This is a genomic window from Marinimicrobium koreense (genome assembly GCF_003762925.1).
In the GTDB taxonomy this organism is placed as follows: Bacteria; Pseudomonadota; Gammaproteobacteria; order Pseudomonadales; family Cellvibrionaceae; genus Marinimicrobium; species Marinimicrobium koreense.
Window position 1 is genome coordinate 2,358,541 of the sequence record NZ_RJUK01000001.1, and the last position, 57,671, is coordinate 2,416,211.

General features: G+C 60.2%; 45 protein-coding genes (2 of these 45 only partly in view). 24 read left to right on the forward strand and 21 right to left on the reverse strand.

Going from position 1 to position 57,671, the window contains the following annotated elements:
- The 6 genes from EDC38_RS10355 to pilG all read right to left on the reverse strand — a co-directional run.
- A protein-coding gene (locus EDC38_RS10355; RefSeq protein ID WP_123638448.1) for an Hpt domain-containing protein crosses the window boundary here: on the reverse strand, nt 1-3,814 show its 5' portion. 2,318 nt of this gene lie to the left of the window's left edge; only the first 3,814 of its 6,132 coding nucleotides appear in the window; the start codon lies at nt 3,812-3,814; its stop codon lies off the left edge, out of view.
- 12 nt (nt 3,815-3,826) lie between these two features.
- The gene (locus EDC38_RS10360) at nt 3,827-4,690 is read right to left on the reverse strand and encodes a CheR family methyltransferase (RefSeq protein ID WP_024461423.1); all 864 of its coding nucleotides are present in this window, start codon (nt 4,688-4,690) and stop codon (nt 3,827-3,829) included.
- Nucleotides 4,691-4,748: 58 nt separating this feature from the next.
- Complete coding sequence (locus tag EDC38_RS10365) at nt 4,749-7,013, reverse strand: methyl-accepting chemotaxis protein (protein WP_123638449.1); 2,265 nt, start codon at nt 7,011-7,013, stop codon at nt 4,749-4,751.
- A gap of 111 nt (nt 7,014-7,124) precedes the next feature.
- Complete coding sequence (locus EDC38_RS10370; protein WP_024461425.1) at nt 7,125-7,667, reverse strand: chemotaxis protein CheW; 543 nt, start codon at nt 7,665-7,667, stop codon at nt 7,125-7,127.
- A gap of 36 nt (nt 7,668-7,703) precedes the next feature.
- A complete protein-coding gene (gene pilH, locus EDC38_RS10375; protein WP_024461426.1) occupies nt 7,704-8,066 on the reverse strand; it encodes a twitching motility response regulator PilH in 363 nt (120 codons plus the stop codon).
- 105 nt (nt 8,067-8,171) lie between these two features.
- Nucleotides 8,172-8,567 carry a twitching motility response regulator PilG gene (pilG, locus tag EDC38_RS10380; protein WP_024461427.1) on the reverse strand — a complete coding sequence of 132 codons (396 nt, stop codon included), beginning with the start codon at nt 8,565-8,567 and terminating at the stop codon, nt 8,172-8,174.
- A 404-nt stretch (nt 8,568-8,971) separates the two neighbouring features.
- On the opposite strand from pilG, the gene gshB reads away from it, so the two are divergent.
- The 4 genes from gshB to ruvX are packed head-to-tail and all read left to right on the forward strand — an operon-like array spanning nt 8,972 to nt 11,918.
- Complete coding sequence (gene gshB, locus EDC38_RS10385) at nt 8,972-9,919, forward strand: glutathione synthase (protein ID WP_123638450.1); 948 nt, start codon at nt 8,972-8,974, stop codon at nt 9,917-9,919.
- A 34-nt stretch (nt 9,920-9,953) separates the two neighbouring features.
- Nucleotides 9,954-10,859, forward strand: coding sequence for an energy transducer TonB (locus EDC38_RS10390; protein WP_123638451.1), 906 nt, complete (start codon nt 9,954-9,956; stop codon nt 10,857-10,859).
- A 59-nt stretch (nt 10,860-10,918) separates the two neighbouring features.
- Complete coding sequence (locus tag EDC38_RS10395) at nt 10,919-11,512, forward strand: YqgE/AlgH family protein (protein WP_211331068.1); 594 nt, start codon at nt 10,919-10,921, stop codon at nt 11,510-11,512.
- Nucleotide 11,513: 1 nt separating this feature from the next.
- The gene (gene ruvX, locus EDC38_RS10400; RefSeq protein ID WP_211331069.1) at nt 11,514-11,918 is read left to right on the forward strand and encodes a Holliday junction resolvase RuvX; all 405 of its coding nucleotides are present in this window, start codon (nt 11,514-11,516) and stop codon (nt 11,916-11,918) included.
- Between the two features lie 46 nt (nt 11,919-11,964).
- Here the strand turns inward: ruvX and EDC38_RS10405 are convergent, their stop codons facing one another.
- Both EDC38_RS10405 and EDC38_RS10410 read right to left on the reverse strand, forming a co-directional pair.
- A complete protein-coding gene (locus EDC38_RS10405; RefSeq protein ID WP_123638452.1) occupies nt 11,965-13,110 on the reverse strand; it encodes a PilT/PilU family type 4a pilus ATPase in 1,146 nt (381 codons plus the stop codon).
- A gap of 19 nt (nt 13,111-13,129) precedes the next feature.
- Entirely contained in the window at nt 13,130-14,164 is a 1,035-nt protein-coding gene (locus tag EDC38_RS10410; protein ID WP_024461433.1) for a type IV pilus twitching motility protein PilT, read from the reverse strand.
- A 95-nt stretch (nt 14,165-14,259) separates the two neighbouring features.
- Between EDC38_RS10410 and EDC38_RS10415 the strand changes: the two genes are divergently transcribed.
- From EDC38_RS10415 to hemW, 13 genes are all read left to right on the forward strand, one after another.
- Nucleotides 14,260-14,946 carry a YggS family pyridoxal phosphate-dependent enzyme gene (locus EDC38_RS10415; protein WP_123638453.1) on the forward strand — a complete coding sequence of 229 codons (687 nt, stop codon included), beginning with the start codon at nt 14,260-14,262 and terminating at the stop codon, nt 14,944-14,946.
- A gap of 22 nt (nt 14,947-14,968) precedes the next feature.
- Nucleotides 14,969-15,796 (forward strand): pyrroline-5-carboxylate reductase, encoded by an 828-nt coding sequence (gene proC / locus EDC38_RS10420; RefSeq protein ID WP_123638454.1) that lies wholly within the window; start codon nt 14,969-14,971, stop codon nt 15,794-15,796.
- A 41-nt stretch (nt 15,797-15,837) separates the two neighbouring features.
- Nucleotides 15,838-16,428, forward strand: a complete 591-nt coding sequence (locus EDC38_RS10425) for a YggT family protein (protein ID WP_024461436.1) — start codon at nt 15,838-15,840, stop codon at nt 16,426-16,428.
- Nucleotides 16,429-16,570: 142 nt separating this feature from the next.
- Nucleotides 16,571-18,556: a dynamin family protein gene (locus EDC38_RS10430; RefSeq protein WP_123638455.1), complete on the forward strand. Its 1,986-nt coding sequence runs from the start codon at nt 16,571-16,573 to the stop codon at nt 18,554-18,556.
- Nucleotides 18,557-18,636: 80 nt separating this feature from the next.
- Nucleotides 18,637-19,806 carry a homoserine O-succinyltransferase MetX gene (gene metX / locus EDC38_RS10435; RefSeq protein ID WP_123638456.1) on the forward strand — a complete coding sequence of 390 codons (1,170 nt, stop codon included), beginning with the start codon at nt 18,637-18,639 and terminating at the stop codon, nt 19,804-19,806.
- Between the two features lie 11 nt (nt 19,807-19,817).
- Nucleotides 19,818-20,423: a methionine biosynthesis protein MetW gene (gene metW / locus EDC38_RS10440; RefSeq protein ID WP_123638914.1), complete on the forward strand. Its 606-nt coding sequence runs from the start codon at nt 19,818-19,820 to the stop codon at nt 20,421-20,423.
- A gap of 44 nt (nt 20,424-20,467) precedes the next feature.
- Nucleotides 20,468-21,976, forward strand: a complete 1,509-nt coding sequence (locus EDC38_RS10445) for a sensor histidine kinase (protein ID WP_123638457.1) — start codon at nt 20,468-20,470, stop codon at nt 21,974-21,976.
- On the forward strand, nt 21,969-23,357 hold the full coding sequence (locus EDC38_RS10450) for a sigma-54-dependent transcriptional regulator (RefSeq protein WP_123638458.1): 1,389 nt from the start codon (nt 21,969-21,971) through the stop codon (nt 23,355-23,357). Before EDC38_RS10445 ends, EDC38_RS10450 begins: the two co-directional genes overlap by 8 nt.
- 246 nt (nt 23,358-23,603) lie before the next feature.
- Nucleotides 23,604-24,005 carry a DUF4168 domain-containing protein gene (locus EDC38_RS10455; RefSeq protein ID WP_123638459.1) on the forward strand — a complete coding sequence of 134 codons (402 nt, stop codon included), beginning with the start codon at nt 23,604-23,606 and terminating at the stop codon, nt 24,003-24,005.
- Nucleotides 24,006-24,156: 151 nt separating this feature from the next.
- Entirely contained in the window at nt 24,157-24,594 is a 438-nt protein-coding gene (locus EDC38_RS10460; protein ID WP_024461443.1) for a DUF4426 domain-containing protein, read from the forward strand.
- A 25-nt stretch (nt 24,595-24,619) separates the two neighbouring features.
- A complete protein-coding gene (rdgB, locus tag EDC38_RS10465; RefSeq protein ID WP_123638460.1) occupies nt 24,620-25,219 on the forward strand; it encodes an RdgB/HAM1 family non-canonical purine NTP pyrophosphatase in 600 nt (199 codons plus the stop codon).
- Nucleotides 25,220-25,399: 180 nt separating this feature from the next.
- Nucleotides 25,400-27,448 carry an alpha/beta hydrolase family protein gene (locus EDC38_RS10470; RefSeq protein WP_123638461.1) on the forward strand — a complete coding sequence of 683 codons (2,049 nt, stop codon included), beginning with the start codon at nt 25,400-25,402 and terminating at the stop codon, nt 27,446-27,448.
- A gap of 79 nt (nt 27,449-27,527) precedes the next feature.
- Nucleotides 27,528-28,694 (forward strand): radical SAM family heme chaperone HemW, encoded by a 1,167-nt coding sequence (gene hemW / locus EDC38_RS10475; RefSeq protein WP_123638462.1) that lies wholly within the window; start codon nt 27,528-27,530, stop codon nt 28,692-28,694.
- 12 nt (nt 28,695-28,706) lie between these two features.
- Here hemW and EDC38_RS10480 read toward each other — a convergent pair whose 3' ends face one another.
- Nucleotides 28,707-28,886, reverse strand: coding sequence for a DUF6435 family protein (locus EDC38_RS10480; RefSeq protein WP_024461446.1), 180 nt, complete (start codon nt 28,884-28,886; stop codon nt 28,707-28,709).
- 168 nt (nt 28,887-29,054) lie between these two features.
- On the opposite strand from EDC38_RS10480, the gene EDC38_RS10485 reads away from it, so the two are divergent.
- Nucleotides 29,055-30,398: a sugar porter family MFS transporter gene (locus EDC38_RS10485; protein ID WP_123638463.1), complete on the forward strand. Its 1,344-nt coding sequence runs from the start codon at nt 29,055-29,057 to the stop codon at nt 30,396-30,398.
- Between the two features lie 67 nt (nt 30,399-30,465).
- Nucleotides 30,466-32,862: a response regulator gene (locus EDC38_RS10490; RefSeq protein WP_123638464.1), complete on the forward strand. Its 2,397-nt coding sequence runs from the start codon at nt 30,466-30,468 to the stop codon at nt 32,860-32,862.
- Between the two features lie 16 nt (nt 32,863-32,878).
- Here EDC38_RS10490 and EDC38_RS10495 read toward each other — a convergent pair whose 3' ends face one another.
- Nucleotides 32,879-33,979, reverse strand: coding sequence for an endonuclease/exonuclease/phosphatase family protein (locus EDC38_RS10495; protein ID WP_123638465.1), 1,101 nt, complete (start codon nt 33,977-33,979; stop codon nt 32,879-32,881).
- Between the two features lie 274 nt (nt 33,980-34,253).
- Between EDC38_RS10495 and tsaA the strand changes: the two genes are divergently transcribed.
- Together tsaA and serA are read left to right on the forward strand one after the other, a co-directional pair.
- A complete protein-coding gene (tsaA, locus tag EDC38_RS10500) occupies nt 34,254-34,982 on the forward strand; it encodes a tRNA (N6-threonylcarbamoyladenosine(37)-N6)-methyltransferase TrmO (RefSeq protein ID WP_123638466.1) in 729 nt (242 codons plus the stop codon).
- Between the two features lie 443 nt (nt 34,983-35,425).
- Nucleotides 35,426-36,655, forward strand: a complete 1,230-nt coding sequence (gene serA / locus EDC38_RS10505; protein WP_123638467.1) for a phosphoglycerate dehydrogenase — start codon at nt 35,426-35,428, stop codon at nt 36,653-36,655.
- Nucleotides 36,656-36,705: 50 nt separating this feature from the next.
- Here serA and EDC38_RS10510 read toward each other — a convergent pair whose 3' ends face one another.
- Nucleotides 36,706-37,671 carry an alpha/beta hydrolase gene (locus EDC38_RS10510; protein ID WP_170162891.1) on the reverse strand — a complete coding sequence of 322 codons (966 nt, stop codon included), beginning with the start codon at nt 37,669-37,671 and terminating at the stop codon, nt 36,706-36,708.
- A gap of 193 nt (nt 37,672-37,864) precedes the next feature.
- Here EDC38_RS10510 and EDC38_RS10515 point away from each other — a divergent pair, with 193 nt between their 5' ends.
- A complete protein-coding gene (locus tag EDC38_RS10515) occupies nt 37,865-39,001 on the forward strand; it encodes an AraC family transcriptional regulator (protein WP_123638469.1) in 1,137 nt (378 codons plus the stop codon).
- A gap of 64 nt (nt 39,002-39,065) precedes the next feature.
- Here EDC38_RS10515 and EDC38_RS10520 read toward each other — a convergent pair whose 3' ends face one another.
- The 10 genes from EDC38_RS10520 to EDC38_RS10565 all read right to left on the reverse strand — a co-directional run bounded on the left by EDC38_RS10520 (nt 39,066) and on the right by EDC38_RS10565 (nt 56,212).
- Nucleotides 39,066-41,228 carry a glycoside hydrolase family 16 protein gene (locus tag EDC38_RS10520; protein ID WP_170162892.1) on the reverse strand — a complete coding sequence of 721 codons (2,163 nt, stop codon included), beginning with the start codon at nt 41,226-41,228 and terminating at the stop codon, nt 39,066-39,068.
- 86 nt (nt 41,229-41,314) lie between these two features.
- Entirely contained in the window at nt 41,315-43,825 is a 2,511-nt protein-coding gene (locus tag EDC38_RS10525; RefSeq protein WP_123638470.1) for a glycoside hydrolase family 3 N-terminal domain-containing protein, read from the reverse strand.
- A gap of 323 nt (nt 43,826-44,148) precedes the next feature.
- Nucleotides 44,149-44,952, reverse strand: a complete 804-nt coding sequence (locus EDC38_RS10530; RefSeq protein WP_123638471.1) for a polysaccharide deacetylase family protein — start codon at nt 44,950-44,952, stop codon at nt 44,149-44,151.
- 89 nt (nt 44,953-45,041) lie between these two features.
- On the reverse strand, nt 45,042-45,854 hold the full coding sequence (locus EDC38_RS10535; RefSeq protein ID WP_123638472.1) for a cupin-like domain-containing protein: 813 nt from the start codon (nt 45,852-45,854) through the stop codon (nt 45,042-45,044).
- A complete protein-coding gene (locus tag EDC38_RS10540; RefSeq protein WP_123638473.1) occupies nt 45,851-46,576 on the reverse strand; it encodes a DUF6445 family protein in 726 nt (241 codons plus the stop codon). Before EDC38_RS10540 ends, EDC38_RS10535 begins: the two co-directional genes overlap by 4 nt.
- A gap of 9 nt (nt 46,577-46,585) precedes the next feature.
- A complete protein-coding gene (locus EDC38_RS10545; protein ID WP_123638474.1) occupies nt 46,586-48,091 on the reverse strand; it encodes a tryptophan halogenase family protein in 1,506 nt (501 codons plus the stop codon).
- 32 nt (nt 48,092-48,123) lie between these two features.
- A complete protein-coding gene (locus EDC38_RS10550; protein WP_123638475.1) occupies nt 48,124-49,695 on the reverse strand; it encodes a tryptophan halogenase family protein in 1,572 nt (523 codons plus the stop codon).
- Nucleotides 49,679-50,407, reverse strand: a complete 729-nt coding sequence (locus EDC38_RS10555) for a SapC family protein (RefSeq protein ID WP_211331070.1) — start codon at nt 50,405-50,407, stop codon at nt 49,679-49,681. The genes EDC38_RS10550 and EDC38_RS10555 overlap by 17 nt, the downstream gene beginning before the upstream one ends.
- Nucleotides 50,408-50,558: 151 nt before the next feature.
- The gene (locus tag EDC38_RS10560) at nt 50,559-53,600 is read right to left on the reverse strand and encodes a TonB-dependent receptor (protein ID WP_123638476.1); all 3,042 of its coding nucleotides are present in this window, start codon (nt 53,598-53,600) and stop codon (nt 50,559-50,561) included.
- Between the two features lie 167 nt (nt 53,601-53,767).
- On the reverse strand, nt 53,768-56,212 hold the full coding sequence (locus tag EDC38_RS10565) for a glycosyl hydrolase (RefSeq protein WP_123638477.1): 2,445 nt from the start codon (nt 56,210-56,212) through the stop codon (nt 53,768-53,770).
- Nucleotides 56,213-56,457: 245 nt separating this feature from the next.
- Here EDC38_RS10565 and EDC38_RS10570 point away from each other — a divergent pair, with 245 nt between their 5' ends.
- Together EDC38_RS10570 and EDC38_RS10575 are read left to right on the forward strand one after the other, a co-directional pair.
- Entirely contained in the window at nt 56,458-57,033 is a 576-nt protein-coding gene (locus EDC38_RS10570; protein ID WP_170162893.1) for an RNA polymerase sigma factor, read from the forward strand.
- On the forward strand, nt 57,006-57,671 hold the 5' portion of the coding sequence (locus EDC38_RS10575) for an anti-sigma factor (RefSeq protein ID WP_123638479.1). Its footprint extends 48 nt past the window's final position; 666 of the gene's 714 nt are visible here — the first part of the coding sequence; it begins with the start codon at nt 57,006-57,008; the stop codon falls past the right edge of the window. The genes EDC38_RS10570 and EDC38_RS10575 overlap by 28 nt, the downstream gene beginning before the upstream one ends.

Below are 57,671 nucleotides of genomic sequence, written 5' to 3' on the forward strand. Positions count from 1 at the left end.
GCCACTCGGTCAGTGCGCGGTCGATATCTTCCATGAGGTCATCAGCTTCTTCCAGGAAGATTTCCAGGATTTCCTCGTCCACCTCATCGTCGTCGGCATCAGCCGCCTGATCCTGCGTCGACTCCACCGCCGGCGCAGCGGGCTCTGAGGGTTCTTCTTCGACCGCTGGAGACTCTTCTACAGCGGCTGAAGAGTCTTCCGCAAATGCTGAGGCATTTTCGCTATCCGCTGAGGGCATTTCAGCAACCGCTGAGGGCTCTTCATTGTGCGCTGAAGGTTCCTCATCGATCGCTGCCGGCTCTTCTGCAATCGCGGAGACTTCTTCGCCAGCGGTTGAAGGCTCTTCATCAACGCTGGTTGCCTCTGGCGGGGCATCGGTGGCGTCGTCGGGCGGCAGGTTTTCCAGCAGGCGATCCAGAGGGGCCTGAACGGCGTCGGGGGCCGGTTCGAGGTTCTGTCCGACCGCAACGGCATCCACCAGATCCAGCAGTGCCATATGCGCGTCAATAAGCTGCTGGCACAGGGCGTCGTCGCAGGGAATATGCCCCTGCTGAATGCCGGCGTAGATCCGGTGCAGCTTGTCGCCCAACTCCGCCATGGGCGGCAGGTTGGCGTGAAGCGCGCCATTGGTCAGGGTGGCCAGTTCGGTCTGCAGCGGCTCAAGCTGTGCGAGATCTTCGGGGTGCTGGCGCCAGTTCTCGATGGTTTGATCCGCATCGAGCAGCAGATTCATTTCCTCGGCCATGAAAATCGCCAACAGCTCGGGATCAATCGCTTTCTGACCTTCGGCCTGGGCTTCCTGCTGCCGCACAAGCGGCGCTACAAAGATCTCTCGAAGTTCGGCGACCCGTGCCTGGAACTGCCCCAGACGGGGAATTTCCACCGGTTGGCCCTGCTCGATATCGGCCAGGGCGTGGGTCGTGTAGTCCACCGCGTCACGCAGCAGCTGCAGAATATCCTCGTTGATATTCACTTGGTAGGTGCGCAGCTCTTTGACAAACCGCTCCAGCGGCGTGGCCAACTCCGCAATCGGAGTAATGTTGGCCATATGGGCGCTACCCTTGAGGGTATGCAGCGCCCGCTGAGTGGCATCGCTCGGCGGGGTAAACAGCGGCGAAACGTCTTCCATTTCCTGGATGTAGTGATCCACGACCTGCAGGTGGGTCAGCGCCTCCACGCCAAAAATTTCCCACAGCTGGGTGTCACGGTCGTCATCATCGTCCTGCTCTGCCCCCTGGGGCCGTTCAATCGACTCAGCACTGGCGGGCTGATCCAGCAGTTCCGCGTAGGGGTCTACGCTCTCCTTCGCCGGTGTCGTCGGCTCGCCGATAGAAACACTGGGCTCCTCACCTTTTGACAGGGCCGCCGCGTACTGCTCGCACGCCTCCGTAAGGCTCGGATGGGGGTTCGGCTGACCGGTGCGGAATGCCTCGATCATGTCCGGCAGCAGGCTGCGGACTTTCTCGATAACGGCGACGTGATGATCACCGGGCTGGATGGTGCCGTCCAGCACGCGGTTGAGCATGTTCTCGATCGCCCAGGCGAGCTCGCCAATATCGGTCGCCCCAACCATACGGCCACTGCCCTTCAGGGTATGGAAAGCGCGCCGGAATTCGGTCAGAGATTCCTGGTCGGCAAAATTCTGGGCCCAACGGGGGAAGTGTTCGGCAATCGCGTCACTGACCTCGCCGGCCTCCTCGATGAAGATTTCCAGGATTTCTTCATCAACTTCGTGTTCGTCATCGTCGTCCGAGGCCGAGGCCGAGGCATCGACACTATTGGCTTCGGGCTCCGGCTCGCTGGCATCGGCGGCGGCCACTTCGGCCTCCAGAGCATCGACCGAATAACCGTCTGAGGTGTCATCCGGAGACGACGGGTCTGTGGACCAGTCTTCTTCTGGCGATGCATCCTCCGGCTCGTCCAGCAGCGTCTCCGGGTCATTGCTTTCTCCGGCGCCAATCGCCGATTCATAGGCGGCGCTCAGAGCGGCGGTGTCTTCCTCTGCCGCCAACTCGATGTCGGAATCGTCTTCGGGCGACTCCTCAACCACCGGGGCGTCTTTTTCGGCTGCGGCCTTGGCCGCCTGCTGGAGCGACTGGGAAGGCGTCACGGCGTAACCCAGTTGGGCCACGCTCTCTTCGGCAACCCCCAACAACAGGTCGTTTTCCTCGGCGTGCTCGCTATTGAAGCGTTCCAGGTAGTATTCAACGCTGGTAATGGCATCGGCCAGGGTGTCCAGCCGATTCCATTCGGGGGTGACCTCTCCCTCAAGCAATTGCTCTTCCACAAACCGTGCACAGGCGCCAATAATCCGGGCCGGTCGGGGCAGGGGAATCATGTCCAGGCCACCGCGAATTTCGCGCAGGGTCACAGGTACCGGCTGAAGGTGCGAACGATCCCACTGGGAGGCAATGTACTCGACAATGGCATCCTTGGCTTGCTCCAGGCCACTACGTGATTCACGCAACACCGATTCCTGCGCGCGGGAGAGGTTGAGATCCGCCTGTTCCCGTGCCGGGTTAGCGTCCCGACCGGCGTTGGCCACCAGAGAGTCCAGCCCGTACTCAATATCCAGTACCTTACCGGCCAGCGCCATCAACTGATCATCGCCCAGGTCGCTATCAGAATTCACGACCAGCTCAATCGCCGCGCCCTGCTCGAGCACCTGCTTGCGTAAGTCACCAATGCCGAGCACCGCCATGGTGTCGGCCACGCGCTTGATGACGGGCAGCGCCTCTTCCAGCGCCTGCTTCCGATCCATATCCGACAGGGTGACATCCAGCGCCTCTTTGACCGCGTCCAGCTCACCTTTCAGTGCGGTGACCACCGAACTCATGGCCTCCGCATCCGGGGCGGACAACAGGTCCTGCGCCGCATCGCCGTCTTCACCGCTCTCACGGCCTTCCGGCAATGCGCGCTCAAGCTCGTAGCGGTCGTAAATCACCTGCAAATGGGAGCCACTGGCAAAGCCCGGCGAGTGCTTGCCCGATCGGGCCACGTAGTACAACAGGTTTTTAAGCAGCTGGTCATCCGCCGGGGCAGCCAACACTTTGGTTCCGTGGGCGAGCAGTTGTTTGAGTTCCCGGTCCAGCTGCCGCAGCAGGTTTTTGATCGAGACACTGGACTCGATGGCATCCATCTCCAGCGCTTCCACCAGCGCCAGGCCGATATGCCAGAGCGACTGGCGGGGGGTCCCCCGGGTCAGTTTGTGCAGCCGCTCAAACACCTTTTTCAGGTAAGCCAGATTTTCATCCGGATTGACGCCCCGGATAAACCCCGCGGCCGCATACTGATACATCTGGCGCAGTTTGCGCACGGTATCTTTGAATTGGGCGTCGTTGGCCAACAGCGGCAGGCGCTCGCCGGACACTTCCCGGGCGGGGCCAAGATAGGGGCTGAACAGTTTGGTCTCGGTCAGCAGGCTTTCGCCCCGCACCGCGCGCAGATCATTGAGTAGCGGCAGGACAATAACCGGGTTGTCACGACGGGAGGTTTTGACCTTTTCGAGATAGATCGGAAACTGCAGGATGGCCCGCATCAACACTTCCTGAGCTTCGGCAGTGTTGGCGACGCTGTCATTGATCATGGCCTGAGCGAGGTTTTCCATCTCCTCAGCCATCATGGCCGCCCCGTAGAATTCCACCATCTGCAGGCTGCCGTGCACCTGATGGATGTGAGTCAGGCAAAAACGCAGGCGCGCCTCATCCTTTGGATTCTCCACGTAGGATTCCAGAGCATCGCGAGCCTCTTTCAGGGTGTCGGTAATTTCATGAACCACCCAATCCAAGGCAGCAAAGTTACGGCTGTCTGACATGCGGAGCATTCCTCATTGTTTTTGTCGCTCTTCGCGAACATAGGCTTGCACTTCATCGCCTACCACGCGGCGCAGTTCCGGGTGTTCCCAGTCCACGGCTTCCCCCAGTCCGATAATCAACACGCCGCCCGGTTTGAGGCGGTCCGCAAACGCGTTGAGGATATCCCGACGCAACCAGCGACGAAAATAGACCAGCAGGTTCTGACAGAAAATGACGTCCATTTTGATCACGGGCATGGTCCGGATGCGGGTGATATTGCCCTGACTGAAACAGACACGATCGCGCAACTTTCCGGCCACCTCGAATTGCCCGTCATCCGTTCGCGTCAGATAACGCTGAACTTCCTCGGGGTACAGTGGCTCAAGCTTACGCTGTGGGTAACGCGCCCGACGGGCCTGATTGAGTGCCGACTGGCTGATGTCTGTGGCGGTAATGCCGTAATAGGGGGCGAGGTTGGCCAGCTCGAAACAGTCATTGGCGACCATCGCCAATGAGTAGGGTTCCTCACCACTGGCACAGCCCACGCTCCAGATATCGAAGCTATTGTCCAACTGGCGATTGTCGATCCGGTGTTGCAGAAACCGGCGTACGTATTCAAGGGAGGGACGGTGCCGAAAAAAACTAGTTTCTTTGACCGTAAGCCGGTCCACCAGAACGGACCATTCCATCAGGCCGGTCAGGCCGTCCGTGACATCGTGAAAGTACTGATTGTAATCCTCACAGCCCAACTCACGCATACGGATGGCCACCTGCGACTGCAGCAGGGTTTTCTGCTGAGTCGACAGTTGAATACCCGTGCGCTCCTCCAGCAGTTTGCTCCATTGAACAAACTGGCTTTCGGACAAGTCAGTCGGCGCTTGCAGGGACCAAACCATAAGGTTTCTCTAGGCCTTGAGTGCCACCGCCCGGGACACGACCGGGCGGTGCTAGTGATTACACCAGTTCGCGATCGGAACGGGGCTTCTCGTGACGGTCATCCGTGTCGCCCTCATCCTCCGGCAACACCTGATCATCCAGTTCGATAACGTCGGATTCATCGACGTCTGCCAGGCTTTCACCTTCTTCCGGGAAGTCGAAGCTCTCAATGCTGTCCGCCTCATCGTTCAGATCTGCAAACGCATCGTCATCGCTCTGGGCCGCCGGTGCACTTTCGCGATACCCGATGGGCGCTTCGTCCGACTCTTCCTCCGGCAGTTTGAAGCCGGCCACCGATTCGCGCAGATCCAGCGCCATCTCAGCCAGATTACCAATCGACTGGGCAGTCGCGCTGGTACCGGCGGAGGTCTGGGTGGTAATTTCCTGAATCACGTTCATCGTGTTGGAGATGTGGCCGGCCGAAGAGGCCTGCTGACGGGCAGCGTTCGAAATGTTCTGGATCAATTCCGCCAGGTTGTTGGATACCGTCTCAATCTCTTCCAGAGCCACACCGGCGTCCTGCGCCAGGCGAGCACCGCGGACCACTTCCGAAGTGGTCTGCTCCATCGAGATAACCGCTTCGTTGGTATCGTTCTGAATGGTTTTAACCAGGGCTTCAATCTGCTTGGTAGCAGCGGCTGAACGTTCCGCCAGTCGCTGCACTTCGTCCGCAACCACCGCGAAGCCGCGGCCCGCGTCACCGGCCATAGAGGCCTGAATCGCCGCGTTCAAAGCCAGAATGTTGGTCTGGTCGGCAATGTCGTTAATCAACGATACGATGTCACCAATCTCCTGGGAGGATTCACCCAGTCGCTTGATCCGCTTCGAGGTATCCTGAATCTGCTCACGAATGGTGTCCATGCCGTTGATGGTGTTCTGTACCACCTTGGCGCCGTTGGTCGCAATGGATACCGCTCGCTCCGCTACCGCGGCCGATTCGGCGGCGTTGGCGGATACCTGATCAATAGTCACCGCCATCTCGTTTACCGCCGCCGAGGCGCCGGCGATTTCCTGGGCCTGGTGCTCGGAGGCTTCGGCCAGGTGCAGAGCGGTCTGCTGGGTTTCCTGGGCCGCGGCGGATACGTTCACCGCCGTTTCGTTGATTCGGGCCACCAGAATACGCAGCTGGTCAATCGTGAAGTTGATCGAGTCGGCAATCGCGCCGGTAAAGTCTTCGGTTACCGTGGCGGTGGTGGTCAGGTCACCGTCGGCCAGGTCGGCCAGTTCGTCCAGCAGTCGCAGAATCGCGTTCTGGTTCCGTTCGTTGGTTTCGGCGGTTTCACTCAGACGACGGCGGGTGCTGCGCAGCAGCAGAATACCGATGACCGCCAAGCACAAGGCCGCCGCAATGGCCAGGGCCAGAATGGTCAGGTTGTTGGGCTGGCGCAGCGGTGCCTGCTCGGCAATCCGGTCCGAAATATCGGAAACCGTTTCAAGCAGCATTGGGGTGCTGTCGAGCAGCGCTTCGTTGGCCTGTAACGCATCAAGCAGGGCGGGCGAACCTTCGAAAATTTCCTGAATCGAGCTGTTAACAAAATCAAACAACGAGGCAATTTCGGTCAGCGACTCCTGCGCCTCTTCGTCGGTAATCTGAGTGATGCGCATGGCCACATCACCTTCCTGCATCGCCGTCAGTACCCGACCGTAGATGTTGGCATCCAGGTTGAACTGATCCGCCGCGCGCGAGGCGTCGGCGTCACCACGGAGCATTTTGTCCACATTTCGACCGATACGCTCGGCACGCCAGCTCTGCATCTGCGCCTGGGACACCTGCTCCGGCGGTGCGTCATTCTCGAGCAGAATTTCCACGATATTGTTGTGCTCCGCCTGAAGCTCCGGCAGCGAGTCGTTCAGGGTCCGACCCACCTCGTTCAGGAAGACGATGGTATCGCGGTTGGTCAGAATGGTGTTGGCGTCTTCCTGCACACTGTTCCAGACTTGAGCGTAGGCGTTGAACTCGCGGCTCAACTGCGAGCGGGTGCGCGGATCACTGGAGCGCAAAGAGTCCCACGTGGCCCCCATGGTCGAGACGACCTGCCCCAGCTCATCAAACGCTTCTTCATCACCTTCAATGGCGTCCCGTGACAGGGCCGTCAGACGGTAGGACTGGGCGCGCAATTCAGCGGCCTGCTGCAGGTATTCCTGGTCTCGTTCCAAGCCCTGCTGCACCATGACGTAGGTGACGGGGATCAAAACCAGAAAGCCGATCAGCAAGACCACCAGTACAACCATCGCCGGGTTCGCCCGGACGTTGGCAAACAGGTTTCTGGACTCGGTTTTCATGTAAGCACTCCTGAAGGTGACGTGACGCCTTATTGTTGTTCCTGATTGTGATAATTATGATCGACCGGGACTCATTGACCTCGGACAACCCTGATGACCGCCCCCGGTCAACTAGCTGCGGGCGGCATTGATAAAGCGCGGATCCTGCGCCAGAAACGCCGGGCGAAAGACGGTCCAGCGCTGTCCGTTATGTTCAAAGCTGCCCTCGGTGAAGGGCTGGATAACCGCATCGACGGGGCCGGACTCGGCCTGATATTCATCCGTGGGGAAATGCTGCATGCCAAATACCTGATCCACCATCAGCCCGCTGTACAGCGCCTCGGTCTCCAGCACCAACACCCGCCGCTGCTTGCGCCCTCCGCTCAGTTGGGCCCCGAAGAATGCTGCGAGATCAAACAGCGGCAGCAAGCGGCCGCGAACGTTGGCGACACCGCGCACCCAGGACTGAACGCCGGGAAGGTGGGTATAAGGTGGGATCTCCAGCATTTCCGAAATTTCGCCCATCGGTACGGCAAAGCGCTGCCCCATCAACATGAACCCGATGCCACTCCAGTGGGGGCGGATATCGAGTTGTGCCGGCAGACCCCGCGCCGCACTGCGACTGCGTTGGGCCAAGTCTACCAGGGAGTCAAAGGCTGTCTGGGAATCAGACATGGTTACCGCCTGTCTCGTTGTGTCCGGTCATCCTTCTTACTGAGTCACTTTGGCGATGGCGGCGTTGAGGGTCTCCGCGGTCACCGGCTTGACCAGAAAGTCCCGAGCGCCTTGGCGCATTCCCCAGACCCGGTCGGTCTGCTGATCTTTGGTGGTCACGATAATAACCGGAATATGAGCGGTTTCCGGTGCTTTGGTGAGCTGGCGGGTGGCCTGGAATCCGTTCAAGCCGGGCATGACAATATCCATCAATACCACATCGGGCAGCTCTTTCTTGGCCAGGGAGATACCGGCCTCACCGGTTTCTGCCGTCAGGGCTTCGTGACCCTGCTTTTCCAGCATGGAGCTCAATTTGTAAATTTCGGTGGGAGAGTCGTCGATGATAAGTACTCTGGCCATAGTATCCCCAAATTGATCAGTCAGTTATAAATTACATTGTTGTCGTTATTCAGGCGATGGCGCTGCCTCGCCCGAGATCGTCAGCGCATCTGTTGCGCCATATACTCAAGACGCTTCTGCTTGCTTCACATGTGCTTCGATGGCGCCCAGCAGCTCGCTTTTGCTGAATGGCTTGGTCAGGTACTGATCCGAACCGACAATGCGGCCTTTGGCCTTGTCGAACAGACCGTCCTTACTGGATAGCATAATCACCGGGGTGCGCTTGAAGTCGCTGTTATTTTTGATCAGTGCGCAGGTCTGATAGCCATCAAGACGCGGCATCATGATGTCAACGAAAATGATATCCGGGCGGGTGTCGGCGATTTTGGCCAGAGCGTCAAAACCATCCGTCGCTGTCACCACCGTGCAGCCGGCTTTTTTGAGCAGGGTTTCGGCGGTTCGACGGATCGTTTTACTGTCGTCGATCACCATGACTTTCAGGCTTTCCAAACTTACGTCCATACTTTCTGACCTTAGCCTCGTTGCCGCATCGCCTATACGCCCGAGGCTATCGGACGGTTCAGCACTGCAGTCATTGTTATGTTTGCCACGTTTTTGTGACGCAAGTCACACATTGCACCCGCCAGCCGGGATAAGCGCTTCACGTGAGCAGGTGGTACAGTTAAAACGAACTTTTAACACAGTTTTTAAGGTATATCTATAACCAACTGAATATATAAGATTTTCGTTAGTGAACCCGATTTATTATGCTTTAGTCTTATTTTGGCGACAGCCCGCGCCCTAACCAATACTGTGACATTCAGCGGCCGAGCTTGCGTTCTACCGCCCGAGGGCTTAACTTTAGCGCGCAAAACGGCAGGCGGCAACAAGGCCACCCCTCCCACTCTCATCCGGAAAACGTTTGTATGACCCTCTCTCTCGGCGTGATCATGGACCCCATCGACCAGATTACCTTCTATAAGGACACCACCTTGGCCCTGCTGCTGGCGGCCCAGGAGCGCGGCTGGGACCTTCATTACATGGAGCAGTCCGATCTCTACCTGGACAAGGGACAGGCTCGTGCAAGCACCCGACCGCTGCTGGTAATGGACGACGAGACCCACTGGTTTGAGCTCGGGCCCCGGCAAGACCACCCCCTGGGGGAGCTGGATGTCTTGCTGATGCGCAAGGATCCGCCCTTTGATAACGAGTTCACCTACAGCACCTACATTCTGGAAGCCGCCCAGCGCGAGGGTAGCCTGGTGGTCAACGACCCTCAGAGCCTGCGTGACTGTAACGAGAAGATCTTCGCCACCCAATTCCCCCAGTGCTGCCCGCCACTGATCGTGAGCCGGGACCCGGCGCGGCTGCGCCAATTCCACCGGGATCAGGAAGACGTCATTTTCAAGCCTCTGGATGGCATGGGAGGCAGCCGTATTTTCCGCTGCAAAGCCGATGATCCCAACGTCAGTGTGATTCTGGAGACCCTCACCGATTTTGGCACCCAGATGGTGATGGCTCAGCGCTACCTGCCAGCTATCACCGAAGGCGACAAGCGCATTCTGGTGGTTGACGGCGAAGCCGTGCCCTACAGCCTGGCGCGAATCCCAGCGAGCGGCGAAACCCGGGGCAACCTGGCCGCCGGCGGGCGGGGCGTCGCCCAACCCCTGACCGACCGGGATCGCTGGATTGTGGCGCAGGTCGCACCCACGCTCAGGGAAAAAGGGTTACTCTTTGTCGGACTGGACGTCATCGGCGACTACCTGACCGAGATCAATGTCACCAGCCCGACCTGCGTGCGGGAGATTGACAAGGCGTTTGACACCCGGATCGGGGCCCGACTGATGGACGCTATTGAGCGACGCCTGCCCTGATCGCTACTGCTGAACGAGCTGCCGTACCATTACTATGAGTCAAAACCGCCCCGAGGACACGCTCCCCGACAACACCGTGGATACGGGTGATCGGCTGAGCTTTACCCTGTTTCTGGCCCTGGCCGTCCATGCGCTTCTGATCTTCGGGGTGTCTTTCACCCTGCCCGAGCGCGGTCAGGCCGCTCCCACTCTGGATGTGACCCTGGCCAACCACCAGGATAGTCGGGCTCCGGAAGAGGCGGATTACCTGGCACAGCACAACCAACAGGCCAGCGGCACCGAAGAGCAGGCACGCCAGCTCACCACCGAGCAGGAAGCGGAGTTTGCCGACACCCAGGTGCGGGACATCAACCCCACCCCACAGGTTCAGGCCAGCACCGCCCGAGAGCGACGGGATGACGCCGTTGTGACCACCACCAGCCGAGCGGAGCGCCAGCAGCCCAGCCCGGAAGATGCCGACCCTCAGGAGCAGCAGGAACAGCGCGAAGGCCAGGTTGAAGAGCAGCCGATGCTGAGCCAGGAAATTGCCAGTCTGCAGGCCAAGTTGGACCGTCAGCGCCAGGAGTATGCCAAGCGTCCGCGCATCCGGCGCCTCACCTCGGTCGCCACCCGCGCTGCCTTCGACGCGCGCTACCTGCACGAGTGGGGGCAAAAGATCGAGCGCACCGGCAACCGCCACTACCCCCAGGAAGCGCTTAACCGCCGGATCACCGGCAGCCTGCGCCTGTCCGTCGCCATCAACCCGGATGGCACCATTCACGAGGTCGAAGTGCTGCACTCCTCCGGCCACCGATTACTGGACCAGGCCGCGGTGCAGATCGTGCACCTCGCCGCCCCCTTCAGCAGTTTCCCACCGGAAATTCGTCAGGAATACGATCGCCTGGAAATCATCCGCACCTGGAATTTCGAGATCGCCGGGCTTTCAACCTCCGCGGACTAGCCGCAGATTTTCTTGGTCCGCGCGCTTGTTTTCCCAGTGGTTTCCCCCATAATTCAGGTATGAACGAAAAAAGCCCTGCAGACACTGAAAAAGCCCTGACCGCCGGCAGCCTGCGCGACCACTTCCTGATCGCCATGCCCGGCATGCTCGATCGCAACTTCGCGCACAGCATCACCTACATCTGTGAGCACAGCGACGAGGGCGCCATGGGGCTGGTACTCAATAACGCCATGCCCCTGACGCTGGGCGATATCTTCAGCCAATTGGAGCTGGGGGATGAGCAGCGCCTCGGCGACCGCACTGTGCTGGCCGGAGGCCCGGTTCAGGTAGAGCGCGGCTTTGTGGTCCACAACGATACCAGCCGCTGGCAGTCGACCCTCTCGGTGGCCGACGATGTCAGCCTCAGCGCCTCCAGAGACATCCTCGAGGCCCTGGCCGAGGGGCGCGGACCCGAGAACTTCATCATCGCTCTCGGCTATGCCGGCTGGGAAGCTGGACAGCTGGAGGACGAAATTGCCGCTAACGCCTGGCTGACCATGCCCGCCGACCGCCACATCCTGTTCCACACGCCCAGCGAACAACGCTGGGCCGCCGCCGCGAACCATCTGGGGTTCGACCTCAACCTGATTTCCGCCACCGCCGGCCACGCCTGACGTGCAGTTACTGGGTTTCGATTACGGCCTGAAGAATATCGGGACGGCCACCGGCCAGACGCTGACCGGCACCGCCACGTCACAGCCCCCGTTGAGAGCCCGCGATGGCGTACCCGACTGGTCCGAAGTGGAAGCCCTGCTCCGGGAGTGGCAACCGGAGCTGGTACTGGTGGGTTTGCCGCTGAATATGGATGGCACCGAAAGCGAGCTGTCCGCCCGGGCACGAAAATTTGCCAACCGGATTCACGGTCGGTTTGGTGTGGCGGTGGAAATGGTCGACGAGCGCCTGTCGAGCTTCGAAGCCAAAGGCGAGGTCATGGCCCGCGGCGGATCCCGGGATTATGGCAAAAACCCCGTGGACTCCATCGCCGCGCGCCTGATCGTGGAAACCTTTTTAAACCGCTAGAAGGCTTTCTAAACCGCTACGGGCCTCTTAAACCGTTACCGGGTGCTTAAAACACCCGTCCCCGATCTTCGGAGCCGTCGTCTTCAATCGACAGCTCGTCGGCGGCATGGGACAGATAAGTGGCATCCGTTTCCGAGCCGAGCTTGATCAACAACCGCAGATCGTTGGGCGAATCGGCATGGGCCAGGGCGTCCTCGTAGGTGATTTCCCCGGCGTCATAAAGCTCGTACAGCGCCTGATCGAAAGTCTGCATACCCAGTTCGGTGGACTTTTTCATCAGCTCCTTGAGCTCACTGACCTCCCCTTTGCGAATCAGATCCGACGCCAGCGGCGTATTCAGCAGCACCTCGAGGCAAGCCCGACGGCCCTGACCATCCGGTGTCGGGATCAATTGCTGAGCCACGATGCCGCGCAGATTCAGGGACAGGTCCATCCACAACTGCCGGTGCCGGTCCGCCGGAAAAAAGTGAATGATCCGGTCCAGTGCCTGGTTGGCATTGTTGGCGTGCAGGGTCGCCAGGCACAGGTGGCCGGTTTCGGCGAAGGCAATGGCGTGCTCCATGGTTTCCCGGGTACGGACCTCACCAATCAGAATCACGTCCGGCGCCTGACGCAGAGTGTTCTTCAGCGCGGTCTCGAAGGACTCGGTATCAATGCCCACTTCCCGCTGGGTGATGATGCAGCCCTGGTGTTGATGAATGAATTCGATCGGGTCTTCGATGGAAATGATATGGCCTTTGCTGTTGCGATTGCGGTGACCGATCATCGAGGCAAGCGAGGTTGACTTACCGGTGCCGGTCGCCCCCACAAACAGGATCAGCCCCCGTTTGGTCATGGCCAGATCCTTGATGATGTCCGGCAGGCCCAGGTCATCGATTTCCGGAATGGTGGTTTCAATGCGGCGCAGTACCATACCCGCCAGGTTGCGTTGATAGAACGCGCTCGCCCGGAAGCGGCCGATACCCCGGGCGCTGATAGCAAAGTTGAGCTCTTTCTGCTCGAGAAATTCCCGGCGCTGCTTCTCGTTCATTACCCCCAACACTACCTCCCGAGCTTTCTCCGGAGGCAGCGGCGAGGCGGTGGCCGGAACCAGCTTGCCATTCACCTTGATCGACGGCGGAACGCCGGCGGTAATAAAAAGATCTGAGGCCCCTTTCTCGACCATCAGCGACAATAAGCGATCAAAATCCATAGCGGTGTCCCGTAATTATCTAGAAGTTTTCCGGCATCTTGGCTTTTTCCCGGGCCACGTCGCGATTGACCAACCGACGCGCCACCAGATCGGCCAGGCACTGGTCCATGGTCTGCATGCCCAGGGAAGCACCGGTCTGAATGGCCGAGTACATCTGCGCCACCTTGTCTTCACGGATCAGGTTGCGGATGGCGGAGGTACCCCGCATGATTTCGTGGGCCGCCACCCGGCCGCCGCCGTTTTTCTTGAGCAGCGTCTGGGAAATGACTGCCTGCAACGACTCGGACAACATGGAACGGACCATGGCCTTCTCGTTGGCCGGGAACACATCCACCACCCGGTCAATGGTCTTGGCCGCCGAGGTGGTGTGCAGGGTGCCGAATACCAGGTGACCGGTTTCCGCCGCGGTCAGTGCCAGGCGGATGGTTTCCAGGTCCCGAAGTTCGCCCACCAGAATGATGTCCGGGTCTTCCCGCAGCGCCGAGCGAAGCGCTTCCGAGAAGCCGTGAGTGTCCCGGTGCACTTCGCGCTGGTTGACCAGGCACTTCTTGCTCTCGTGGACAAATTCGATCGGGTCCTCAATGGTCAGGATGTGTTCGTATTTGTTGTCGTTGATGTAGTCCATCATCGCTGCCAGCGTGGTGGACTTACCCGAACCGGTCGGGCCGGTCACCAACACCAGCCCCCGGGGCACCGCACAGATATCGCGGAACACACTGCCCATACCGAGCTCTTCCATGGTCAACACTTTGGAAGGAATGGTCCGGAACACCGCGCCGGCACCGCGGTTCTGATTGAAGGCGTTCACCCGGAAACGGGCCACGCCGGGCACCTCAAAGGAGAAGTCGGTTTCCAGGAATTCTTCAAAGTCCTTGCGCTGCTTGTCATTCATTATTTCGTAGATCAAACTATGCACCTGCTTGTGCTCCATCGGAGGCAGGTTGATCCGCCGTACATCGCCGTCCACCCGGATCATGGGGGGCAGGCCCGCGGAGAGGTGCAAGTCTGAAGCGCCCTGTTTAGCGCTGAAGGCCAGAAGTTCCGTAATATCCATACTGCTACCTTATTTGTGTTTCTGTGGTTTCAGTGGCCACTGAGGGGCCGGGCGGGAAAAGAGCGCTCAGGCCAACAACCCCCACCGGGACAGATATGCCAAAGATAGACGAGAAGCTCCACAATGTCACCGCCCGCCTGACTGCGGCCGCCGAAGCCGCCGGTCGTCACCCCCAGTTTGTGAAGCTGGTCGCAGTCAGCAAAACCCAGCCCGCCGAGGCGCTGGAAGCCGCTTACCAGGCGGGACAGCGCCGCTTCGGGGAAAACTACCTGCAGGAGGCGCTGCCCAAGCAGGAGGCCCTGGCGCACTTACCCGACATAGAGTGGCATTTTATCGGCCCGATTCAGTCCAACAAGACCCGGGATATCGCCGAGCATTTTGATTGGGTGCACAGTGTGGATCGGCTCAAGATTGCCCAGCGCCTGAACGACCAGCGTCCCGCCCAGCTCGGCCACCTGAATATCTGCCTGCAGGTGAACCTCGATGCGGAAGACAGCAAGGCCGGAGTCAGCCTGCAAGCACTGCCCGAGCTGGCCTTGAAAGTCAGCCAGCTACCCAATCTGAGCCTGCGAGGCCTGATGGCGATTCCAGCTCCAAGGGAGGAGCAGGCGGCCCAGCGTGCCAGCCTGGCTCGACTGCGGCAGGCACTGGAGGACCTGCGGGCCCAGGGGCTCGCGCTGGATACCCTGTCCATGGGCATGTCCGCGGACCTCGAAGCGGCGGTCGCCGAGGGCGCCACCCTGGTACGGGTCGGCACCGATATTTTTGGCCCTCGAAGCTAATACCGAACCAACAGGAATGACTATGAGCAACACCCAACACCCCCAGCTGGCCTTTATCGGCGCCGGCAATATGGCCCGCAGCATCATTGGCGGCCTGGTGCAGGAAGGCTACCCCGCCGAGCGCATCCGGGCCAGTGACCTGAACCACGACGCCCTGGAGCAGCTCAGCCGCGATTTCGGTATCGGCACGGGCGACAACGCCGCGGTGGCCGAATGGGCCGAGGTGGTGGTGCTCGCGGTCAAACCCCAGGTGATGAAAACCGTCACCGAAGCCCTGCGGCCGAGCCTGGCCCACCATCCGCTGCTGATTTCCATCGCCGCCGGTATTGACGGGGCCAGCCTGAGTCGCTGGCTGGGCGAGGACCAGGCGATCGTGCGCTGCATGCCCAACACACCGGCCCTGGTCAAAACCGGAGCCAGCGGCCTGCATGCGAACCGCCATACCAGCGGCGCTCAACGCGAGCAGGCGGAGCAGATTATGGGGGCCGTCGGAACGGTCCAGTGGCTGGACGATGAGCCGTTGATGGATGCGGTGACCGCCGTCTCAGGCTCCGGCCCCGCCTACTTTTTCCTGGTCATGGAGGCCATGATCGACGCCGGCGTTCAGCAGGGATTGACCCGGGAGGCCGCCACTGAACTGACTCTGCAGACCGCCCTGGGCGCCGCCACCCTGGCCCGCACCAGCGATGTGGGTGTGGACGAGCTGCGCCGTCGGGTCATGTCACCGGGCGGCACCACCGAAGCCGCCATTGAATCATTCGAACGAGACGGCCTGCGCGACACCTTCCAGCGCGCCATGACCGCCTGCGCCGAGCGCTCGGTCAGCCTGGCCAAGGCCCTGGGACAGTAACCGACCCGCACCGCGGAACCCGACCGACAAGAGGAAACACCATGTCCACCTCGGCTGAAATTGCCATTTACATCATTCGCACCCTGGGCTCGCTGTACCTGATGCTGGTGATCCTGCGTTTCCTGTTCCAGATGGTGCGGGCGGACTTTTACAACCCCATTTCCCAGTTCGTCGCCAAGGCCACCAACCCGCTGTTGATGCCCCTGCGCAAGGTGATTCCCGGTTTTTTCGGCGTTGATCTGGCGGCGCTGGTATTAGCGCTGGCGGTTCAGTGGTTATTGATCCAGCTGGTGCTGGTCATCGCCGGTCTCGGCTTTCTCAACCCGCTCTACACCATCGCCTGGTCCGCCATCGGTCTTCTGTCTGTGGTCCTGTCGATCTACTTCTGGTGCCTGATCATCTCCATCATCGCCAGCTGGGTCGCCCCCTTCAGTCAGCATCCGGCACTGATTCTGGTGCGCCAGTTGGTGGCTCCGGTCATGGCCCCCTTCCAGAAACTGATTCCCCCGCTCGGCGGCATCGATATCACTCCGATTTTCGCTTTCATGGTCCTGCACATCCTCAATCGATACCTGGTGCCGGCTCTGGGGCAGAGTGTGGGCATGCCCGGAGGCCTGGTCATCGGAATGTAAGCTCCCGGCTATCGCTGCGGACAACCGCTTGTCCGCGCGATCGGCCGCTCAGACCAAATTTCCTTGGTATCGAGTGCCCGGACGTAGTCCAATACCGGCCCATAACACCATCGCTCAAAACCACTCAGGACACAGGGCCACTATGGACACCCGAGCGCTGTACCGTCACATGAGTCACTACCACCTCTGGCGTCAGGATTTGAGCCAGCGGCTGCGTCGCTTTGAACACTGGGTCCAGACCCACGGCCTGGTCAGCGATGAGGTGCGTCAGTGCCTGGTTCAGGCCCGCCAGTTACTGGGCAGCAATGACTTCACCCTGGTATGCGTCGGGGAGTTCTCCCGGGGTAAAACCGAGCTGATCAACGCCCTGTTGATGGACGAGCGCAAACAGCGGATTCTGCCCTCCCACCCGGGCCGCACCACCATGTGCCCCACCGAAATATACTGCGATCCGGACCGGCCCAACTGCCTGCGCCTGCTGCCCATCGAGACCCGACGCAGCCAGGCCAGCCTGGAGCGTTTCAAACGGATTCCCCGCAACTGGGTGACCCTGCCCCTGGACCCCAAGACACCGGAAACGCTGCGCGCCACCCTCGATCAGGTCTCCGCCAGCCACTGGGTCAGCGACGATGAGGCCCGGGCACTCGGCTTCTGTCCCGATGAGAGCAGTGAGCGCAACGACCAGGGACAGGTAGCCATCCCTCGCTGGCGCCACGCCATGATCAGCCTTGATCATCCGCTGTTGCGCCGCGGCCTGCGGATCATCGACACCCCGGGGCTCAACGCCCTGGGCAACGAACCCGAACTGACCCTCAAGGTGTTGCCCCAGGCCCAGGCCATAGTGTTTCTGCTGTCGGCTGACGCCGGTCTGACCGCCAGCGACATGACCCTGTGGCGCGATCATATTCAGGGGCTTCGCCAGCAGCGCGGCAGCGCCGTGCTTACCCTGCTCAACAAAGTCGACAGCCTGTGGGATGATCTCCAGCCACCGGAGCAGGTGGCTCAGGCGGTGGAGCAACTCCGCCAACTGACCGCCCGCCAATTGGCCCTGGAGCCCGAACAGGTCCTACCCCTGTCGGCCAAGCAGGCACTGCTGGCCCGCGCCCGCGACGACGCCGAGCGTCTTGAGCGCAGCGGTTTTGGTCACCTGGAAAAGGCCCTCGGGGAGACAGTGGCCCGCAGTCGTCAGCAACTGGCCGGCCAACGCCTGATCACCGACAGCCAGAGCATGATCGACAACGTCTACCACAGCCTCAAGGGCCGGATCGCAGACGCCCAACAGGAGCTGTTGCTGATACGCACCGGCGATCGGGCGCAGAGCGATGCCCTGCTCAACGAGCGGCGCGAGGCCATCCGCCAGAAACATCGCCAGTACCACAAACAGTCACTGTCGCTGCGCACCAGTCAGATGCTGCTGGACAAGCAGCGACCGTCCCTCATCCAGGTCATCAGCCCGGAGCGGCTGGCCCGGGAAATCGACCACACCCACCAGAAACTGACCAACAGCTGGACCACCCTGGGGTTGTCCCGCTCCATGGCACACCTGTTCGATTGGCTGGACCACCAGATGGGCCACCTGGAGCGAGAAGTGGAGCGTACCAACCGGGTACTGGACTCCATTTACCAGCGCCCCGAGCATGCCATTGACGCCGACCAGACCCCAGCCAACTACCGGCTGGACCTCGCGGACCAACGCCGGCAGTTGCGCCAACTGCACCATCAGGCCGACCAGTTCCGCGCCTCGCTGGACAGTCTGTTGAGCCTCAAGGGGCCACTGATTCAGCGTTTTGTCAGCACCCTCGTCCAGGAGGCCCGGACGCTATGGCATCAGCTCTACAACATCATTGATCACTGGCTGAAACAGGCCCTGGTGCCGCTGTTTCAGCGTAACCAGTATCAACGGCAGTTGCTCGAACACCATATGTTGCGCCTGACCCGCATGCGCCGGGAACAACAGGACCAGGCTCAGCAGGTGAGCACCCTGCGCGACAATATCGACCAGATGGAGCGCGCCCTGGCAGACCTCCAGGCGGTGCGCGAGCAGACCCAACCCGCCATGAATCAACCGGAGCATCAGGCCACGGTGGTTCCCCTGCACCGCCCCCGGGCGGCTCAGACCGCCCCCTGATCCGGACCGCATCGCTTGCAGCATTCCCGGCGCAACCTTAGACTTGCGGGTTTACTCTCCATCCAGGACTGAGATTGCCAATGCCCGACACCCTGCCCGACGACTCGGTGGGTCTGGTCACCCCCCAGACTCTGGAGTTCACTGAGCCGCTCACGCTGGCCTGTGGCACCACGCTCGAGCGCTACGAGCTGGTGTACGAGACCTATGGCACCCTCAACGACGACCGCTCCAATGCGGTACTGATCTGTCACGCCCTGTCCGGCAACCATCACGCCGCCGGCTACCACAGCATGGACGATCGCAAACCCGGCTGGTGGGACAACTACATCGGCCCGGGCAAAGCCATCGACACCAACAAGTTTTTTGTGGTCTGCCCCAACAACCTCGGCGGCTGCAGCGGCTCCACCGGCCCGCGCAGCACCAACCCGGCCACCGGCAAGCCCTGGGGACCGGATTTTCCCATGCTGCGGGTACGTGACTGGGTCGAGAGTCAGGCCCGTTTATCCGATGCGCTGGGCATTGAACGCTGGGCCGCCATCGTCGGCGGTAGTCTCGGCGGCATGCAGGTGATGCGCTGGGCTCTGGAGTATCCGGACCGATTGGGTCACGCGGTAGTGATCGCCTCGGCAATGAAGCTGAGCGCCCAGAACATTGCCTTCAACGAAACCGCCCGGCAGGCGATCATGTCCGACCCGAACTTCCTTGACGGGCGCTATCTGGAGCACAACACCCTGCCCCGCAGCGGGCTGGCGGTGGCGCGTATGATTGGCCATATCACCTATCTGTCCGATCACGCCATGGGCGAGAAATTCGGTCGGGAATTGCGCAGCGGCAGCTTTGTGCGCGGTCAGCACGATCCGGTGGAGTTTCAGGTGGAGAGCTATCTGCGCTACCAGGGCGACAGCTTTGCCAATAACTTCGATGCCAACAGCTATATTCTGATTACCCGGGCGCTGGATTACTTCGACCTGGCCCGGGAATACGACGACAATCCGGTCCAGGCTTTTGCCGAGGCCCGCTGCCGGTTTTTTGTGGTGTCCTTCAGCAGCGACTGGCGCTTCTCGCCTCAGCGCTCCCGGGAAATTGTCGACGCCCTGCTCGGCGCCCGCCAGCCGGTCACCTACACTGCCATTGATTCGCCCTACGGCCACGATGCCTTCCTGCTGCCCAGCGAACGCTACCGGGAGGCCTTCACCCGCTATATGGCGGGCGTGGCCCGGGACGCGCAGCGTCAGGAGGCCAAGGCATGAACGGAGCCCCCATGCGACTCGACCAGACCGAAATTCAGCACTGGATTGCCGAGGGCAGCCGCATTCTCGACCTGGGCTGCGGCGACGGCACCCTGCTCAAATATCTGCAGGAGACCAAGAACACCTCCGGCTACGGCCTGGAGATCGGCGCCGACCAGATCAACGCCTGCATCGACAAGGGCCTGAACGTCATTGAGCAGAACCTGGATGACGGCCTGGGCAATTTCGCCGACCAGAGCTTCGATACCGTGATCATGGCTCAGGCCATCCAGACCATGCACTACCCCCATAAAGTGCTGGATGAAATGCTCCGGGTGGGCAAGGAGTGCATCGTCACCTTCCCCAACTTTGGCCACTGGAAAGCCCGTTGGCACCTGGCGGTGCGTGGCCGCATGCCGGTGTCCGACCTGCTGCCCTTCGAGTGGTACGATACCCCCAACATCCATTTCTGCACCTTCCGGGATTTCGAGGTGCTCTGCCGGGACAAAGGCATCACCGTGCTGCACCGCCAGGTGGTCAACGAAGCGTCGCCGAACTTTCTCAAGGATGTATCGCCCAACCTGTTTGGCGAGACCGCGATTTACCACCTGCGCCTCGGTGACCGGGCCGGTCAGTAGACCGGTCTTCGCTTCAGCCACCCCCAAACCGGGAGTCAGCCTCCATGGGATTGCGACAGCCCTTCGGTCTGTACAACATCCGCACCGCGCTGCTGGCGTTTGTGCTCGCGCCCTTTCTGTTGATCATGATCACCACCGCCGGCTTCAGCCTGCGCCAACTGGAGCAGACAGCGGAAACCGATATGGAGGAGGAAATCGAGCTGATCGCCCGCTCCATTCGCCGCCCCCTGAGCTACGCACTGGAAAATGGCCACGAGGAAACCCTGCGTCGAACCGTGACCTCGGCGGGGGATATCGGTCGGGTGTACGGCGTCTATGTCTACGACGAGCAGGGCAACCGCATCACCGCCCAGGGCCCGAGCAACGTACAGGTACAGGACATTGAGGCCGCCAGCCTCGCCTCCCGGGGCAGCGAGCAGAGCGCCTTTGAGGAAATCGGTGGTGAGGCGGTATTTTCCTACTTCATGCCCCTGACCGACAGTGGGGGGCGGATCCACGGGTTACTCCAGGTCACCCGGCGAGGCAGCGACTTCGTCCAACAGATTCGCGCCTTCCGTACCCGGGCGATCAGCATTCTGGCCGGTTCGGCCCTGCTGGTGCTGATTCTGGTGTGGATCGGCTATCAACGCGCCATTGGTCGCCACATCCAGTCCATGGGGAGCGGTATGGCCACCGTCGCCAGCGGCCGCCGGGACCATCGCCTGGATACCGAGGGCCCCACCGAGCTGCGCTTCCTGTCCGAAGGCATCAATCGGATGCTCGACAGCATCGTCGCCTCCGAGCGGGAAATCACCACTCGTCGGGAACGGGAATACCAACTCAAACACCAGCTACACCAAGCCGAAAAACTGGCCGCCATCGGACGTTTTGCCGCTGGGGTCGCGCACGAGTTGGGCACCCCCTTGAGCGTGGCCGACGGTAAGGCCCAGCGCGCCCTGCGCCGAGCAACCCCCGAGGATGCCAAAACCCTGCAGGACATCCGCCAGCAGCTGCAGCGCATGGAGCGGATCATCCGCCAGCTGATGGATTTTGCCCGCCCGGTGACCCCCGAGCACCGGGAAGTCCGCTTGACCGATCTGATGCAATCCTCCCTGCAGCAGGTGGAAGAGGAGCGTCGCAAACAGGTGGTCGACATCCAGGTTCAGGCGTCCGAGGCCCCCTGCCCCGCACTCAATGCCGATCGCCTGCGCCTGGAGCAGGCACTGATCAACCTGCTGCGCAACGCCGTGCAGGCCACCCCCAACGGCCTCGTCCGGCTGAGTTGGCACTGCACGGCCGACGCCGTGCAGCTCGTGGTGGAGGACAACGGCCCGGGCATCGACCCCTCGATACGCGAACAGCTGCTCGAACCCTTTGTCACCACCAAGCCAGTGGGGGTCGGCACCGGGCTCGGGCTGGCAGTGGTCAACGCCGTGGTCACCGAGCACGGTGGCCGTATCGACATCGGCACCAGCGAGCTCGGCGGGGCCCGCTTTGATCTGACCATCCCCTTTCAGCCCCCGGCCGACTCGCCGTCCGCCCTGAACGCACCTGAGGTAACTCCCAATGCCTGACGCCCCCAGTGCCGCTCCCGTGGACATTCTGGTGATCGAGGATGACCCGGACTTGCGTCAATTGTTGCTGGAAGAGCTCACCGATGCCGGTCACCGCTGTGCCGGCAAGGGGGATCTGGCCAGCGCCCGGCAGTGGCTGAGCGAGGAGGCGCCCAAACTGGTGGTCAGCGACCTGCATCTGCCCGATGGCAACGGTCTGGACCTGCTCGAAGAGTTGCGTCAGTTGCCCGTCCGCCCGAGTTTTATCGCCATCACCGCCTTTGGCACCATCGATCAGGCGGTGGATGCCCTCAAACGCGGCGCCGATGACTTTCTGACCAAACCCCTGGACCTGGACCACTTCACCCTGTCCATCACCCGCACTCTACAGCGCCAACAGTTGGAGCAGGAGCTGAGCTACTATCGGCGCCTGCTGGATCAGGGCGAGTTTCACGGCATGATCGGGCGCAGCCCGCGCATGCGCCAACTGTTCACCCAGATACAGCAGGTAGCCCAGGCCGGCGGCCCGGTGCTGGTGACCGGAGAGAGTGGCGTGGGCAAGGAGCTGGTAGCCCGCGCCATTCACCGGGAAAGCGATCGTCGGGATGGCCCATTCATTGCGCTCAACTGCGGCGGCATTGCCGCCAACCTGCTGGAAAGTGAACTGTTCGGCCATGCCGCCGGCGCCTTTACCGGCGCCAGCAAGGCCCGGCGCGGCCTGTTCGCTGCCGCCGACGGCGGCACCCTGATGCTCGATGAGATCGGCGAAATGCCCATGGAGATGCAATCGAGCCTGCTGCGGGTACTGCAGGACGGTCGGGTGCGGCCAGTGGGCAGCAACACCGAACAGGACCTGAACGTGCGCATCATCGCCGCCACCAACCGGGAGCTGCCCGATGAGGTCAGCGAGGGGCGCTTTCGGGAGGATCTCTACTACCGGCTGGAAACCTTCACCATCGAAGTGCCGCCACTGCGCCAACGCGGCGATGACCTGGAGCGGCTTATCGCGCACATGGTGCACCAGTTCAACCAGCGCCGTCAGCAACCGGTGGACAGCCTGAGTGGCGAGGCGCTCAACCTGCTCAAGCGCTACCCCTTCCCGGGCAATGTGCGCGAGCTGTCCAATATCATCGAACGTGCGGTCACTTTCTGCTCGGAGCGCCTGATCGGGCCCGAACACCTGCCCGAGCGGATTCACCAGGCCACGCCAACCCCGGAGCCCGCCTCCGGCGACTCTTGGCAGCCCCCCACCGGCGAGGGCGAGCTGGTGTCGCTGGATGCAGTGGAGCGCAGTTACATCCACTATGTGCTCGATCAGGTGGACGGCAACAAAAAGCGCGCCGCCGATATTCTCAACATCGGTCGCCGCACCCTCTACCGCTGGCTGGAAACCGACGCGTGAATTTGCCTCTCTGAGCAGCTTGCGCCCATCCGACACACTCAAGGGTGAGTCAAATTGGCACATGAGCGAAGGGGCACAGTGACCCAGTCCACACACAGCAGGCCGCAACCTAAACAAAACCCATACAAATCAAAGCGTTATAAATTTTTTGGACTTCTGGCACGGGCGTTGCGATAAACCCGGGTACGCAACACAACTAACGGGTTTTTGAAAACCCACACTCTGTTTCACTGTGAGGAGAAACTTATGCGTACCATCAAACATCCCGTACTCGCTCTGCTGGCGTCTGTTGGTCTGCTGTTCGGTGCAGCGACCGTTTCCGCCCAGGGCGAAGCGCAAGCCCCGCAGGCCCAGCCTCAGGCTCAAGCAATGGACGTAAGCGAAAACCAGGTGGAAAGCTTCGTGGACGCCTACATGGCGGTTCAGGGCATCAACCAGGAGTACACTCAGAAGCTTCAGGCGGTGGAAGATCCCGAGAAAGCCACCGAACTGCAGCAGGAAGCCCAGACCAAGATGCAGGAAGCAGTGAGCGATTCCGGTCTGTCCATCTCTGAGTACCAGCAGATCGCCAACCAGGCCGGTCAGAGCGAAGAGCTGCGCAGCCAGATTGAGGCGGAGCTGACAGCGCGTATTGAACAGGACTCCTAAAACGGAGCAGACCAACACGCATCGATAACGGGGCCAGACGGCCCCGTTTTTTTGTATTCCAACCTTATGCCAAAGACCCATCGAGTAAGGTAAACTTTCTCCTGGTCGTGCTCGCGTCCGAACCCTTGTCATTCGAAGCCGGAGAACCCACATGTCACGCCTGCTGTCCCTGACCGCCCTGCTAGCGCTGCTACTGTCGCCCCTGACCCATGCCCAGAGTGGCTCGGAGCGCTTTGGTGATTACCAGGTGTACTACAGCGTGTTCAACAGCACCTTCGTATTGCCCGACATCGCCAGCGTGCACAATCTGGTGCGCAGTGAAGACCGGGCCCTGGTCAACGTCAGCATTGCCCGCGCCGACGGAGGATTGGGCCTACCCGCCAGACTGAGTGGTACCGCCAACAATCTGTTACAACAGAGCCAGACCCTCGAGTTCAAAGAGATCAGCGAAGGCGACACGACTTACTACATCGCTCCGGTGCGCCATCTCAATGAAGAGATGTACAACTTCCGGATTACCATTCAGCCCGAGGGCGCCGAGCAGAGCTTCGAACTGCGCTTCAGCCAAAAGCTGTACATTGAAAAGTAATTTCACCATCCACTGAGGAGCATGCATGCAGAAACTGGTACTCGCCAGTGGCAACCCCGGCAAACTGAAAGAGTTTCAACAACTGCTCGCCGATTGCGGCTATCAGGTCCTCTCCCAGGGCGAGTTCGGACTCGACAGCGCCGAGGAAACCGGCCTGACCTTTGTCGAGAACGCCATCCTGAAAGCGCGCCACGCCAGCGCCCAAACCGGCCTGCCGGCCCTGGCCGATGACTCAGGTCTGTCTGTGGATGCTCTGGATGGCCGCCCCGGCATCTACTCGGCTCGCTACGCTGGCCCGAAGGCCACCGACGCCGATAACAATGCTCGCTTGCTGCAGGAACTCGAGGGCGTCCCCGAGGCCGAGCGCGGCGCCTGCTATCACTGTGTGCTGGTGTTGATGCGCCACGCTGAAGACCCCACCCCGGTGATCGCTCAGGGCCAGTGGCGCGGGCGCATCCGCACCGGACCCAAGGGTGAGGGCGGCTTTGGCTACGACCCTCTGTTTCAGGTCCTCGAACGTCAGTGCAGCGCAGCGGAGCTGGGCAAAGAAGAAAAAGGCAAAATCAGCCACCGGGCCATCGCCACCCGGGCGCTGCTCGCCGGGCTGACCAACGGGGCGTCCTGACGCCCCGCACGCAAACGGACAATTGGCAATTGAAATTCACGCCAACCTGTGGCGTAATCCCAATTGTCGTACTAATAATAACGCCAGGGTTGAGGCGCCCCGTCATGGAGCAGTAGACGTGATGCCGACCGTAATGGCGTCGTGACATTCACATCTGCTCAAGAAGGACGGGCTGTACTCATGATGAAAACTCTCTCCGGCACTCGCGCCGATTCACTCCTGTTCAACGCTCTCTCCATACTCAGGGTCTGCTCTATCGCCTTGCTCGCCCTACTTGCGCTTCCAACCGCCGCAGACTCACCGGAGTTGGAACAGCTCGCCTCTCTCTACGGTGTCGACCCTTCCCGGGAAATGGTCGCCATTTCGCCCAACGGTGAACTGCTGGCGTTTCGTACCCGGGATGGCGATAAAGACCTGATTCTGGTTCATTCCCTGAAGGAAGGAAAAAACATCACCGGTGCCCACGTCGGGGAAATGGATCCGCGTCGGCTGCATTTTGTCAGCGACCAATACCTGATCATGGTCGCCTCCAAGGAAACCCGTCTGATGGGCTTTCGGGGCCGTAACGAAATCAGTACCGCCTATGCGTTGAACGTCGAGACCGGCGACATCGAACAGTTGTTGCGCCCGGGCCATGTCATCTACGCCGGCCAGCAGGGCCTGGGGCGAATTCTCGGGATTTCCGACGACGGCCGGAAGTTGTACATGCCCGCCTATGTGCCCCGCTCCAAAACCGATCGACAACCCGATTACGCCCTGCTCGAAGTCGATATTGAGAAACCGCGCAATCCCAAGGTCCTGGAAGATGGCCACTCCTATACCGTGGACTGGTTCGTCGGGCGCAACGGAAAAGTCCTGGCGCAGGAGCGTTACAACGAAGACGACTATCAGCACGAGATTCTGGTGCGTGACGGCGATGACTGGCGGGTTATCTATTCGGACAACTCGCCGCGCACCGTGGCCTCGTTTATCGGAGAAACACCGGATCAGCAATCACTGGTGATGCTCAAGGAGGACTGGGATACCGGTCGACTCGAGTATTACCGATTGAACCTGAACAGTGGCAAGCAGGAACGGCTCGACCTCAACCGCAACGATAGCGACATCGCCAACGTCCGTCTCAACGCCGAGCGGGTCGCGATTGGCATCACCTACGCGGGCTTTAACCCCAGCTACCACTTTTTTGATGCCGTGCTGAATGATCGGGTGAGCAAACTTCAGGCACAGTTCAAGGGTCACTCCCTTTATGTGGTCAACGCCGACTCCGAGCTGAACAACCTGGTGCTGTATCTGGAGGGGCCCTCCACCGCCGGCGAGTTTTACCTGTCGCAGAAAGATCAACCGGTGCGTTTTTTGTTGAGTGCCTATCCCGGTATCAGCGAAGCCGAAGTGCAACCCTCGGTACCCTTTGAGTTCAAAGCCCGGGACGGATTGGTCATTCCCACCTTGCTGACCATTCCGCGGGTTCACGCCGCCAACCCGGAAAACCTGCCCGCCGTTGTGCTACCACACGGGGGGCCGGAATCTTACGATCGCCAGGAATTCGACGCGCTGGTTCAGTCGATTGCCGCCCGTGGCTATGCCGTCATTCAGCCCCAGTTCCGTGGCTCTTACGGCTTCGGATACGAGCATTGGGCGGCCGGTCTGGGCGAGTGGGGCCGAGCCATGCAGGATGACGTATCCGATGCGGTAAAAGCCCTGAGCAACGTCGGCTTTATCGATCCGGACCGGGTCTGCATTGCCGGCGCCAGCTACGGCGGTTACTCAGCCCTGGCGGGCGCAGCCTTTACCCCCGATCTGTATCGCTGTGCCATTTCCATACATGGGGTCAGCGACCTGAACGCCATGCTGGAACATGAAGAGAAGGACCTGGGCGAAGACCACTGGGTCATCGAATACTTCTCTCGCTCTATCGCCAAAAACTACTTCACCCCGGAGCGCTTGGCCGCTCACTCGCCCGCCAACTTCGCCAGTGGTATCAGCGCCCCGGTGCTGTTGGTCCACGGGGAAGAAGACGAGATTGTGCCGATTGAGCAATCAGAGCTGATGCTGGAAAAACTGCAGGCGGCCAACAAACCGGTGAAGTACCTGCCGCTGAAAGATACTGGCCACAGTTACGGTGAGGAGCCGGTGCGCCAGATGCTGATCGAGGAGGTACTGGCATTTCTGGATGAGCACCTGGCGCCCTCCGGGCAGACACTGGCAACGACGACCAGAGAGGCAGACTAGACGACAAGAGCGGCGGAGGTAAGGGAGACGGAGGTCATGTTATAGTAACGGCCTGTTTTTTCTGAACCGCCGGATTGCCATGCGCCTCCCCCCGCTTTCGCTCTACATTCACATTCCCTGGTGCGTCCGCAAATGCCCCTACTGCGATTTCAACTCGCACCAGGCCGGTGACTCCCTGCCCGAGGCAGAGTATGTCGCCGCCCTGGGGGCCGACCTGGCCGCCGAGGCTGATTTGGCTCAGGGGCGCGCCATCCAGACGGTGTTTTTCGGCGGCGGCACGCCGAGCCTGTTTTCCGCCGAGGCGATTGGTCGGATTCTGGAAACCGTCGATCAGGCGGTGGGGCTGGCCTCCGATGCGGAGATTACCCTGGAAGCCAACCCCGGCACCTTCGAGCAGGCGCGCTTCAGTGCCTATCGCCGCGCCGGGGTGAACCGGCTGTCCATCGGGGTGCAGAGTTTCCAGGCCGAGCAATTACACAAGCTGGGACGTATTCACGGTCGCGATGAAGCGCTGGCCGCCGTGGCCATGGCACGCCAGGCCGGCTTCGACAATATCAACCTCGACCTGATGCACGGGCTACCTGAGCAGACCACCGCGGCCGCCTGTGCCGACCTGCAGCAGGCCATTGAACTGGCCCCCGAGCACCTGTCTTGGTACCAGTTGACCATCGAGCCCAACACCCATTTTTACAGTGCACCACCGCTGTTGCCGGTGGAGGATACCCTGGCCGATATCCAGCAGGCCGGCGAAGCCCTGCTGGCCGAGGCGGGCTACGGCCAGTATGAGGTGTCCGCCTACTGCCAGCCCGGCAAGCCCGCCCGGCACAACCTCAACTACTGGACCTATGGGGATTATCTGGGCATCGGTGCCGGCGCCCACGGGAAAGTGACCCATCCCGAGCGCGGCGACATCACCCGGCGCTGGAAAACCCGCTTACCCGCTCACTACCTTGAGCGGGCCGCCGCTGCACCGACCACGACCCCGAACGCGGAGCACCCGATGCTCGCCGGGCAGGAGACCCTCAAGCCCGAGGACCTGCCACTGGATTACCTGCTCAATGCTCTGCGCCTGAACGAGGGCGTACCGGCGCAAGCATTCGAGGCGTACACCGGTGTCCCTTTGTCCAGACTCGACCCGGCCTGGCGCGAACTGGAGCGCAAGGGACTGGTACACCCCAAAGACGAGCGCCTGTGTACCACCGACCTCGGGCGCCAGTTTCTCAACGACGTATTGGCCGCTTTTTAGTGTTTCATTCTGCTAGCGGCTGCTGTCGGCTTCCAGGGCTTTGATCTGCTGATAGATCCCCTCGGCCTCTTCGGTCAATAAAGAGTAGGTTTTGATATCGCCACTGCGCTGGGCGAGCATGGCGTCCTTGAGGCGCTGTTCGTAGGCTTTCTGCAACTTTTTTCGGGGGTCTGACTTGAGCCAGCTCAACATGGTGGGTCACTCCTGAAGTTGATAGTGTGACCAGTGTACGTGCCCTTTGCCCAAACGGACGAACCCTGATGGGCAGCGCGGCCAATAGGAACTGGTGATTTTTCGTATCAGAGACTATGATACCGGTTACAGATCGACCTCTGATAATAGTAATAACGGACCGACTCCATGACTCATACCATCAATCACGCCAGACTGCTGTTTTGGTCATTCACCGTCGCGCTGGGCGGCTTCCTGTTCGGGTTTGATACCGCCGTCATTTCCGGCGCGGAACAGGCCATCCAGGCACAGTGGGCGCTGTCGGATGCCCTGATCGGCCTGATGGTCTCATCGGCGTTGGCCGGCACGGTCATCGGTGCCATCTTTGGCGGCATTCCCTGCGACCGTTACGGGCGCAAAATAACCCTGTTCTGGATCGGAGTCCTGTATCTGGTCTCGGCGCTCGGTTCGGCCCTCGCCCCCGATGTCTACAGCCTGATGCTGTTCCGCTTTCTTGGCGGGCTCGGCGTGGGCGCCTCCTCGGTGGCCGCTCCGGTGTATATCTCTGAAATCGCCCCCACCGGCCTGCGCGGTCGCCTGACCGCCATGTTTCAGTTCAACCTGGTGTTCGGCATCCTGTGCGCCTACCTGTCCAACTATGGTGTGGCCAGTGCCGGGGGCGACTGGCGCATCATGCTGGGCGTGGAAGTGGTGCCCGCTCTGCTGTTTGTGATTCTGATTCTGTTTGTGCCCCGCAGCCCCCGCTGGCTGATCACCCGGCGCGGCGCCCACGACGAAGCCCGCCGAGTGCTCACGATGATCGACCCCAGTCGAGTCGAACAGGCCCTGGCTGAGATTGAGCACAGCCACAAACAGAAGGCGCAGGGCAGCGAGCTCCGGGAGTTTCTGTCCGGCCGTTATCGCTGGCCGATTCTGCTCGCCTTTCTGTTTGCGTTTTTCAATCAGGTGTCCGGCATCAACGCGGTGATCTATTACGCGCCGCGCATTTTTTCCATGGCGGGCATGGAGAGCAGTGCCGCGCTATTGTCCTCCGCCGGACTCGGGCTGGTGAACCTGGTCTTTACCCTGATCGGGCTGGCGCTGATCGACCGTTTCGGGCGGCGCTTTCTCATGTACATCGGCTCCTTTGGCTACATTCTGTCACTGACCAGCCTGGCCCTGATCTTTCATCTGGAGGCGTTCGGCGGCAGCCTGGTGCCGCTGCTGATTTTCGTGTTCATCGCCTCCCATGCAATCGGTCAGGGCGCCTGCATCTGGGTCTTTATTGCCGAGATCTTCCCCAACAGCGTCCGGGGTTACGGCATGTCCCTGGGCTCGGGCACTCACTGGGTATTTGCCGCCCTGGTCGCGTTCAGCTTTCCGTATTTTGCCGGCACCCTCGGCGGGGCACCGCTATTTGCTTTCTTCGCCGTCATGATGGTGCTGCAACTGCTGTTCGTGCGCTACCTGATGCCCGAGACCAAAGGTGTTTCACTGGAGGACCTGGAGGTCCAACTCAGTCAAAAGCGGTAACCGGCCAGGGGGCGAAGTGCTACACTTAGTGCGAGCGCTTCGCCCACTCTGCCAGTGACCGACCTTCATGCTGCGACTGATTCGCTACACACGCGAAAACCCCATCGCCACCCGCCTGCTCGGGCTGATCATCCTGAGCAGCTCGGCCATCACCCTGGTGGCCATCCTGATGCAACTCTACTCAAGCTTTCACGACGATCTGTCGGCACTGGAAGAGCGCCTGGATCAGGTCCGCGTCAGCACCCTGGCGAGCATCACCAAAAGCCTGTGGGGTTTTGACCAGGATCAGTTGTCGATTCAGATCGACAGTGTGCTGGATGTAGAGGACGTGGTGCAGGTGAGCGTTTCCTGGCGCGACTGGAATAACGCCGAGCAGACTCTGATCGAGTACAAGGAGGGCACGACTCAGGCGGACATTGAAGCGCGTCCCAACCAGTACCTGATCAAGGAATACCCCCTGGTCTATCAGGACGAAAGCACGCCCCGGCAAGAGCTGGGCACCCTGCAGATTACCGCCAGCCTGACCAACATCTATGACCGACTTTGGCAACGCACGCTGTTTATTGCGGGTGTGCAGGGCACCAAAACCCTGATCATTTCGTTTTTCATACTGTGGTTGGTGTACACTCTGCTGACCCGCCATATGGAAACCATCGCCCACTACGCCCGTCAGCTCCACCTGGATAATCTGACCACCCCCTTGCGCCTGAAACGCATCAAGCCGGATGACAACCCCGACGAGCTGGACAATGTCGTGGAGGCGATCAATCACATGCGGGAAACGCTGCTCGAGGATATCGAGCAGCGTCAGGCGATGGAGCTGGCGCTCCTGCACGAGCGGGAGGAGAAGGCCCGCAACGAGCGCCAGAAGTTGGCCGCCGAAGATGCCAACCGGGCCAAGAGCCAGTTTCTGGCCACCATGAGCCACGAAATCCGCACCCCCATGAACGGGGTGATCGGCATGTTGGACATGCTGCGGGACACGCCCCTGAACGACAACCAGAAACACTACCTGGATGTGATTCACCGCTCCGGGGAAACCCTGCTGGAAATCATCAACGACATCCTCGATTACTCGAAAATCGAGGCGGGCAAAATGCAGCTCGAAGTGGCCGCCTTTGATCTGGAGGACCTGATTGAAGACTGCCTGCGCCTGTTTGGTGCAACCGCCAACAAGCAGGGTATCGAACTGATGGGGGGCGTGGACCCGGATGTTCCCCGCAAACTCAAAGGCGACCCGACCCGGCTGCGCCAGATTCTGATCAACCTGCTTGGCAATGCCTTCAAGTTCACCAACAAGGGACACATTGTGCTGGAAGTCTGCCGGGCCGAGGACTATACCGACGAGCAACCGCGGCTGATGTTTTCCATCCAGGATACCGGCATCGGGATTGCGCGCTCCGCGCAGACCCACCTGTTTGATTCCTTCAATCAGGAAGACACGTCAACCACCCGGCAATACGGCGGCACTGGCCTAGGTCTCGCCATCTGTAAAAGCCTGGCTGAATTGATGGGCGGCACCATCGGTGTCGAGAGCGAGAAGGGACGGGGCGCCCGCTTCTGGTTCACGGCCGCGTTCGAATCCATGCCCGACCGCCAGAGGGCACAGGAAGAAAAAGCGCTGGCCATACTCAATGGACGCCGATTGCTGTTTGTCGACCCCAGCCCACGCCTGGGGGACTTCCTCGCCCGCCACTGCAAACGTTGGGGTATGACCCTGGACTGCATTGCGTCCGGGGCCGACGCCATCGCTCGGCTACACGGGATGAACGAGCAGAACAAAGCCATCGATTTTATTGCCATCGGCAGTCAGCTTGATGACATGGAGGGCATTGCGCTAGCCGAGCAGCTCAAGCACGATTCGATCGCGCGGAACATTCCTCGACTGCTGCTCGATGCGGGGGAACTCGGCGCCGAGCCCGAGAACCTGGCGAACCTGGGCATTCACAGTGTGCTGCACAAACCGTTTTCGGCCCGCAGCCTACGCCGCCGGCTGATCAGCATGCTGGGCGAAAACCTGGAGGATGAGAACACCCAGGCGCCGACGCCCACCGACTATCAGCAATTCGCCCACCTGAGAGTGCTGGTGGCTGAAGACAATGCCGTCAACCGGATGGTGATCAAAGGATTACTGGGCAAGATGGGTATCGACGCGCGGCTGGTGGAAGACGGGCTTGCCGCCTATGAGGCCGCCTGCCGGGGGAGCTACGACCTGATCCTGATGGATTGCGAGATGCCGGAAATGGATGGCTTTGAAGCCACCCGCAGCATCCGCGAGCACGAACGCCACCACAATCGTCCGGCCATTCCCATTGTGGCGTTGACCGCCCACGCCCTGCAGGAGCACCGCGAAGAGGTGTTCGCTTCGGGCATGAATCACTATCTGGGCAAACCCATCACCCTGGCAAAGCTGTATCAGACGTTTGAAAAAATGGGCCTGAACCGGCACGGCAGAGAGACCTGAATCCATCGAGGGCCCGCTACTTGGGCATGGCCACTTCCGGGCGGTGCACCTCACCGGGCGTGACCGACTCCTCGGCCATTTTTTCCCGGGCCCACTGCTGATCCTCCCGATCGGCGTCCAGCCCTTCTTGCGGCCGTGCGTTCGGGCGATAGACCAGACGCACCAACACCGGAAAGTGATCTGAACCAAAGGCCGGCAAACGCTGCAACTCTTCCAACACAAAGTGCTCGCTGTGAAACAGGTGATCCAGAGGCCAGCGCAACAGCGGAACCTTGGCGTGAAAGCTGTTGCACATGCCCCGCCCGATACGTGGATCCAACAGGCCACTGATTTTGCGGAACAGGCGGGTGGTCGCGGACCAGGCCACATCGTTCAGGTCGCCGGTCACAATCACCGGAGAATCGCTTTCCGCCACACTGCGACCCACCACCAGCAGCTCCGCATCGCGCTCCGAGGAGGTTTCATTCTCGGTCGGGCTCGGCGGCGCCGGATGCAGGCAATGCACCACAATTCGTCCACCGGAGGGCAACAACACTTCGGCGTGCATGGACGGTACATCGTCTTCCACCAGAAACTGAATCGCCACATTCTCCAGCGGATAGCGGGAGTAGACGTGCATACCGTAGAGATTATCGAGGGGGCACTTGATGGTGTAGGCATAATCCGTTTCGAGGACATCGAGCTGTTGCTGCCACCAGCGGTCGGACTCCAGGGTCACCAGCAGGTCAGGTTGATGCTCCTTCACCAGAGACAGCAATCGCTGGGCCTGGCGATTGGGCGTGAGGACATTGGCGGTCATGATGGCGATGCGATTGGCCCGATCCGACTCACTCAACGAACCCACGCCGCGAACCTCTTTGGGATGCAGGCGGGTGTAGGGCAGGATCCACCAGGCGTGATAGGCGAAACAGGCCGCGCTGATCAACGCCATTGCCCCGCTTTGCCCGGCGTCCAAAGGTGGCAACCCCCAGGGCAGCAGCACCAGCAACAAGGCTAACAAGGCCAGCTGTAAACGCGGAAAATCCAGCCCCCGAATCCACCAGCGATCGTGCCGCAACACGGGCAGAACGGTCAGCAGTACCAACAGCGTCACCGCCACCCACAGGCTTGCCAGCATGATTGAATCCCTTTGTTAGCCTCAATAGTGCGATGAGCCTAAGCGATCCACGGCATGCTGGCAAGGTAGCGGGTCTCAGCGTTTAACGGGCCTGCTCCAGGAGCGGTTTCAACCGCCCATAGCGCACAAACCCGAGCACCAGTAGCGACCAGAGAGCATTGCGTTTTGAGGCGGCACGATTCAACATAGGTTTGCGATACGGCAGCAATCCGGTTAACCGTTAGGGCTACTGGATGCCGGCCAGGCTCTCAACTCTCCCCAACCGACCCAGCCCATGACCGACACGGCCGATTACACTTTCCCGCCCATTGGCATCATTCGCTCCCCCTTTGTGGAGAAGTTCGGCATTCCGCGCCAACCGGGCCTGGCCCCCGCAGTCCGGGCCCAACTCGAACTGCTGCCTCCGTACAACGACCCTCAGGCGCTGGCGGGGCTGGAGCACTGCTCGCACCTGTGGCTGCAGTTTGTGTTTCACCGCCCTCCGAGCGACCAGTGGCGCCCCCGGGTCCGCCCGCCGCGCCTGGGCGGTAACCGCAGTCTGGGCGTATTCGCCACCCGCTCGCCCCTGCGCCCCAACCCCATCGGATTGTCGGTGGTGAAGCTGGAGGGGGTGAAGCAGCAAGGCGGCCGGTTGTGGCTGGAGCTGTCGGGCATTGACCTGCTCGATGGCACGCCGGTGCTGGATATAAAACCCTATGTACCCTACACAGATTCGCTGCCGGAGGCGGAGAACCGCTTTGCGGATACCGCCCCGGAGTGGGTGGAGGTGGTGTTCATGCCGGAGGCGGAGGCCGGGTGCCGGGTTTTGGGTGCTCGCACGGGTGAGGACTGGGAGGCGCTCGTGCGCCAGATCCTGCAACAGGACCCCCGCCCCCAATACCAGAAGCCGGACCCGACCCGACGCTACGGTATGACTCTCAAAGACGCCGAGGTGCGCTGGTTTTACCAACCTGACGACAGCGGCAACCACCGACTGATTGTCACAGAAGTCCTTCCGCACTGATCCCATTCCTTGCGTAGGGCGCGGTAAGCGTGAAGCGCGCACCCGCCGTAAAGACTCGTGAGGCTCCTGAACTTCGTAACTACGGCTGCGGGAGAGCATACCCTTACGAGACACGCCGTGAACCCATCCATGGGGGCTCATCACCCGCCATCCAGGCGGGTGACGGTCTCGTAAGGGTATGCCCTCCCTCCGCTGTGCCCGCTTCACGTTTCGGGAAATAGCGGCGTAGGGCGGATAAGCGAAACGCATCCGCCGTCACCCGTCATCGAGCCCCTCGAAAACGTCACGTGTAATGACGGCGGGTCTCGAAGAGGTATAACCCACGGCAGGCCGGACTGGATCGAACCCACCTATGCGGGAACTTGTGGTATTATGCGGGCCCTTTTTCATCCCCTCCCCCGCAGGGTCAATGCCAACCCGAATCCGCTGAGGTGACTGCGTTCATGAGCAAAAAGTCATTGGACAAAAGCAAGATCAAGTTTCTGTTGCTGGAAGGTGTCCACCAATCCGCCGTTGACACCCTCAATGCCGCCGGCTACACCAACATCGACTACCTCAAGACCGCGCTGGCTGAAGACGAGCTGATCGAGCGCATCAAAGATGCCCACTTCGTCGGCCTGCGTTCACGCACCCAGCTGACCCGCAAGGTGTTTGAAAACGCCAATAAGCTGATCGCGGCGGGCTGCTTCTGCATTGGCACCAACCAGGTTGACCTCAAGGCCGCTCAGGAACACGGCGTGGCGGTCTTCAACGCGCCCTACTCCAACACCCGCTCGGTGGCCGAGCTGGTGCTGGCCGAAGCCATTCTGCTGTTGCGCGGGATTCCCGAGAAAAATGCCGTGTGCCATCGCGGTGGCTGGCAGAAGTCGGCCGTGGGTTCCTACGAGATTCGAGGCAAGACTCTGGGCATTATCGGCTATGGCTCCATCGGCAGTCAGTTGAGCGTACTGGCCGAGAGCCTGGGTATGAACGTCTGCTTCTATGATGTCATTCCCAAGCTGCCGCTGGGCAATGCCACCCAGATGCGCAGCCTGAACGAGCTGCTCAACCACGCCGATATCGTCAGCCTGCACGTGCCGGAAACCGGCTCAACCAAAAACATGATTGGCGCCGAACAGCTCGAGCAGATGAAGCCCGGCTCCATCCTGATCAACGCCTCGCGCGGTACGGTGATTGATATCGACGCGCTGGCCGAGGCGGTCAAGGCAGATAAGCTGGCCGGCGCGGCCATTGATGTCTTTCCGGTGGAGCCCAAAGGTAACGACGACGAGTTTGTCAGCCCGTTGCGCGGCCTGGATAACGTCCTTCTGACCCCCCACATCGGCGGCTCGACGGTGGAAGCCCAGCAGAATATTGGGGTGGAAGTGGCCGAGAAGCTGATCATGTACTCGGACAACGGTACCACCACCAGCTCGGTCAACTTCCCGGAAGTGGCGCTACCCGGACACCCGGACGCGCACCGCCTGTTGCACGTGCACGGCAACGTACCGGGCGTGATGTCGGCGATCAACCGGATTTTCTCGGACAATCAGATCAACATCGCCGCCCAGTATCTGCAGACCAACGAGAAGGTCGGCTACGTGGTAGTGGACATCTACTCGCCCTACAGCCCGGAAGTGCTCAAGCAACTGCGGGAGATTGAAGGGACCATCCGCTGTCGGGTGCTGTTCTGAACTGGCACCTCCAAAGCCCTGTAGGTCGGATTAGCGAAGCGTAATCCGACCTACAGGAAGAAGAACCGTTCGACCGCGGCGAAGGCCGGGTCGCGGTACTCGGGCGTCTCGTTCACCAGATGGTGACGGGCGCCCTCCAGCATTTCCACTCTCAGGTTAGGCAACTTGCGGCCGATCTGCTGCAAGTTGTACTGCCAATCCACGGTGTCATCCCCGGTGCCCTGCACCATCAATAGTTCATCATTGCGTACCGGCCAACTCCGGAAGACCTCGTCCCAACGTTTCATGGCGCCCACCCAGTCGACACTCAGGCGTCGGTACTGCAGCGGGTCCTCGGATGCCAGAAAGCGATTGAAGTCCGTATCATGGGAGCTATCGATAAACGTCCGGGGAATCTCCCGCACCCAGCGGTGCAGCAGCGCGTAGAGCCACCGGCTGAGCCCCCAGCCGCGCGGCAGCACCAGAGGCGCGAACAGGGCGGTACGGCCGGTCAGGGCGTTCCCATGGCGCCAGAGGTGGTTAAGCAGCGTGGCGCCTCCCATGCTCTGCCCCAGAGCACATCGCGTCGGGCCGAACAGGTGGCGGGAGCGCTCCAGCAGCTGCTGCAGGACATCGGCATAGCGATCAAAGCTGTCAATCACCAGGCGCGGCCCCGAGCTCAAGCCGTGGCCGGGCTGATCATAGGTGAGAACCGACAGGTTATGCCTGAGCGCAAATCGCACCGCATGAACGTACAGTGCCGAGTGATCGAAATACCCATGCACGATACTCAGATGACCCCGTGGCTGCGGAGGTAGCCAATAATGGCAGGCTATGTCCCACTGATCCACGCGGACCCGCCCAACGCCCTGAGCCACGTCAGGAAATTCAGCCGCCAAATCCAGCCCGTAGTGCCTTAAATAAGCCCGAGTGGTCGCATCGCCGACATTGGCTCCATCTTCCGCGGGATCAAACGCAAGATAGGGCAAAATTTCGGGCAGCTCTGAAAAATCCGGGGCGGATTTGGATAAGGTCACGGACGAGGCTCCTTTAAGGGACACTGGCACCAAATTCTGGCTGCCGGGCGGTATAAACACAACCCTGAGACAACCGCTGTTAGTCTATAAGACAAGATCCTGATTCGATCCGCTCGGTTGCTCAATGGTGGGAAATATGACAGATTAGAGCCTGTATGCCACCAGAATAATCAAGGTCCCCTACCCCAACTCCATGAAAGATTATATTTTCAATATCCACGACGTCATATTGATGATGACCGTCGCCGAGAGCATACTCCTGGCACTGCTCCAGGCCGCCATGCCCGCACAAAACCGGCTGTACGGGCGCCTTTTGAGCGCTTTCCTGTTGGTCATTGCCACAGGCTCCGCAACCACCCTGATCCTCTGGAACGATCAGGTCCACATTGGACCGACCGTTGACCAGTACTGGATTCCTTACTTCCTTATGGCCGCTCTCATGCTCAAAGGGCCGGCACTGTACCTGTATGTAGCCTCCATTACCCGCGCCCAGTTTACGCTCCGCCCCACTCACTTGGTGCACCTGGCGCCGGCGCTCGTGACCTGTCTGATCATGGCCCTGTTTGCCATAGACAGTAATGACCTCCGTCACCTCTGGGCCATGGGCGATGAGCAGCCGGAGAGGCTGGTCACTTTCCTCTGGGATTCCGCCAAGCTGGTTCCGCTGGTCTATTCCTTCGCTGCCGTGGCGCTCGTGCAACGATACCGCTCCGAGCTCAAGGACGAATACTCCCACTTCTCCAGTACCGAGCCGCGCTGGTTGAACATTCTGACCCTGGGATTTTTCGCCAGTTGGACCTGGACGATGATCGTCCACATTCTGGCAAAGTACACTTCTCCGGAAACCGCAGACTACCTCGGAATTGCCGATAACTACATTACCTTTATCCTGATCAATGGCCTGTTTACCTACAGCCTGATATACGCCCACCAATTGCTTGAAACACGAGCCGAGGAAACCCGTGCACCGGCTGAGGATAAACCCTCGGAATCGGCTATCGACCGGGTGAAGGCCGCGATGGAAACCGACAAGATCTATCTGCAGCAGAACCTCAACATTGAGCAGTTCTCGGCTCGCCTGGATCTTCCGGTAAAAGAGGTTTCTTCAGTGATCAACAAACACTTTGGGACCAACTTTTTCGAGTTCATCAATACCTACCGGGTGGAGGAGGCCAAGCGACTGTTGGCCGACCCGAAAGCCACAGAAAAAACCATTCTGGATATTCTGTTGGAGTCCGGGTTCAACAGCAAGTCCGCTTTTCACCGGTTCTTCAAGCGCCTGACGGGCATGTCCCCTTCCGAGTACCGCAAAGACAAGGGTGCTCACTAAACCTGAACAACAGGCAAAAAAAAGCCGCTCTTGATGAGCGGCTTTTTTTCATCTGAGCAAAGCGTTATTCGGCCAGCTCCCAGCGGATACTATCCAGCCGGAACACCACATTGCTCTGCTGACCCGAAACGGGCCACAGGCTGAAGGGCGTATTGACACGACTGATGATAAAGCCCGAACCCGACGTCAAGTCCGCGATGGATACCGATACGGTATGCCACTCACCGTCGTTCTGCAGCGGTACCGACAGCTCATTCGAGGTACACGGATAAATGCAGTCAGCCTTGACGAGGAAACCATCAGTGTTGTTTCCGGCATCCACCACCTTCAGATCAAACACGAGGTTCCCGCCAGCGTATGCACTCAGATCCTGCGGGTCCGTTGACTGAATGTACATGGTACCGAAACCGCTGGCCCCGAAGGCTATTTCCAGGACGTCGCCGCGATCACCGTCAGATACGGTGGTAGAGGTGATGCTCTGACCCCCTTCAACATAGAAGTCCACGCCCGGATCCGTCCAGAGTGCATCCAGACTACCGTCGACAAACACATCGACCGCCTCGGTGCCTTCAGGCGCCGTGCCATCCAGTTTCGGATTGACGCTACAGGACGGGCCAAAGCAGGTCACACGGATGTTGTTCAGCTGCACGTGGGCGGTACCGCTACTCAGCTCAAGAACGAAGGGCGCATTGATGTCACTGTAGTTGACCTGACCCGCCGGATCGGCATTGCCGACAAAATCCGAAAACCGGACCGAAACGCTTTGCCACTCGCCTGCGGGCGGCAGTTCAATGTCGCGCGAGCTGACGTTGGGCCATACACTGTCGAGCTTGACGCTCAGTGTGGCGTCCTCACTCGCGTCGATCACCCGCATATCAAACGTAATACCGCTGAGCTCTTCATTGAGTGAAAAACTGAAACCGTCCTCGACGTAGTCGACACTGGTCATGTCACCCGACAGCAGGAACACATTGCTCAGGCCGTTAAACTGGACATCCCAGACGGTCTGGTCATCCACCTGAAGCGCCGTGTCGACAACCAGGTTTCCAGCGGTTTCTTGCCACTGCCCCGGAACCAGCGTGTTGCTTACCTCGGTATCAAACACTGAAAAGTTCAGCGTTGCCGGGCCGTTTTCATACAGGGCAAACTCCTTTTCGGTGCCTCCCGTGCCCTCTACATCCTCGGCATTCTCATCGATCCAGGCGCACCCCTTGCCAGTATCGGGATCAACATCACACTGATAAACGCGAACATAGTCGACAACCATTTCCTGAGGGAAAGTGGTCGTATCATCCGGCGCACCGGGCCAGTTTCCACCGACGGCGACGTTCATGATCAGGTGAAACATTTCGTCGAACGGAGAAGCCGGGTTACCAGTCTCAAAGCCTTCGTCTTGCCCCTGCCAGGAGAGAGTAAACCAATCATCAGCCGTCTGGGTCGCAAAATGTACATCATCGACATACCAACGGATTTCACCCTCCTCCCACTCGATCGCGTAAGTGTGGAAGTTTTCCCAGATCGGCTCTGCGGGCGTAAAACTGGCTCCGCTGTTGAGGTTGTTCGGCCAGGGACGACCGTAGTGTAGGGTGCCATGGACATCATTCTCGCCGCTGGCATTGGTATTCACCGCTTCGAAAATATCGATCTCGCCACTGAGCGGCCAGTCTCCGTAAACCCACTCCGTCGGCAGCATCCAGATGGCGGGCCACAGACCTTGCCCCTGAGGCGTCTTGGCGTTGATTTCGATTCGCCCGTATTTCCAGTCCGCCTTGTTCTTCGTGCGCAGGCGGGCCGAGGTGTAGTCACGGGTAACCGAGGTGTCATCAGGATCGTACGCCGGGTCATCATCGAAAACGGCTGGGCCGCTATGGGTTTCCTGCCGGGCAACGATGTGCAGATGGCCGTCCGCCACATAACTGTTTTCTTCGCGCGCCGTGTAACACTGCAGCTCATTGTTACCACCGCCGGCGCAGTTCACTTCGTGAGACCAGTTGTCGGTATTGATCGAGTCACCGTCAAACTCGTCGCTCCAGACCAGCGTCCAGTCTTCGCTGACACCGCTGGCGGTGCTGCTGGAACTGTCACTGCTGACGGAAGAGGAGGAAGAACTGGAGGAACTGACGCTGCTGCTTGAGTTATCCGGAGTGTCATCGGAGTCACTGCCACAGCCGGCGATCGCCAATAGCGCCATACCCAGGCCGATGACTGGATAATTTACTGTTTTCATAAACACCTCATTATTATCATTGATGTTCCGCTTGGCCCGGGAGCCGATCGCCCCGGGCTAAGCGTTCAGTGCGCCATGCACTGGGTTTATGGGCAGAGTCCCTCGCCCTCGTACTGCATTTCCAGACGAACGTTGTAGAGCTTGACCTGCAACTCTCCGGCCGTGCTCATATAGAAAGGTGACAACACCATCGACGGATCCACGCCGGCCTCAACCAGGCAGCTCAGATCAATCGACAGGGTCTGCCAGCTGTTCTCTTCGGCACTGGCCAACCACTCGGTGATATCCACGTTGGCGACGCAGTCCTGGCCACAGCGCATGCCCAGAGCCACTGCTGAAGTGGGCGCCTTGACCACATTTACGTCCAGACGCAGATGGGCTTCTCCGGCATAGGCACTCAGATCCACCCGCCCGGAAGAGCGCAGGGCGACTTCCGCAGGGCCCGCACCGGTCCAGCGAACGGCCCGGCTGTCTTCCTGGACCAGGCGGTCGACCGACTGGATTTCAATACCGGGCAGCTTCGCGCCACTACCGGTGACCACACGGGCCCGTTCAGTGACATCGCTGAGCACCCACTGCCAAGGCTCCATCGGACGGTTTTCAAACAGCGGCAACACAGTCTGCGCTTCGGATTCGGTCAGGCCACTGTCTTCCGAGAGCGGCTCCAGATTGCCTTCATCGGCGTAAGTCAGACCATAGCCATAGGGGAACTGGGCCGTTTGACCGTCGCCCTGATTCAGCGGCGTCTGGTCGGCACGGGCCGGCCAGGAAAACGACAGCTTGCCGCTAAAGTCGTGACGCGGCTGACCCTCTGCATCGGCGACCAGCACATCGGCCACGCCGACACCTTCAGAGCCGGGCAACCAGGCCACCACAAAGGCATCCGAGGCATTGATTTCCGGGTTGACCCAGAGCGGACGACCGGTCAGGAATACCGAGACCACCGGAATGCCCTCATCGCGCAGGCGCTTGAGCAAGGCCAGGTCAGCCTTGGGTTCATAGTCCACATCGGCGCGGTCGCCCTGCATTTCCGCATAGGGGTCTTCACCGAACACAACGACGGCCACGTCCGGCTTCTCGTCGAAGTTTCCGTCCACATCGAGTTCGACGGATCCGCCGGCAGCGGTCACCGCCTCGGCAATCCCATCGTAAATTGAGCTGGCTCCGGGGAAGTCGTCATTTTCATTGCCCGTGCCCTGCCAGGTCAGCGTCCAACCGCCGGCCTGCTTACCGATGTTGTCCGCGCCATCGCCGGCCACCAGAATGCGCTGGGTCGGATTCAGCGGCAGCAGACCGTTCTGATTTTTGAGCAATACCAGACTTTCACGCACGGCCTGACGGGCGACCGCCCGGTGTTCATCGGCACCGATCAGGTCTTCACGTCCGGCGTAGTGCCGCTCTGAAGGTTTGGCTTTTTCGAACATACCGGCGCGGAACTTGACCCGCAGGATCCGGCGTACCGCATCATTCAGACGCTCTTCGGAAATCTCGCCGGACTTAACCTGGGCAACGGTATTGGCGTGCAGAGCCCGCCACTGATCCGGAACCATAAATATATCCAGACCGGCGTTCACCGCTTCAGGACAGGAATCCTGCCGGCAACCATCGACAAACTCGTGGCCATTCCAGTCACCCACGATCAGACCGTCAAAACCCATTCGCTGCTTGAGCACTTCATTCATCAGGTAACCGTGGCCGTGCAGTTTTTTGCCCTGCCAGCTGCTGAACGAGGCCATGACGGTCTGGACACCCGCATCCAGGGCACCGAAGTAACCCGTGCCGTGCACATCGCGCAATTCCAGTTCTGAGAAGGGTGCATCGCCGCGGTCGATCCCGCCCTCGGTGCCGCCGTCGGCAATATAGTGTTTGGCCGTGGCCAGCACCCGGCCCTGACCGAAGAATTCGTCGGTGTTTGCCCGCCCCTGAAGACCTTCCACCATGGCTTTGCCGTAGTCGTAAAGGATTTCCGGATCTTCGGCGTAGGCCTCATAGGTGCGGCCCCAGCGATCGTCCCGGGCCACGGCCAGGGTCGGCGCGAAGTTCCAGTCCAGCCCCGTGATGGCAACTTCCCGGGCGGTAACCGTGCCAATTTCGCGGATCAGGTCCGGATTGCGGGTGGCCCCGAGACCGATGTTATGGGGGAAGAGAGTAGCGCCCTTGACGTTGTTGTGACCGTGTACGGCATCGGTGGCCCAGACAATGGGAATGGCGGCAAAACCATCGCTATCGTCCATGGACGCCTCATAGAAACCGTCCGCCAGTGCCAGCCAGTCGTCGGCCGTGGCATTCTTGTCACCGCCGGGGAAGGAACCGCCGCCGTTGAGAATCGAGCCCAAGTGGTAGCGCTTGACGTCTTCCGGCGTCACATTGCGCAGTTCCGGCTGGATCATCTGGCCCACTTTCTCTTCGACGGACATGCGAGCCAACAGCGCATCAATCTCCGGCTCGTACGCCATCGGATCGGCCAGGGGCGTCGGATGCTCCGGCCATAGGTCGTCGCCAGTGGCGCTTTCGGATGGGTTGTCGTTGGTGGGGCCGTTACACCCCACCAGAACGGCCAGGGCCAAGGGGGCCCAAAGGGTCAGGGACTTCTTCATTGTCGGTCTCGCTGTTATTCGTATGGGGAAAAAAGGCTCCGGGGTCGCCCACGCGGAGCCAAGCTTTTTCAAGGAGAGTCAGAGCGACGCATAACAACCACTTACCAATAAGCAATTCTCAGTGCACAACGTCGATCGATAACACGGACGAGTCCCACGCTCGCCCGTATTGCCATTCTTGACCGGTAATGGACAGGGGTCGTCCCACTTTGATGAGAGTGTGAAAGGTGGTGTTTGCCACTTTTGGGCCGCCGGGAGGCGGCAAAGGTGGGACACGGGTTCCCACCGGTGGCTGGGGCTGAAAGCCCCGGAGGATGCGGGCTTCAGTGGTCTCGCAGGTGGCGCATGATATTTACGAAGCTATCGACCCAGTAGCGCTCGGGATGGGCCGCCAGGTGCTCCAATAAAGCGTTGTGCGCCTCCCGGGAGACCGACAGGTAGTCGCCACCGACGCCGTGGAAAGTAAAGTTGGCCATGGTACCCCGGCGGGCCGCTTCCTCGACCACCGCGATCAGCTCTTCGCCGGACACCTCGGTTGGCACGGCCACCGTAATGCCAAAGCGGTCCAGGGATTCCAGCGAGGGAGTAACTCCTCCGGAACCGATGGATTTGGCCCCGAGAAAGAGCGGCTTCACCGGTGTCAGGTAATCCCGATCTCCGACCCGGACATCGCCGCAGGGGGGCGTATAGGTGCGCTCCGTCTCACCATCAATCAGAAACAGAAAGTCATTGGCCAAGGTGATCTGCTCGGCAAACGCCTCGACCGGGATCTGGCTCAGATCCTGATGCGGCGCCACCCAATCCCGCCCCGGACGCTGCTTGTCGCATTGATGGAACAGTGAATGGTTGCCCAACTCATGCCCCTGACCGGCCGCCGCGCGCCACTCGTCCAGACGCTCCAATAACAGCGGGGCCGCCGCCGGCACATAAAAACTGCCCCGGAACCCATGCCGGTCCAACTCGGGAATCACATAGTCCAACTGGGAGGCGAGCGCATCATCATAGGCAAGATTGACCGCGGCTTTGGCATTGCCGGGCCAGGAAATCGGTTCGGCCGAAGAAGACACCGGCCACCACAGCAGCAGAGCACACAGCAGCCCGACGGTTTTAAGACGCAAATATCGCATAAACATTACCCGGAGAGTTTAGAGGCAGGCGTTATAGTACTGCGGACCTTATCCCGACGCCATAGGCCCCGGTCACGCCTTTGAACGCCCTACCACCAGAAGTTGATCAGAATATTGAGTGGGCCAAACGCGTCCACATTGTGCCACCAGTGCTTGGGCAGGAACAGGGCATCGCCCGGCTCCAGATCTGCGACCTGGGCGGTGGATAGCGCTTGGGCGAAGCGCGGGTAACGGTTCAGGTCCGGCGCCCGCAGGTCCACCAGGCTGATCGGTCGGCCTCCCGGGGTGTGGGGCGCATCGGCGATATACAGATTGTCCTCCTGATCCGGCGGAAACAGGGTAAAGCGCCGACGTCCGGCCGCCACACAGGCGATATTGTCGGCGGCATCGTTGTGAGTGGCCACCCGGGTCGAGTTCCCCATCCACAGGTTGGGCTTCACTTCCGCACTCACCCCCGGAAGCGTACAGACCTTTTCCAACCCCGGAAAATAGTCGGGAATGGGTGTGGAGCCGACATAAAAGGCCGCCGGTCGGGGCGCCCGCGACTGCGAGGCCAGAATCTCCAACGCATCCGGCAGAAAACCTTTCATCCGGGTGAAGTTGAATCCACTCAGATCATCCGTATAGAACAGCCGCCCGCCCTCTTTGGGACCGGCGATCATGGCCTCCAGAGGCTTTCCGGCATCAAAAGGCAGCAGGTAGCGAGCCACCGCCTCCGGCGATTGCCGCGCCGCCGCCACCAGAGGCCAGTGCTGGGCATAGCCTTTCAACAGTACCGGGTGCTGGGGCGGGGCCTGCTGAAAATCGACGGTCAGGGCTCGCTCCCGATCCCACCAGGCCACTTGTTGGGCTCGGGGCTCGGTCGGTTGCGACGGTGTGTTCAAGGTAGCAGAGACAGTCATGAAGCATCAAAATCCAGAAACAGGTTAGCCGTCAGTCGACCCCGGGCCGGGTCGGCACTGAGGTCCCGGTCGGGCTCGATCAGCCCGGAGTGCAACAGGTTCCCGGGATAAATCAATAATCGATCCGGCCGGTAATCCACCTGGTGAATCAACTCAAAATGGGCATCGCTGCCCCGACAATAACGTGCCGGAGGCGTCCCGTGCTCGCGCATGTGCCGCTCGGCTTCCTGCACAAAATGTGCGAAACGCTCATCGGTAATACGCTCGTAGCCGGTCGGGCGATGGCGAAAGAATCCGGTGCCGCCAAAAGGGCCCGGATTGAGGTAGTGCATGATCGCAAAATAGAACCCGCGACGGGTGTCGTAATGGGGCACACGCTGCAGCACTGCGAGATCGGATTCCGCCCGGGTGACCAGGGAGAAAAGCTGATGAATGCACCGGCCCCGGTGTGACGCCGGCACCGCGTACACTTCCCGAATCAGCAGCTCCACCCGAGACAACACCCTGCGGGTATAATCCGCCGGGAGGTTGGCACGTATCCCCGGATAAGCGGCCTGCCCTTCGCCGGAAAAGGCCGCCCATTCACTGGCGACCCGTTTGAGAGGCTCCAGGTCGCCCAGCACATAGTCCAGCACGATCACCGGGGTCTGCTCGTCACCGATGCGCACCACGGAAGCAGCCACCTCTCGACTTATCCGCTCCAGCGCTGTTGCACCCGACATGATCACCTCTCAGCCGTTGGCCGCCTGGGCCATGGGCATCTTGCAGTAATAGTCGATAAACGCCTGATGGGAAGGCAACTTGGCCACCAGCTGTTCGGTCGATTGCCGCAGCTTTTTCAGGAAGTCCGCAAGCTCTTTCTCGGTCATCACATCCGCCATGGGATGGTAGGCCTTGGGCGTGATGCCCTGGCCCATCATCACCTGTATCCACGACTCTTCGCCAAACAGTTCATTTTCAATTTTGAACACCCGGGCCGAATCGCTGAACAGATCAATTCGCTGGCGCAACGGCGCCGGTATTTCCATGTTTTTGCAGTAGCGCCAGAAGGGTGTGTCGTCCCGTTCGGTGACTTTGTAGTGCAGAATGATGAAATCCCGGATACGTTCGACTTCGAGCTTGGTCTGCTGATTGAACTCATCGATGTCCGACTGGACCATCTGGCCGCTGGCCGGAAACAGTTGCACGAAGCGAACCAGGCTGCGCTGAATCAGGTGGATGCTGGTCGACTCCAGGGGCTCCAGAAAGCCGCTGGACAAACCCAGCGCCAGGCAGTTTTTCACCCAGTGCTTGCGCCGGGTGCCGGTGCGGAACTGAATCGGTTTCGGGTCGGTAATCGGCTCGCCCTCAAGGTTGCCGAGCAGGGTTTCCCGGGCCTGCTCATCACTCATGTAGCGGCTGGAATACACCAGGCCGTTACCGACCCGATTCTGCAGCGGAATGCGCCACTGCCAACCGGCATCATGGGCGATGGAACGGGTGTAGGGAATCGGCTCGCCCACGGATTCGGTCTGTACCGCCAGGGCGCGGTCGCAGGGCAACCAGTGCGACCAGTCTTCGAAGCCGGCGTTCAGGGACTGCTCGATCAGCAGTCCGCGGAAGCCGGTGCAATCGATAAAGAAGTCGCCATCCACCTGTTTGCCCGACGCCAATGTCAGGGACTGGATTTCGCCATTGTCCGGGTTGAGGTTCACTTTCTCGATCTTGCCTTCCACCCGCTCGACACCCAGTTTTTCACTGCGCCGACGCAGGAACGCTGCGTAGCGACCGGCATCCATATGGTAGGCGTAGTTCATCCGGCCATTGGGCAGAACCGCGAACTTGTTTTTGTGAGACGCCAGCAATTCGGCACAGTAGTCACCGTAAGGATAATCAATGCCTTTGGCCTTTCCCGCCAGCCAGAAATGCAGAAAGCTGCAGGCCCAGCAGTCTTTGCCCGCATAGCCGAACGAGTGAATGTATTTGTGATCTTTCTCTCGCCAGTTTTCAAACGAAATGCCCAGCTTGAAGGTACCGTTCACTTCCGCGAGAAATTCCCGCTCGTCGATATCGAGCATTTTGTGAAAGGTCATCAGTGGCGGGATGGTGGCTTCACCGACGCCAACGGTCGGGATATCGTCGGACTCCACCAGTTTGATATCGAGATTTTTTCCAAGCGTCTGCGACAGCAGCCCGGCCGCCATCCAGCCGGCAGTTCCTCCACCAGCAATCACTATGCGTTTGATACTGTCAGTCATGGTCACCTCGGCTCACTCTGAGCAAGTCGTGCCTAAACGGTATGAAGCCCGTGTCGGCGAATATGGTTTATCAGGGAGCGGTTGTCCGGAAGCCCTTGCAGCAGCTTCCGGGTTTGCACCCCGTTTTCATGGAAAGCGGTCTGAGCGGCGGCTCCCGATGACCGGACCCGGCGCTCCAGCGCCTCCGGGGCGGTATACTCCGGGCGCATGCCATAAAGGATGTACTGGTAGCTGGCCGACGGAAACAGCTCGTCCCGGTACAGGCTGTCGCAGGTCCAGGGGCTGCGCGAGCGCCACAGCAACAGCTGCTCGGCCAGCTCATCGGGCACACTCTCTTCGGCCCGGTGCGCTCGCCAATAATCGGAATCCTCACGGGTGCTCAGAACATAATGCAGCTTGAGAAATCCGATGATGTTGTCCCAGTGGCGGCAGAAGCGTCGATTGAACCGACGGGCCACCACCGACATTTCCTCCCGGTTTTCCGGCATCTGCTGGACCAGGAACTGGGCCGAGCGCTCCACCAATACCAACGCGGTGGCCTCCAACGGCTCGATGAACCCGGCCGACAGACCAATGGCCACACAGTTGTTCTGCCAGAACCGTTCGCGGTGCCCGGGATCAAACTGAATCAGACGTGGGGACAACTCATCCAGTGTCGCACCGGAGTCCGTCCCGCGTACATAGGCCTCCAGCCGCTCATACACCCTATCCTTATCGATATGCGCGGATGAAAACACGGCGCCGACACCGCGCCGGGTCGGCAGCGCAATATCCCAGATCCAGCCATCGGGATGGGCCGTACTGAGGGTTTGCGATGCGACGGGGCTCAGCTCGCTTGAGTAAGGTACCTGCACCGCCAGTGCGGAATCGTTGAACAGTACCGGGCGCTGACTGACCCAGGGAACCTGATAGTGTTGTCCGAGAAGACGGGACGCCATACCGGTGCAGTCAATAAACAGGTCCCCAGCAAGGGTTTCGCCGGACTTCAGATGCAGGTGTTTGATATCACCATTATCCCGGGGCTGAACACCGGTCACCTCTCCCAGGTAATGCACCACGCCCAGATGTTCCACACAGTGGCGCTGCAGCAGGCGGGTAAATTTACCGGCATCCAGGTGATAGCCGTAGTTCAGGTTGAACGCGTACTCCGGGGTCGCCAGTTGCTTGGGTGCCCGTCCGTCGTCACATACCGCTGATTGCGGGCTGACCGCATAGGCGAAGGGCAGGTCCCGATGGGCGTAGCGCCAGTGCTCCGCCAGATTCAGGCGTCCGTATCCGGCAGGCAGCGTGAACGGATGATCATACCGATCGCCGTCGCCGCGGCACCAGTTCTGAAAGCGTGACCCCTGTTTGAAACTGACATCACATTCGCGGATGAACTCGGATTCCGACAGACCGATGGTCCGCAGGGTTTCAAGCATCGAGGGCCAGGTGCCTTCACCGACACCGATGGTCGCAATATCCGGCGACTCCAACAGCGTGATCCGCCGATTGGGTCGGGAGTCAAGACGAGCGTCGGCGGCCAGCAGGCCCGCAGTCAGCCAGCCGGCGGTGCCGCCGCCAACGATGACGACGTGTTCGACCGGATTATTGTGCACGCTCATGGTGGTTCCGTGATTTGCGCTCAATCAGAGCGCGCATTTTGCCCATGGACGCAATGGTCATATAGATGGGCTCCAGGTAGCCGCGCTCGTGCAGGCTCGCGACCTGCTCCGCGCTCAACGCTTTGAGTCGCTCTTCCTGAATGGTATAGAAACCCATCAACTGGCCGGTGGTGCCGTCTTCCAGAGTGATATCCATGGTTACCGGCTCCAGCAGCTGCAGCTCGGTCAGGGTATCAATGAAGGCGATGTCGTGCTGGTGCCAGACATGAATGGCTTCCAGCATACCGGACACCCGGTCCAGATAATCGGTATTGGCCCCGTGCTCTTCGAACAGACGGGTGCCGGTTTCAGTGTTGACCTTGGGGTGCTCAACATCGATGTGCATCATGCGGCGCGGCTCGTCGCCGTCATCGCCGGGGTAGGTGCCGATGGAGAAAGGCACCCGCTGCATCATCAAGGGGATGTAACCGGCATCCCAGCGGTCATCCTGAAGAAAAAGGTTCTCTTCCTGCTCAAGGCCAAACAGAGCCACGGCAAAGAAGCGCCCGCTGTTCGGGTCTTTTTGAAACAGTATGGGATAGTGAGCCTGTACCGCGCGAAATTCCGGGGAAAAGGTCTGCCCCCACATCACCGCATCGCCGTTCTCGGGCCGGAAGCGCATATCCACCCGCAAATCACGGTGTTGTTCACTGTTCAGTAATACGGTTTTCACCTAAAGGCTCCTCGTTTTTTGTGCTTATCGTAATAAAGGCTCAGAAATCAACAGATCAGAGACAAAAAAGCCGCCCGATAACGGCGGCTTTCCTTGCATCGTCAGGGTGACAGCCCCAACCGGCGCTGTCACCCCAGACATCGGCTCAGGCTTAGAAGCTGTAGCGAGCGCCGATGTTGTAGCGAGCGTAGCCCTGGTAGAAACCCAGAACCTGCTCATCAGCACGGCCGAAGTTGCGACCGCTCTCTTCGGTGAGGTTCAAGCCCTCGAAGAAGACGGACAGATTATCGGTCACGTCGTAGCTTACGTTCAGGTCCACCTGACTGTACTCATCCACATAGATCGGGTTGTTGCCCGTTCCGGAAGCGGTTGAGGCCAGGAAAGAATCCCGCCAGTTGTAGGCAATCCGCGCCTGCCAGCCGTCTTTTTCATAGAAGGCAATCAGGTTGGCGGTATCACTGACACCGGTAATCGCAAACTGCGGGTCACGCAGCACCATGTTGTCAAACTCGGTGCTTTCATCTACCAGAGTGTAGTTGGCAATCACACCAAATCCAGTATCCCAGAAGTTATGCTGAACCGCCAATTCCCAACCGTCAATGTCGACAGTCTGGTCAGAGTTGGCCGTTTCAGTCACGTCAAACGGAGAGTTGGGATCCTCACCGGGAATACCGACAATGATGATATTGCCGCTTCCGTCCATATAGGCGGTTTCGGGATCAGGGAAGTTATCGAAGATGTACTGGCGAATAGCGCCCACATCGTTCGGCGCGATACCACTATCGATGGCCGCTTGGGCGCGTTCACCCAGTGCCGGATGTGGGGTGTTGGCCAGAGGCGCTTCTTCACGCACCACACGTGAACCCAGGAAGTTTTCCACTTCTTTCTGGAAGTAACCCACGGACACATAGCTCGCTTCCCCGTAATACCATTCCGCCGACAGATCGAAGTTGTCAGACTTGAACGGCTCCAGACCGGGGTTGCCGCGGCTGGCGGTACCGCCATTGACCCGTACACCCTGGCTGTAGCTGGTTCCACCACGCAGGTCCAGCCAGTTGGGACGAGCGATGCTCTGGCCGTAAGAAGCACGCAGGATCACATCCTGAACCACTTCCAGGCTCAGATCCAGCGAGGGGAGCAGGAAGTCATAGTCACCGCTATCAATCACGGAGTCAGCGTCGCCGACAGTCGGCATGGTGAACTCGTTCGCGGCTACCCACTCGATCGGACCGTAGCTTTGGGCCGTCGCTGGAGTGCTGACTTCGGTCGACTCATAGCGAACGCCGGCATTGACGCCCAAGGGCATTTCGGCCACAAAGGTATCCCAGTTGAACTGGACGTAGGCGCTATCCGAGTCTTCATAAATCTCATTGAACTGATCCGGAGCGGCAGCGCAGTAGAACGAACCACCTTCGGCACAGTCGGCCGGACCGGAGCCGTCATCGTAATTGGCGGCAGCGAAATCACGAACATCCTGGAAGTTGAATGCAAAACGCTCATTCAGCGGCATGGTATTGGAACCGCCCAGGAACGCCATCTCTTCCGAAGTGGTGTCCGCATACTCTTTGTCGAAGCGATCGAGGATTGTCTCACGGGTAAAGAAGTCGGCAGGCATATCACCGGCCTCACCCAAACCACCCCAAGTGTCACGCTGGACGTTGGAGAAGGCTGAGCGATAGTCGCTTTCAGTGCGGGCAATACCGAACTGCAGACGCATGGCGTCGTTGAATTCCCACTCACCGTCGAGCTGAACCTGGTCGATTTCGTGCTTCATCTGGCTGTTACGGAAGAAGCTACCGGACACCTGCAGGTCTTCTGTGCGCAGGGAGCTTCCGCCGGCACCGTCGACGATATCCAGGATCAGGACCGGCATATCACCTTTGACATTCAAGGTGGTCTGGTCACGCACATAAGCGGAAACCGCGATACCGACGCTGTTGCCGTATGGGTTGTTAGGCCGGGCTTCTGCCTCAGAGCTATGCACATCCAGAGACAGAGTCAGCGGATCGATGGGATTCCACTCGACATTGAAGCCGACGGAGTTGTTCTCGTAGAGTGAGGACTGCTCACCGACACCAAACGGCAGGTCACCGTTGGTCATGTCTTCGGAGTACAGCAGCGGAGTCTGAACCGAAGGCGACTCATTGTCAGTGAAGATGGTGCTTTGACCGCCAAAGTTGAACCAGCCACCTACGTCGTTGTACTCAGAGTCGATCTCGTTCTGACTATAGGTATAGTCCAGCGTGGTGGTCAGATCTTCGTTGGGCGCAAACTGCAAGGTCAACTGACCGTTGGTCCGCTTGCGCTCAAACTCGGTAAAGGCGTAGCCCATCTGTTGCGGTGTGGAGTACACATCTTCCGCTGCCGGCTGGTTCTGGTGATTACCGTTGGCGAAGTCGACGCCACCCCATTCGTTGGTGACACCGGGGGCACCGCTCCAATCCTGCACTACTGTGCCCGGGAATGAGCGCCAGCCAGTACCGATTTGAGCGGCAGCGGACCCGCCTTGGCGCTCCTGGTAGCTGGCAGTGACTGCCACACCGAACTTACCGTCGGCATAGGTATCGGTGAAAATGCCGGAGATTTCCGGGGTCAGCTCACTATCCACCGATGATTCATCCATAACGCCCTTGACGCCGATTGAGGCGCGAGAGTCCAGCTCCAGCGGACGCGGGGTCAGGATATTGATGGTAGCACCCATACCACCCGGGGGAACGTCGGCGCGGGCGGTCTTGTACACTTCAACGCCGGTCACACCTTCCGAAGCCAGATTGGCAAAGTCAAAAGAGCGGGAGCCGGAGGCGACAGTGGCTTCCAGAGTCGCGCCGGGCATCTGACGACCGTTCAGAGTCACCAGGTTGAAGTCCGGCCCCAGACCACGAACGGTCACTTTGGCCCCTTCACCGTCGCGACGGTCGATCGAGACACCGGTGATCCGCTGAAGCGATTCAGCAAGGTTGGTATCCGGGAACTTACCGATGTCTTCGGCGGAGATCGCATCCACGATACCGCGGGAGTCCCGCTTGATATCCATGGCACGAGTCAAACTGGCCCGAATACCGGTAACCACGATTTCTTCCAGCATTGCCTCGTCACCGTCTTGGGCGTGGGCACCGCTGGCCAGGCCGACCATCGCGGAAGACGCGACGACGGAGGCGATAAGCTTGCGCTTGAAACTGCTGTTGTTGGTCATATGCGAATCCTCAAACCGTTATAATTTTAATCTTGCCGATGCGGTCGATGAGTGACGACCGCTCATTTGACACTATCCTCGCATCCCGCCATTTTCGTCGTCCCACTTTGCCGAAACACCCCAAGGTGGCCTGTCTCACTTTACGTTTCGTAAAGCGAGACACCCTTTCAGCCCCCGTGTGACGGCACTTTCCGGATACCGAACGCCCCCGGGGCGACCTTCAGCCGAACCCCGTCCGAGAAGTTTACAATCCGCTCCGTATTGCCAAAGTTATAGGCCAGATAGGTCGTCTGCGCGCCCGACTCGAAAACCACGGCGGCCGGATAATCGGCCGTCACCTGGCCGGCCCCCGAGCGCAGATGCCCCAACTCCGTCCAGGCGTGTACCCACTGATAGGTATGGGCCCGGGTTTCGCCCTCCTCCGGCACATACTCAAAACCGGTCTCGGTCATATCCGCCAGTGCCGCATCGGCGTCGGTCATCGCCCAGATGTTCCACCAGATATCCCGCCAGTGCCCATCCCTCAGACCGGAAGGCTTGCCATTGCCGGACTCACTCAGCCCCAGAGCCACATAGTCAGCCAGGTAATCCGGGTACTGCCCGAGGTGAAGCACCAATGGGCTGAGCGGCAGCCCCTGAATGCCCAGAATGTGAGCATGAGCCTCGCTGAACCAGGTGGTAAACACATGCCCGGCCCCCCAGACAATGGAGGTAGTGAGTTTGTCGTAGGCATCGGGGAAGTTCCGGTAGATCGCCGGGCGCTCGCGATAGCCGTCAATGTCATTCCAGTACTCCCAGAAGGCGGCGGCCGTGGAGGCGTGCAGGTACACGCCCCGCTCCACCAGCTCTGGCTGTTCGGTCACCAGCCCGTACAACACCACGGCGCCGTAGGCCGTGGCCGCCTCGGAGGTCGACTCATTGTTATTTCCGAGCAGATAGTTGGCGGCCCCCGATGCCCAGGAGAAGCCTAGTGCGGGATCAAAATACCGCAGGTAGGGGAACTGAGGGTCGTCACGACCCGCTGCGAAGTCCCGGATCAACAACTCGACCATGAGGCCCCAGCGGTCTTTGGTGCACCAGCCCGGGTCGACCCGGCATATCTCCGCTGCGGCGCGGACAAAGTAGCCGTAATGAAAGTGGTGATCATTCAGAGCCTGGTGGGTGCCGAACGACTCGTGTACTCCCAGCACCGTATTCCATCGGTCGTCATAAACAAAATACCGGGTCTGCTCGGCGGGATCGACGGTAAACCAGTCTTCCAGCTCGGATTTCAGCCAATCAATCAGACGATTGGCCTCTGGCTCAAGCCCCTCTTCCCGGGCCAGTAGCGCCAGCTCGGCCACCTTGCCGTAATTCTTACCGGCAAAGTAGGTATCGGTCGCCCGGTTCCAGTCCTGCGGGTCCTGGGCCATAAAGTCATGCACCAGTGCCCGCAGCCGCTGCGGGTCATAGTCACCCAGCCCAGCGGGGAGCCCGGGAAGCACACCGACAGAGGGCAGCTCGTACGCGAAGCTTCCCGTCACTGCAAACCGCATGACACCCCGGGCACTGCGCACCTCGTAGTCGGTAAGCGCTTGCTTACTGTTTTTCCATTGCAGCGGCTGAAGTCCCGCCAGGGTTTTTACTGGCTCACTCCGATATCGATACTGATGGGAGACGGTCACCCGGTAGCTGTCCGGATCGACCCGGTAGTCCACCTCAACCTCATCCACGGGCTGCCGGGCGTGGGCGATAAAATCGCCAATCATGGCGGCCGAAGGGCCGGATTGCGGGGCCGGGAGCCAGGTCAGGGTAAAGTGGCTATTGCGGCTGGCGGCAGTGATCTCCGACCCATTGACCCCGGTAAACTCGGTGGTCCCGTGTCCGGTCAGCAAAAAGTGGTTCCGGTTCCCCGACACATCGGTCCAGAGCCCCAGGGTATTGCCTTGCCGATAGAAGATGCCTTTGCGCTCACCGTCCGGCTCCAGGGTCCGAATCTGCAGGTCGCCGCGAAACACACTGAGGTACACATAGGGGGAGCCTTGTACAAACGTCGCCGACATCACCGGGCGGTGGCCATTGCGCCACTCCAGAGACACGGTGCCGTCACTGTAGTCCCTGACATAGGCATCGAGGCGATCAAACTGGCTATTGGCAACGGCAATACCATCGAACACCTCGCTCAGGGGCTCAGGCACCGGGTAAGTAACGCCCTTCTCCTGAACCCCCAGACCGGCGGGCATTCCCATCAGGCGCATCCCGCGCTCAGTAATTCTTGCCATCAACGGGTCCGGGGTAATGTGCCCGGGGCCGTCGGGGTCATCCACCGCATGAGCACCAAAGAAGGTGACGTTGCCCCACCAGCGGTGGGCCATGGTGGGCTTTCGGGCCGCCGGAGCGACGACGTTCGGCTGCAACGGCAGTGGCTGCACCATACCGCCACAGGAGGGAACCTGCGCTTTCACCACCCCGGCGCTGGTCAGCCTGGCCTGGCCACGCTCCTCCTGGCATTGGTAGCTTTGCGGCTGAATGCTGAGACTGACCGAGCCGGCACCATGCTCCCCCGGTGGCTGGCAACCCGCCAGCGCAACGCCTAACACCACCACACTGAATACCACTCTCGCCCGTGACACGTCGCCCTCTCTATTGTTATGTACCGCTGCCGGAGATCCCGACGCGGGTAACCGGTTTACCGGCCCTGGAGGACATAGAACCTGAATGGACGTAGCTCGTCGCCCCACTTTTCACCTTTGCTAAACTGGGACACAGAAGATGGCATTCTCTGCCGATGCAACTTTTTGCGAAGTCACGCGTATCGGTGTCGGGGAGCATTGTTTGTAACCGCTCAATCGCCATCCACTTCACGATCGGACCGTCTATGGACTCAAACGACGACACTCTGGTGGCGCTGATCGGCCGCTGCGCCATCAATGATCAACGGGCACTGAAAGAGCTGTTCGAACGCCTCGGCGGCTACCTGAACACCGTCGCCTACCGCATCGTGGGTTCGGAGGCGCTCAGCCAGGAGGTGCTCCAGGACGCCTTTGTGCAGATATGGCAAAACGCCGCCCGCTACCGCCCCGATATCGCCCGCCCGGTCACCTGGATCACCAGTATTGTCCGCTACCGGGCACTGGATGCATTACGCCGGGAGCAAAAACACCTGGCCCACCGGTCGCAACCTGAGCGGGATAACGATCCCCTGGAGTCCGTTGCGGCTGTCGGTGACCTGGAGCAGGGGGTCCAGCAGTCAGAAATCCGGCGCTTTCTGACTCAGTGCTTCGCCAGCCTTAACGAGCGAATGCAGAACGCCATTGCCCTGGCTTACCTTGAAGGCTGGTCCCGGGAAGAATTGGCCCAGCACTTTGCCACCAATACCAACACCATCAAGTCCTGGCTACACCGGGGCGCAGAGAGATTACGGCGATGCCTGGAAGCACGAATCGGACAGTAGAGCCCAGCACGCGTGCCTTCGAGTACGCACTGGGCACCTTACGAGGCAGCGAACGCCGGGCCTTCGAGCGGGCCATGGCTCGGGACCCGGCGCTCGCCCGTGAGGTTCACGACTGGGAGGAGCAACTGATGGCCCTGCAGGATCCCCATGCGGATCGCCCCCCGGCGCCCGGCACCTGGGAGCGGATTGAGCAGCGTCTCGCCGGCAGCCGGCAGCGACCGCGCCGCAAGCACACCTTTCTGTCGAGTTGGGGCTGGGGTGGAGCGGTCGCCGCGCTGCTGTTGGTACTCGCTCTCCCAATACTACTCATATGGAAAACCGGCGCCCCGCAAGTACCCAACAGCGATTATGTCGCCGTTCTGGCCGACACCGAAGGCCAGCCGACGCTCACCGCACTGACGCTCCAGGGGGGTGAAACCCTTTGGCTGCAATGGGACGAGTATCCGCAGACTGAGGGCAGTCTGCAGCTGTGGGCTGTGTCCCGGCGGGACGGCCAGGCCCGCTCCCTGGCGGTTTTTGACAGTGCCGAGCGGCGCACTCTGGCTCTGGACCAGGCAGCCCGGCGCCTGATCACCGACGCCGAGTACCTGTTGCTCACTGAGGAGCCGCCCGGCGGCTCGCCCCTGGACGAACCCAGT

What these genes read in the sequence shown, in the direction of transcription:
- EDC38_RS10515 (WP_123638469.1), top strand. Translation starts at nt 37,865, where the DNA reads ATGAAAGATTATATTTTCAATATCCACGACGTCATATTGATGATGACC.
- EDC38_RS10360 (WP_024461423.1), bottom strand. Translation starts at nt 4,690, where the DNA reads ATGGTTTGGTCCCTGCAAGCGCCGACTGACTTGTCCGAAAGCCAGTTT.
- EDC38_RS10525 (WP_123638470.1), bottom strand. Translation starts at nt 43,825, where the DNA reads ATGAAGAAGTCCCTGACCCTTTGGGCCCCCTTGGCCCTGGCCGTTCTG.
- tsaA (WP_123638466.1), top strand. Translation starts at nt 34,254, where the DNA reads ATGACCGACACGGCCGATTACACTTTCCCGCCCATTGGCATCATTCGC.
- EDC38_RS10570 (WP_170162893.1), top strand. Translation starts at nt 56,458, where the DNA reads ATGGACTCAAACGACGACACTCTGGTGGCGCTGATCGGCCGCTGCGCC.
- metW (WP_123638914.1), top strand. Translation starts at nt 19,818, where the DNA reads ATGCGACTCGACCAGACCGAAATTCAGCACTGGATTGCCGAGGGCAGC.
- EDC38_RS10545 (WP_123638474.1), bottom strand. Translation starts at nt 48,091, where the DNA reads ATGACTGACAGTATCAAACGCATAGTGATTGCTGGTGGAGGAACTGCC.
- EDC38_RS10520 (WP_170162892.1), bottom strand. Translation starts at nt 41,228, where the DNA reads ATGAAAACAGTAAATTATCCAGTCATCGGCCTGGGTATGGCGCTATTG.
- EDC38_RS10450 (WP_123638458.1), top strand. Translation starts at nt 21,969, where the DNA reads ATGCCTGACGCCCCCAGTGCCGCTCCCGTGGACATTCTGGTGATCGAG.
- EDC38_RS10395 (WP_211331068.1), top strand. Translation starts at nt 10,919, where the DNA reads ATGAACGAAAAAAGCCCTGCAGACACTGAAAAAGCCCTGACCGCCGGC.
- pilG (WP_024461427.1), bottom strand. Translation starts at nt 8,567, where the DNA reads ATGGACGTAAGTTTGGAAAGCCTGAAAGTCATGGTGATCGACGACAGT.
- EDC38_RS10455 (WP_123638459.1), top strand. Translation starts at nt 23,604, where the DNA reads ATGCGTACCATCAAACATCCCGTACTCGCTCTGCTGGCGTCTGTTGGT.
- EDC38_RS10535 (WP_123638472.1), bottom strand. Translation starts at nt 45,854, where the DNA reads ATGACTGTCTCTGCTACCTTGAACACACCGTCGCAACCGACCGAGCCC.
- EDC38_RS10480 (WP_024461446.1), bottom strand. Translation starts at nt 28,886, where the DNA reads ATGTTGAGCTGGCTCAAGTCAGACCCCCGAAAAAAGTTGCAGAAAGCC.
- EDC38_RS10560 (WP_123638476.1), bottom strand. Translation starts at nt 53,600, where the DNA reads ATGACCAACAACAGCAGTTTCAAGCGCAAGCTTATCGCCTCCGTCGTC.
- EDC38_RS10410 (WP_024461433.1), bottom strand. Translation starts at nt 14,164, where the DNA reads ATGGATATTACGGAACTTCTGGCCTTCAGCGCTAAACAGGGCGCTTCA.
- proC (WP_123638454.1), top strand. Translation starts at nt 14,969, where the DNA reads ATGAGCAACACCCAACACCCCCAGCTGGCCTTTATCGGCGCCGGCAAT.
- EDC38_RS10490 (WP_123638464.1), top strand. Translation starts at nt 30,466, where the DNA reads ATGCTGCGACTGATTCGCTACACACGCGAAAACCCCATCGCCACCCGC.
- EDC38_RS10445 (WP_123638457.1), top strand. Translation starts at nt 20,468, where the DNA reads ATGGGATTGCGACAGCCCTTCGGTCTGTACAACATCCGCACCGCGCTG.
- EDC38_RS10460 (WP_024461443.1), top strand. Translation starts at nt 24,157, where the DNA reads ATGTCACGCCTGCTGTCCCTGACCGCCCTGCTAGCGCTGCTACTGTCG.
- serA (WP_123638467.1), top strand. Translation starts at nt 35,426, where the DNA reads ATGAGCAAAAAGTCATTGGACAAAAGCAAGATCAAGTTTCTGTTGCTG.
- EDC38_RS10530 (WP_123638471.1), bottom strand. Translation starts at nt 44,952, where the DNA reads ATGCGATATTTGCGTCTTAAAACCGTCGGGCTGCTGTGTGCTCTGCTG.
- rdgB (WP_123638460.1), top strand. Translation starts at nt 24,620, where the DNA reads ATGCAGAAACTGGTACTCGCCAGTGGCAACCCCGGCAAACTGAAAGAG.
- EDC38_RS10495 (WP_123638465.1), bottom strand. Translation starts at nt 33,979, where the DNA reads ATGCTGGCAAGCCTGTGGGTGGCGGTGACGCTGTTGGTACTGCTGACC.
- EDC38_RS10485 (WP_123638463.1), top strand. Translation starts at nt 29,055, where the DNA reads ATGACTCATACCATCAATCACGCCAGACTGCTGTTTTGGTCATTCACC.
- EDC38_RS10540 (WP_123638473.1), bottom strand. Translation starts at nt 46,576, where the DNA reads ATGTCGGGTGCAACAGCGCTGGAGCGGATAAGTCGAGAGGTGGCTGCT.
- hemW (WP_123638462.1), top strand. Translation starts at nt 27,528, where the DNA reads ATGCGCCTCCCCCCGCTTTCGCTCTACATTCACATTCCCTGGTGCGTC.
- EDC38_RS10365 (WP_123638449.1), bottom strand. Translation starts at nt 7,013, where the DNA reads ATGAAAACCGAGTCCAGAAACCTGTTTGCCAACGTCCGGGCGAACCCG.
- EDC38_RS10405 (WP_123638452.1), bottom strand. Translation starts at nt 13,110, where the DNA reads ATGGATTTTGATCGCTTATTGTCGCTGATGGTCGAGAAAGGGGCCTCA.
- EDC38_RS10425 (WP_024461436.1), top strand. Translation starts at nt 15,838, where the DNA reads ATGTCCACCTCGGCTGAAATTGCCATTTACATCATTCGCACCCTGGGC.
- EDC38_RS10415 (WP_123638453.1), top strand. Translation starts at nt 14,260, where the DNA reads ATGCCAAAGATAGACGAGAAGCTCCACAATGTCACCGCCCGCCTGACT.
- metX (WP_123638456.1), top strand. Translation starts at nt 18,637, where the DNA reads ATGCCCGACACCCTGCCCGACGACTCGGTGGGTCTGGTCACCCCCCAG.
- pilH (WP_024461426.1), bottom strand. Translation starts at nt 8,066, where the DNA reads ATGGCCAGAGTACTTATCATCGACGACTCTCCCACCGAAATTTACAAA.
- gshB (WP_123638450.1), top strand. Translation starts at nt 8,972, where the DNA reads ATGACCCTCTCTCTCGGCGTGATCATGGACCCCATCGACCAGATTACC.
- EDC38_RS10470 (WP_123638461.1), top strand. Translation starts at nt 25,400, where the DNA reads ATGATGAAAACTCTCTCCGGCACTCGCGCCGATTCACTCCTGTTCAAC.
- EDC38_RS10390 (WP_123638451.1), top strand. Translation starts at nt 9,954, where the DNA reads ATGAGTCAAAACCGCCCCGAGGACACGCTCCCCGACAACACCGTGGAT.
- EDC38_RS10550 (WP_123638475.1), bottom strand. Translation starts at nt 49,695, where the DNA reads ATGAGCGTGCACAATAATCCGGTCGAACACGTCGTCATCGTTGGCGGC.
- EDC38_RS10430 (WP_123638455.1), top strand. Translation starts at nt 16,571, where the DNA reads ATGGACACCCGAGCGCTGTACCGTCACATGAGTCACTACCACCTCTGG.
- EDC38_RS10370 (WP_024461425.1), bottom strand. Translation starts at nt 7,667, where the DNA reads ATGTCTGATTCCCAGACAGCCTTTGACTCCCTGGTAGACTTGGCCCAA.